Source organism: Micromonospora sp. NPDC048040, assembly GCF_055587185.1.
Map to the genome: position 1 here is coordinate 39,455 of NZ_JBVJGT010000002.1, position 54,984 is coordinate 94,438.

Annotated in this window: 54 protein-coding genes, 1 tRNA gene and 1 other RNA gene (1 of these 56 running past the window's edge); 15 read left to right on the plus strand and 41 right to left on the minus strand. The window is 73.3% G+C overall.

Translation table 11 applies throughout. The features are described 5' to 3' along the window. The first annotated feature begins 163 nt into the window (after nucleotides 1-163). Complete coding sequence (locus ACZ6O2_RS02410) at nucleotides 164-346, plus strand: hypothetical protein (RefSeq protein ID WP_466021743.1); 183 nt, start codon at nucleotides 164-166, stop codon at nucleotides 344-346. Between the two features lie 152 nt (nucleotides 347-498). On the opposite strand, the gene ACZ6O2_RS02415 is transcribed toward ACZ6O2_RS02410, so the two are convergent. The 3 genes from ACZ6O2_RS02415 to ACZ6O2_RS02425 all read right to left on the minus strand — a co-directional run bounded on the left by ACZ6O2_RS02415 (nucleotide 499) and on the right by ACZ6O2_RS02425 (nucleotide 2,201). Beyond that, nucleotides 499-783 carry a putative quinol monooxygenase gene (locus ACZ6O2_RS02415; RefSeq protein ID WP_350703087.1) on the minus strand — a complete coding sequence of 95 codons (285 nt, stop codon included), beginning with the start codon at nucleotides 781-783 and terminating at the stop codon, nucleotides 499-501. A gap of 33 nt (nucleotides 784-816) precedes the next feature. Next, nucleotides 817-1,575 (minus strand): MerR family transcriptional regulator, encoded by a 759-nt coding sequence (locus ACZ6O2_RS02420; protein WP_466021744.1) that lies wholly within the window; start codon nucleotides 1,573-1,575, stop codon nucleotides 817-819. Between the two features lie 98 nt (nucleotides 1,576-1,673). Next, a complete protein-coding gene (locus ACZ6O2_RS02425) occupies nucleotides 1,674-2,201 on the minus strand; it encodes an ArsR/SmtB family transcription factor (protein WP_350703091.1) in 528 nt (175 codons plus the stop codon). Between the two features lie 55 nt (nucleotides 2,202-2,256). Between ACZ6O2_RS02425 and ACZ6O2_RS02430 the strand changes: the two genes are divergently transcribed. Beyond that, nucleotides 2,257-3,192, plus strand: a complete 936-nt coding sequence (locus tag ACZ6O2_RS02430) for a S41 family peptidase (protein ID WP_466021745.1) — start codon at nucleotides 2,257-2,259, stop codon at nucleotides 3,190-3,192. A gap of 136 nt (nucleotides 3,193-3,328) precedes the next feature. Here the strand turns inward: ACZ6O2_RS02430 and ACZ6O2_RS02435 are convergent, their stop codons facing one another. From ACZ6O2_RS02435 to ACZ6O2_RS02480, 10 genes are all read right to left on the minus strand, one after another. After that, a complete protein-coding gene (locus ACZ6O2_RS02435; RefSeq protein WP_466021746.1) occupies nucleotides 3,329-4,951 on the minus strand; it encodes a hypothetical protein in 1,623 nt (540 codons plus the stop codon). Next, nucleotides 4,948-6,060: a hypothetical protein gene (locus ACZ6O2_RS02440; RefSeq protein ID WP_466021747.1), complete on the minus strand. Its 1,113-nt coding sequence runs from the start codon at nucleotides 6,058-6,060 to the stop codon at nucleotides 4,948-4,950. The genes ACZ6O2_RS02435 and ACZ6O2_RS02440 overlap by 4 nt, the downstream gene beginning before the upstream one ends. A 112-nt stretch (nucleotides 6,061-6,172) precedes the next feature. Then, nucleotides 6,173-6,658: a hypothetical protein gene (locus ACZ6O2_RS02445; RefSeq protein ID WP_466021748.1), complete on the minus strand. Its 486-nt coding sequence runs from the start codon at nucleotides 6,656-6,658 to the stop codon at nucleotides 6,173-6,175. Between the two features lie 274 nt (nucleotides 6,659-6,932). Continuing rightward, a complete protein-coding gene (locus ACZ6O2_RS02450) occupies nucleotides 6,933-7,166 on the minus strand; it encodes a zinc-ribbon domain-containing protein (RefSeq protein ID WP_466021749.1) in 234 nt (77 codons plus the stop codon). A gap of 48 nt (nucleotides 7,167-7,214) precedes the next feature. Beyond that, nucleotides 7,215-8,078 (minus strand): sugar phosphate isomerase/epimerase family protein, encoded by an 864-nt coding sequence (locus ACZ6O2_RS02455; protein ID WP_363701418.1) that lies wholly within the window; start codon nucleotides 8,076-8,078, stop codon nucleotides 7,215-7,217. 188 nt (nucleotides 8,079-8,266) lie between these two features. After that, nucleotides 8,267-9,184: a CHRD domain-containing protein gene (locus tag ACZ6O2_RS02460; protein ID WP_466021750.1), complete on the minus strand. Its 918-nt coding sequence runs from the start codon at nucleotides 9,182-9,184 to the stop codon at nucleotides 8,267-8,269. 305 nt (nucleotides 9,185-9,489) lie between these two features. Then, complete coding sequence (locus ACZ6O2_RS02465) at nucleotides 9,490-10,368, minus strand: SRPBCC domain-containing protein (RefSeq protein WP_466021751.1); 879 nt, start codon at nucleotides 10,366-10,368, stop codon at nucleotides 9,490-9,492. Beyond that, nucleotides 10,361-10,918 carry a helix-turn-helix domain-containing protein gene (locus ACZ6O2_RS02470; RefSeq protein ID WP_466021752.1) on the minus strand — a complete coding sequence of 186 codons (558 nt, stop codon included), beginning with the start codon at nucleotides 10,916-10,918 and terminating at the stop codon, nucleotides 10,361-10,363. Before ACZ6O2_RS02470 ends, ACZ6O2_RS02465 begins: the two co-directional genes overlap by 8 nt. Before the next feature lie 88 nt (nucleotides 10,919-11,006). Next, entirely contained in the window at nucleotides 11,007-12,350 is a 1,344-nt protein-coding gene (locus ACZ6O2_RS02475; protein ID WP_466021753.1) for a class I SAM-dependent methyltransferase, read from the minus strand. Then, nucleotides 12,347-13,747 (minus strand): FAD-binding oxidoreductase, encoded by a 1,401-nt coding sequence (locus tag ACZ6O2_RS02480; RefSeq protein ID WP_350703111.1) that lies wholly within the window; start codon nucleotides 13,745-13,747, stop codon nucleotides 12,347-12,349. The genes ACZ6O2_RS02475 and ACZ6O2_RS02480 overlap by 4 nt, the downstream gene beginning before the upstream one ends. A 159-nt stretch (nucleotides 13,748-13,906) precedes the next feature. Between ACZ6O2_RS02480 and ACZ6O2_RS02485 the strand changes: the two genes are divergently transcribed. Then, nucleotides 13,907-14,191 carry a DUF427 domain-containing protein gene (locus tag ACZ6O2_RS02485; RefSeq protein WP_393455821.1) on the plus strand — a complete coding sequence of 95 codons (285 nt, stop codon included), beginning with the start codon at nucleotides 13,907-13,909 and terminating at the stop codon, nucleotides 14,189-14,191. 51 nt (nucleotides 14,192-14,242) lie between these two features. Here ACZ6O2_RS02485 and ACZ6O2_RS02490 read toward each other — a convergent pair whose 3' ends face one another. Continuing rightward, nucleotides 14,243-15,547, minus strand: coding sequence for an MFS transporter (locus ACZ6O2_RS02490; protein ID WP_466021754.1), 1,305 nt, complete (start codon nucleotides 15,545-15,547; stop codon nucleotides 14,243-14,245). Nucleotides 15,548-15,617: 70 nt separating this feature from the next. Between ACZ6O2_RS02490 and ACZ6O2_RS02495 the strand changes: the two genes are divergently transcribed. Continuing rightward, a complete protein-coding gene (locus tag ACZ6O2_RS02495; RefSeq protein WP_466021755.1) occupies nucleotides 15,618-16,589 on the plus strand; it encodes a GlxA family transcriptional regulator in 972 nt (323 codons plus the stop codon). A 146-nt stretch (nucleotides 16,590-16,735) separates the two neighbouring features. Here the strand turns inward: ACZ6O2_RS02495 and ACZ6O2_RS02500 are convergent, their stop codons facing one another. The 7 genes from ACZ6O2_RS02500 to ACZ6O2_RS02530 all read right to left on the minus strand — a co-directional run bounded on the left by ACZ6O2_RS02500 (nucleotide 16,736) and on the right by ACZ6O2_RS02530 (nucleotide 24,554). Further along, nucleotides 16,736-17,200 carry a hypothetical protein gene (locus tag ACZ6O2_RS02500; protein ID WP_350703116.1) on the minus strand — a complete coding sequence of 155 codons (465 nt, stop codon included), beginning with the start codon at nucleotides 17,198-17,200 and terminating at the stop codon, nucleotides 16,736-16,738. A gap of 213 nt (nucleotides 17,201-17,413) precedes the next feature. After that, nucleotides 17,414-19,369 (minus strand): VWA domain-containing protein, encoded by a 1,956-nt coding sequence (locus ACZ6O2_RS02505; RefSeq protein WP_466021756.1) that lies wholly within the window; start codon nucleotides 19,367-19,369, stop codon nucleotides 17,414-17,416. Between the two features lie 2 nt (nucleotides 19,370-19,371). Further along, the gene (locus ACZ6O2_RS02510) at nucleotides 19,372-20,829 is read right to left on the minus strand and encodes a magnesium chelatase (protein ID WP_466021757.1); all 1,458 of its coding nucleotides are present in this window, start codon (nucleotides 20,827-20,829) and stop codon (nucleotides 19,372-19,374) included. A 62-nt stretch (nucleotides 20,830-20,891) separates the two neighbouring features. Then, entirely contained in the window at nucleotides 20,892-21,959 is a 1,068-nt protein-coding gene (locus ACZ6O2_RS02515) for a hypothetical protein (RefSeq protein WP_466021758.1), read from the minus strand. Between the two features lie 99 nt (nucleotides 21,960-22,058). After that, nucleotides 22,059-22,727: a response regulator transcription factor gene (locus tag ACZ6O2_RS02520; protein WP_350703124.1), complete on the minus strand. Its 669-nt coding sequence runs from the start codon at nucleotides 22,725-22,727 to the stop codon at nucleotides 22,059-22,061. Next, nucleotides 22,727-23,968 carry a sensor histidine kinase gene (locus ACZ6O2_RS02525; RefSeq protein WP_350703125.1) on the minus strand — a complete coding sequence of 414 codons (1,242 nt, stop codon included), beginning with the start codon at nucleotides 23,966-23,968 and terminating at the stop codon, nucleotides 22,727-22,729. Before ACZ6O2_RS02525 ends, ACZ6O2_RS02520 begins: the two co-directional genes overlap by 1 nt. 88 nt (nucleotides 23,969-24,056) lie before the next feature. Then, entirely contained in the window at nucleotides 24,057-24,554 is a 498-nt protein-coding gene (locus tag ACZ6O2_RS02530; protein WP_357455080.1) for a hemerythrin domain-containing protein, read from the minus strand. Between the two features lie 235 nt (nucleotides 24,555-24,789). Here ACZ6O2_RS02530 and ACZ6O2_RS02535 point away from each other — a divergent pair, with 235 nt between their 5' ends. Continuing rightward, nucleotides 24,790-25,242 carry a GNAT family N-acetyltransferase gene (locus tag ACZ6O2_RS02535; RefSeq protein ID WP_466021759.1) on the plus strand — a complete coding sequence of 151 codons (453 nt, stop codon included), beginning with the start codon at nucleotides 24,790-24,792 and terminating at the stop codon, nucleotides 25,240-25,242. Between the two features lie 38 nt (nucleotides 25,243-25,280). Next, nucleotides 25,281-26,270: an L-glyceraldehyde 3-phosphate reductase gene (gene mgrA / locus ACZ6O2_RS02540; protein ID WP_466021760.1), complete on the plus strand. Its 990-nt coding sequence runs from the start codon at nucleotides 25,281-25,283 to the stop codon at nucleotides 26,268-26,270. Between the two features lie 101 nt (nucleotides 26,271-26,371). Here mgrA and ACZ6O2_RS02545 read toward each other — a convergent pair whose 3' ends face one another. Further along, nucleotides 26,372-26,833, minus strand: coding sequence for a hypothetical protein (locus ACZ6O2_RS02545; protein ID WP_350703132.1), 462 nt, complete (start codon nucleotides 26,831-26,833; stop codon nucleotides 26,372-26,374). Nucleotides 26,834-27,145: 312 nt separating this feature from the next. Between ACZ6O2_RS02545 and ACZ6O2_RS02550 the strand changes: the two genes are divergently transcribed. Next, complete coding sequence (locus ACZ6O2_RS02550; RefSeq protein WP_466021761.1) at nucleotides 27,146-27,724, plus strand: hypothetical protein; 579 nt, start codon at nucleotides 27,146-27,148, stop codon at nucleotides 27,722-27,724. Nucleotides 27,725-27,856: 132 nt separating this feature from the next. On the opposite strand, the gene ACZ6O2_RS02555 is transcribed toward ACZ6O2_RS02550, so the two are convergent. Next, nucleotides 27,857-27,929: transfer RNA gene (locus ACZ6O2_RS02555), tRNA-Ala, on the minus strand. Between the two features lie 89 nt (nucleotides 27,930-28,018). Then, nucleotides 28,019-28,609, minus strand: coding sequence for a YqgE/AlgH family protein (locus ACZ6O2_RS02560; RefSeq protein WP_466021762.1), 591 nt, complete (start codon nucleotides 28,607-28,609; stop codon nucleotides 28,019-28,021). 153 nt (nucleotides 28,610-28,762) lie between these two features. On the opposite strand from ACZ6O2_RS02560, the gene ACZ6O2_RS02565 reads away from it, so the two are divergent. Both ACZ6O2_RS02565 and mdlC read left to right on the plus strand, forming a co-directional pair. Beyond that, nucleotides 28,763-29,566, plus strand: coding sequence for an S-methyl-5'-thioadenosine phosphorylase (locus tag ACZ6O2_RS02565; protein ID WP_466021763.1), 804 nt, complete (start codon nucleotides 28,763-28,765; stop codon nucleotides 29,564-29,566). Nucleotides 29,567-29,624: 58 nt separating this feature from the next. Further along, nucleotides 29,625-31,220 (plus strand): benzoylformate decarboxylase, encoded by a 1,596-nt coding sequence (gene mdlC, locus ACZ6O2_RS02570; protein WP_466021764.1) that lies wholly within the window; start codon nucleotides 29,625-29,627, stop codon nucleotides 31,218-31,220. 82 nt (nucleotides 31,221-31,302) lie between these two features. On the opposite strand, the gene ACZ6O2_RS02575 is transcribed toward mdlC, so the two are convergent. The 10 genes from ACZ6O2_RS02575 to pruA all read right to left on the minus strand — a co-directional run bounded on the left by ACZ6O2_RS02575 (nucleotide 31,303) and on the right by pruA (nucleotide 40,302). Further along, entirely contained in the window at nucleotides 31,303-32,277 is a 975-nt protein-coding gene (locus tag ACZ6O2_RS02575) for a hypothetical protein (RefSeq protein WP_466021765.1), read from the minus strand. Nucleotides 32,278-32,318: 41 nt separating this feature from the next. After that, nucleotides 32,319-32,789 (minus strand): hypothetical protein, encoded by a 471-nt coding sequence (locus tag ACZ6O2_RS02580; RefSeq protein WP_466021766.1) that lies wholly within the window; start codon nucleotides 32,787-32,789, stop codon nucleotides 32,319-32,321. 229 nt (nucleotides 32,790-33,018) lie between these two features. Further along, nucleotides 33,019-33,394, minus strand: a transfer-messenger RNA (tmRNA) gene (gene ssrA / locus ACZ6O2_RS02585). A gap of 104 nt (nucleotides 33,395-33,498) precedes the next feature. Continuing rightward, nucleotides 33,499-33,978, minus strand: coding sequence for an SsrA-binding protein SmpB (gene smpB / locus ACZ6O2_RS02590; RefSeq protein WP_357455108.1), 480 nt, complete (start codon nucleotides 33,976-33,978; stop codon nucleotides 33,499-33,501). A gap of 134 nt (nucleotides 33,979-34,112) precedes the next feature. Next, nucleotides 34,113-34,988, minus strand: coding sequence for a permease-like cell division protein FtsX (gene ftsX, locus ACZ6O2_RS02595; protein ID WP_466021767.1), 876 nt, complete (start codon nucleotides 34,986-34,988; stop codon nucleotides 34,113-34,115). A 65-nt stretch (nucleotides 34,989-35,053) separates the two neighbouring features. Then, a complete protein-coding gene (gene ftsE / locus ACZ6O2_RS02600) occupies nucleotides 35,054-35,734 on the minus strand; it encodes a cell division ATP-binding protein FtsE (RefSeq protein WP_091097362.1) in 681 nt (226 codons plus the stop codon). Between the two features lie 118 nt (nucleotides 35,735-35,852). Further along, a complete protein-coding gene (gene prfB / locus ACZ6O2_RS02605) occupies nucleotides 35,853-36,974 on the minus strand; it encodes a peptide chain release factor 2 (protein ID WP_350703153.1) in 1,122 nt (373 codons plus the stop codon). A 158-nt stretch (nucleotides 36,975-37,132) separates the two neighbouring features. Then, nucleotides 37,133-37,648, minus strand: a complete 516-nt coding sequence (locus ACZ6O2_RS02610) for a helix-turn-helix transcriptional regulator (protein WP_466021768.1) — start codon at nucleotides 37,646-37,648, stop codon at nucleotides 37,133-37,135. A gap of 117 nt (nucleotides 37,649-37,765) precedes the next feature. Further along, nucleotides 37,766-38,569: a tryptophan 2,3-dioxygenase gene (locus ACZ6O2_RS02615; protein WP_466021769.1), complete on the minus strand. Its 804-nt coding sequence runs from the start codon at nucleotides 38,567-38,569 to the stop codon at nucleotides 37,766-37,768. A gap of 104 nt (nucleotides 38,570-38,673) precedes the next feature. After that, on the minus strand, nucleotides 38,674-40,302 hold the full coding sequence (gene pruA, locus ACZ6O2_RS02620; protein ID WP_357455118.1) for an L-glutamate gamma-semialdehyde dehydrogenase: 1,629 nt from the start codon (nucleotides 40,300-40,302) through the stop codon (nucleotides 38,674-38,676). Between the two features lie 247 nt (nucleotides 40,303-40,549). Between pruA and ACZ6O2_RS02625 the strand changes: the two genes are divergently transcribed. Next, a complete protein-coding gene (locus tag ACZ6O2_RS02625) occupies nucleotides 40,550-41,623 on the plus strand; it encodes a hypothetical protein (protein ID WP_466021770.1) in 1,074 nt (357 codons plus the stop codon). 10 nt (nucleotides 41,624-41,633) lie between these two features. On the opposite strand, the gene ACZ6O2_RS02630 is transcribed toward ACZ6O2_RS02625, so the two are convergent. Then, nucleotides 41,634-42,143, minus strand: a complete 510-nt coding sequence (locus ACZ6O2_RS02630) for a DUF6912 family protein (RefSeq protein ID WP_350703162.1) — start codon at nucleotides 42,141-42,143, stop codon at nucleotides 41,634-41,636. A 216-nt stretch (nucleotides 42,144-42,359) separates the two neighbouring features. Here ACZ6O2_RS02630 and ACZ6O2_RS02635 point away from each other — a divergent pair, with 216 nt between their 5' ends. Together ACZ6O2_RS02635 and ACZ6O2_RS02640 are read left to right on the plus strand one after the other, a co-directional pair. Beyond that, the gene (locus ACZ6O2_RS02635; RefSeq protein ID WP_350685633.1) at nucleotides 42,360-42,587 is read left to right on the plus strand and encodes a helix-turn-helix domain-containing protein; all 228 of its coding nucleotides are present in this window, start codon (nucleotides 42,360-42,362) and stop codon (nucleotides 42,585-42,587) included. A gap of 102 nt (nucleotides 42,588-42,689) precedes the next feature. Beyond that, complete coding sequence (locus ACZ6O2_RS02640; RefSeq protein WP_466021771.1) at nucleotides 42,690-43,304, plus strand: Rv3235 family protein; 615 nt, start codon at nucleotides 42,690-42,692, stop codon at nucleotides 43,302-43,304. Between the two features lie 20 nt (nucleotides 43,305-43,324). Here the strand turns inward: ACZ6O2_RS02640 and ACZ6O2_RS02645 are convergent, their stop codons facing one another. Beyond that, on the minus strand, nucleotides 43,325-44,500 hold the full coding sequence (locus ACZ6O2_RS02645; protein ID WP_466021772.1) for an RNA-guided endonuclease InsQ/TnpB family protein: 1,176 nt from the start codon (nucleotides 44,498-44,500) through the stop codon (nucleotides 43,325-43,327). A gap of 23 nt (nucleotides 44,501-44,523) precedes the next feature. On the opposite strand from ACZ6O2_RS02645, the gene tnpA reads away from it, so the two are divergent. After that, the gene (tnpA, locus tag ACZ6O2_RS02650) at nucleotides 44,524-44,955 is read left to right on the plus strand and encodes an IS200/IS605 family transposase (RefSeq protein WP_466021773.1); all 432 of its coding nucleotides are present in this window, start codon (nucleotides 44,524-44,526) and stop codon (nucleotides 44,953-44,955) included. A gap of 129 nt (nucleotides 44,956-45,084) precedes the next feature. On the opposite strand, the gene secA is transcribed toward tnpA, so the two are convergent. Continuing rightward, on the minus strand, nucleotides 45,085-48,006 hold the full coding sequence (secA, locus tag ACZ6O2_RS02655) for a preprotein translocase subunit SecA (protein ID WP_466021774.1): 2,922 nt from the start codon (nucleotides 48,004-48,006) through the stop codon (nucleotides 45,085-45,087). Nucleotides 48,007-48,167: 161 nt separating this feature from the next. Here secA and ACZ6O2_RS02660 point away from each other — a divergent pair, with 161 nt between their 5' ends. Then, nucleotides 48,168-49,331, plus strand: a complete 1,164-nt coding sequence (locus tag ACZ6O2_RS02660; RefSeq protein WP_466021775.1) for a GNAT family N-acetyltransferase — start codon at nucleotides 48,168-48,170, stop codon at nucleotides 49,329-49,331. Beyond that, the gene (locus ACZ6O2_RS02665; protein WP_466021776.1) at nucleotides 49,328-50,437 is read left to right on the plus strand and encodes a GNAT family N-acetyltransferase; all 1,110 of its coding nucleotides are present in this window, start codon (nucleotides 49,328-49,330) and stop codon (nucleotides 50,435-50,437) included. The genes ACZ6O2_RS02660 and ACZ6O2_RS02665 overlap by 4 nt, the downstream gene beginning before the upstream one ends. A gap of 97 nt (nucleotides 50,438-50,534) precedes the next feature. On the opposite strand, the gene hpf is transcribed toward ACZ6O2_RS02665, so the two are convergent. The 4 genes from hpf to mtrB all read right to left on the minus strand — a co-directional run. Beyond that, the gene (gene hpf / locus ACZ6O2_RS02670; RefSeq protein ID WP_466021777.1) at nucleotides 50,535-51,173 is read right to left on the minus strand and encodes a ribosome hibernation-promoting factor, HPF/YfiA family; all 639 of its coding nucleotides are present in this window, start codon (nucleotides 51,171-51,173) and stop codon (nucleotides 50,535-50,537) included. Nucleotides 51,174-51,423: 250 nt separating this feature from the next. After that, entirely contained in the window at nucleotides 51,424-52,128 is a 705-nt protein-coding gene (locus tag ACZ6O2_RS02675) for a ComF family protein (RefSeq protein WP_466021778.1), read from the minus strand. Next, complete coding sequence (locus tag ACZ6O2_RS02680; RefSeq protein WP_466021779.1) at nucleotides 52,128-53,912, minus strand: LpqB family beta-propeller domain-containing protein; 1,785 nt, start codon at nucleotides 53,910-53,912, stop codon at nucleotides 52,128-52,130. Before ACZ6O2_RS02680 ends, ACZ6O2_RS02675 begins: the two co-directional genes overlap by 1 nt. Continuing rightward, nucleotides 53,909-54,984 carry the 3' portion of an MtrAB system histidine kinase MtrB gene (gene mtrB, locus ACZ6O2_RS02685; RefSeq protein ID WP_466021780.1) on the minus strand. It continues 712 nt past the right edge of the window, so 1,076 of the gene's 1,788 nt are visible here — the last part of the coding sequence; its start codon lies off the right edge, out of view — the gene reads right to left on this strand; its stop codon occupies nucleotides 53,909-53,911. Before mtrB ends, ACZ6O2_RS02680 begins: the two co-directional genes overlap by 4 nt.

Below are 54,984 nucleotides of genomic sequence, written 5' to 3' on the forward strand. Positions count from 1 at the left end.
TTCGTTGTTCTTGTCCCCCTTGTACCCCCCCCCTCTGCTCCCTTGCCTATCTTTTCTCCCCCCCCCCCCCCCCTCCCCCCCTCCTCCCTTCCCTCCCCCCCCCCCCCCCCCCGGCCCGTCGGTGTGGACGGCGACAGCCGCCGCCGTGGCCTCGCTCGTCACCATGCTGCAGCTGGCGGCCCCGCACGCGCCGGCCGCCGTCTGCGCCGCCTTCGTCGGCCTGACCGGCCCCGACCTCCTCCACCCGCTCCACACGGTGCTGCCCGCCGTGCTGGTCGTGCTCGGCACGGCGCTGCTCGCCGGGCGGCTGCTGCCGCACTACGGCTACCCGCCGTCCTGGCGCTGATCCACTGCCCGTCGGCCTCGATCGGCTCGACCCTCTCCGGACCCGCACGGTCCCGGGGCGGACGGACCCCCGGACCCCGCCCTGGGGGAGTCCGGGGCCTCGCCCGGGCGGATCCGGGGCTGGCCGGGCGCGAAGGCGTCCGGCCAGCCCCGTCAGGGAGCCTCGACGCCGGAGATGCGGTACCTGTGCACCTCGGCGCCACGGATCGCCACCGCCTGCTCCCCGGCCGGCCCCGCACCCCGGAAGGCCAGCAGCTGCGCGTCGGACTCCCAGCGCTCGTAGACGTTGATCCGGCCCGGCTCGACCAGGTCGGCGCTGATCGCGAAGTCGACGCAGCCCGGCGCGGACCGCGCCTGCCGGACGACCTCGACGCAGTCGGCGAGGTAGGTGTCCCGCTGGTCAGGGTCGACGTAGAGACTGCCGGCGACGATGAGCACTGGATACCTCCAGGGAGCGGACGGACCGCACGATCAGGCGCGGCTGATCGCGTTGGCGTGGATGGCCTCGCTCAGGTACGCCGCCATCCCCGTCCTGATCCTCTCGAAGTACGCGGTGAACCGCTCGTCCGCCACGTACATGTCGGCCAGCCCCGTGTGGACCTCGTACGAGCACTCGTAGAACCAGCGGCTGATGATCTGCCGGTGCTCCTCGGCCAGCTCCATCGCCGCCGGGCTGTCCGCCGGCGCGCCGGAGGACATCACCTCGACGAACCGCCGCCCCCAGTCCTCGTTCTCGGCCTTGTTCCGCAGCCAGTCGTCCTTGGTGTAGCGGGACACGCGCCGGTTCGACTCCCGGTACGCCTCGGTGCCGCCCCACCGCTGCTCGGCCTCCTCGGCGTGCGCGTCCGGGTCGAAGTCGCCGAAGACCTCGAACCGCTCCTGCGGGGTCAGTGGGATGTTCAACTTGCTCGCCTCCATCGCGAACTCGATCGCCGTGACCATCTCCTGGAGCCTCTTGATCCGTACGGTCAGCAGCTCGTGCTGGCGGCGCAGGTGCGCCGCCGGGTCACTCGCCGGGTCGTCGAGGATCGCGGCGATCTCCTCCAGCGGGAACCCCAGCTCCCGGTAGTAACGGATGTGCTGCAACCGCTCCAGGTCGGCGTCGTCGTAGCGCCGGTAGCCCGTGCCGCTGCGGCCACTGGGCGAGAGCAATCCGATCTCGTCGTAGTGGTGCAGCGTCCGCACGGTCACCCCGGCCGACTTCGCCACCTGTCCCACCGTGTACGCCATGGTTTCCCTCCCTTCCGCCAACGAGGCTCCCGCCTGCCGTTACGTGAGGGTCAAGCCCGATTCTGGACCCGCGGGCGACGTCCAGCCGGCGGGACCGGTCAGGCCGGTGGCGGCGGGGTCTGCCGGTAGAGGCTGACCAGCACGCCGTAGCGCTCCTCGCCCTCGCCGGCGTCCTCGGCGGTGTCGAGCAGCTCGCTGAGCGCGGCGCCGAGCCGTTCGGCCTGGGCCGCGGTGAGGCGCAGGTGGCGCAGGTGCAGCAGCGGCTCGCCTGGCGCCGCGGATACCTCCTCGGCGACCGCCCCGAGCATCGCGGCGGTCGCGGCGGCGTGGCCAGGCGCCACGCGCATCCGTCGGGCGCTGCGCTGGTAGTACTGCTCGGTGCCGCCGCGGACCTGGCGGGTGTGGGCGACGCGGACCATGCCGGCGTCGCGCAGCACCTTGAGGTGGTGGGCCACGTTGCCCTTGGCCGCGCCGAGCGCCGCCGCGAGTTGGCTGATGGTGGCGGGGCGCTGCCCGAGCGCGAAGAGCAGCCGCTGCCGCAGCGGGTGCCCGAGCGCCTTGAACTGCGCCGGGGTGGTGACCTCCAGCAAATCGTCGAGCGGCTGCTCCGCGGGCGTCGGCGTCATGACTAAAGTGTCTACGCCTCTTGACGCTTTGTCAAAGCGCTGCTCTACTGCGGACATGACAACCCTCGACACACGGGAACAACCCGCATCACAGATCGAGATCACCGAGGTCGTCGAGCGCACGGCCCAACTGGTCGGCGAGCACTACGTCTTCGCCGACGTCGCAGCCCGGCTCGCCGGGCTCCTGCGGGCGGAGACCGACCGGCACCGGCAGGCACGGTCCTGGTCGGCGCTCGCCGACACGCTCACCCGGACGCTCCAGTCGATCAACGGCGACCGCCACCTGGGGGTGAGATTCCACGACCGGCCGCTGCCGGAGGACGGCGGGGATCCGCTCGCCGACGGGCTGCCCGGGATGGCCCGGGCCAGCCTGGGCGGCATCCACCGGGTGGAGCGGCTGCCCGACAACGTCGGCCTGCTGCGGATCGAGCCCGCGCTGTTCTCCCCCGCCCTGGCCGGGGAGGCGATGACCGCCGCGCTGCGCCTGGTCGCCGACGCCGACGCCCTGATCATCGACCTGCGCGAGACGATCGGCGGCGACCCGGAGATGGAGGCGATGGTCTGCGGGCACCTCTTCGACCGCCCGACACAGCTCTACACCATGCGCCAACGCCACCTGCCCGACCGTCAGTTCTGGAGCCCCGCGCCGCTGGCCGGAGCCCGCTTCGGCGGCGACCGGCCGCTGGCCGTCCTGACCAGCGCGACGACCTTCTCCGGGGGCGAGTCGCTCGCCTACGCGCTTCAGCAGCACGGCCGGGCCACGGTCGTCGGAGAGCGGACCGGGGGCGGCGCCCACCCCCGGACGGGGTTCCCCGTCCACCCGCACCTGCACCTCTCGGTGCCGGTCGCCAGCCCGGTCAACCCGATCTCCGGCACCAACTGGGAGGGCACGGGCGTCGTTCCGGACGTCGAGGTGCCCGCGGCCGAGGCACTCGACGCCGCCCATCGGACCGTCCTGCGCGCCGCCCCACCATCACCCATCGCGACCTAACACCCGTCGTCACGCAGCGTCACGCCACGCACGAGGGCAACGGAGAGTGGCGGCATGTTCCGGTCAGCTGGCGCTGGACCGGTGGCGGGAGTCCAGCCTGGGTCCGGGCGGGCGGGAGACCGACGCGTCGGGCCGGTCAGGCCCACTCCTCGTCGGGGTCGCCGTACACGTCGGACGAAGAGGCCGCCGCGACCGCGCGGTCGGTGGAGCCCGAGGCGGGGCCGTGCGACCCAGGCGCAAGGGCCGGGCCGGAGCCGGGCGGCGCGGGGGCCGGGCCGGAGTCCGGGGGCGCCGGCGCGGGGACCGGTGGGCCCCCGTGGGTCCACGGGGTCTCCTCGACGGCAGGGAAGGTCCCCGCCGGCATGAAGGAGTCCGACAGGGTGGTGTAGCAGAGCCGCTCCCCCACCTCGGGCACGGTGCCCGGCGGGGCCGTCAGCCCCCGGCCCATCCCGCCGGAGAGTTCCAGCACCACCTCGGTCTTGCCGTCCGCCGCCGGGGTCACGAAGACCACCTTGGCCTTCTGCGCCGGCCGGGCCGGCGAGTACAGCGTGGCGCCGACCGGCATCGGCACCGGCTCGGTGGTGACGACCTGGACGCGGGGACGCAGCACCGGCCGCTTCCCGGTGTCGTCCACCCGCTTCGGGTCGGCCAGGATCACCTCGCCCACGAACGCCTCGCCGGTCAGCCGGTGCTCCGCCATCACCAGCGGGTCGTCGTAGGCTCGCTGGACGGCGTACGAGGTCAGGGCCCGTTCCAGCCGGTGCAGCCGCTGGGCGGCGGCCACCGCCCCGTCGCGGCGGGGCTGCGGCGGGCCGCCCGCGTCGACGTGCTCGGCGTACCCGGTGAACGCGTCCTTGTCGCCGTCCCACCGGCCGGCCACCCGGGCCCCCGGCGGCAGGCCGCGCAGCAACCCCACGCCGCGCCACATCAGCTCCCAGGTGGGCGCGAGCTGGTCGCGCAGCAGCCGCTCCAACTCCGCGTACGCCCCGGCGCGCGCCTCCGCGTCGTCCTCGGCGGCGGCGTACGCGGCGATGGCCGGGGCGAGGCGGTAGTTGTCGAAGTCGGGGTCGGTGGCCGGCCCGGCGGGCGGGCAGAGCGCCGGGTCCTCGGCCCGGGCCGCCGCCTCGGGCCCGGTGAGCCCGGCCGGCGGGTCGATCCAGCCGAGCAGCGCCGGCAGGTGCAGGTCCTCCACCACGCTCTGCCCGGTGGCCCAGTGCAGGGTCAGCGCGTCGGTCATCGCCACCAGCGCCGACGAGCCGGGATGCTCGGCCCGCTCGGCGAAGAAGGTCAGCCAGCGCCCGAGCACCGGCACCGACGAGTGCACCGGGTACTCGCCGTCGGGGCGGCGGAAGCGGGTGGAGCGGCCGAGCAGCCGCAGGAAGGTCACCCCGGCGGGGTTCGGCACCAGCAGCTGCGGGGCGTCGACGTACCGGTACCGCACGTCCTTTCCCCGGTCGATCGGCACCGCCTCGGCGACCCCCCGGAACCCGTCCAGGTACGGCAGCACGGTCGCGGCCAGTTCGGCGGCGAACCGGTACCGCTGGTCGCGGTTACGGGGCTGCGGCACGATCAGCAGCCGCGCCGCGTCGGGCGCGTCGCCGACCAGCGCCGCCAGCGGGGCGTTCGCCTCGCCGGCCATCGCCAGCGGCACCAGCACCAGCGGGCGCTCGGCCAGGTGCAGGTGCCGGACGGTCGCCACCGGCTGGGCCACCCCGGCGGCGAGCGCCTGCGCCCTGGCGAGCGCGCGGAGCGTACTCATGCGGGGGTCCCGGCGAGGGCGTCGGCGCGCAGCCGGGCGGCGGCCCGCAGCAGCGCGGCGGCCTCCTCCTGCCCCGGGTCCGGCGTGCGCTCACCGGCGGCCAGCGCCAGCACCTCGTCGACGTCCGCGATCCCGCCCAGCGCCTCCCGGACGGGCCGGCCCAGCGCCCCGCTGTGGCCGCGCGCCTCGTGCCGGCAGAAGTACGCCAGCTCGCAGGCCGCCAGGCACTCCGGCGCGTAGCGGGCCTCCACCCCGGACAGCGCGGCGAGCAGCGCCGCGGGCTCGGCGGCCAGGTCGGCGGTGAAGTCCTCAGGCACGGCGGCCAGCAGCGCGTCGAGCCGGGCCATCCGGTCGAGCTGCCGGCGCAGCACCAGCAACTGCTTGCGCACGTCGACCAGGCTGGCCACCGGCTGGTTGGCGAAGTCCCGCGGACAGACCAGCACCACGTCGTGCGACACCAGCTCGGGGTCGTGGCCGGCGGAAGCGAGCAGCTCGCGCAGGGCCAGCACGTAGACGGCGGCCTGGGTCGCGGCGGCGGACACCTTGGCCGCGTCGGCCTGACCGTCGACCACCGGGAACGACTTGATCTCGACCACGCGGAACCGGCCGGCGAGCCGGGCGGCGACCAGGTCCGGCTCCAGGTGCACCCGGCGGCCGGCGACGTCCAGGCCGAGCAGGGGATGGTCGAACAGCGCGGCGGCGTCGCCCGTCCCGTCGCCGGGCGTGGCCCCGGTCAGCAGCTCGGCGGAGCGCCGGTGCCGGGCCGCCGTGTCGTCCTCGACGCCGTCGCCGAGGTCCGTCCAGGTCGCCGCCGCCGGCACCGGTACGCCCAACCGCTCGGCGACCAGCCGCAGCAGCTCGGCCCCGCCGTCGGCCTTGACCTGCGCCTCGAAGGCGTTGCCGCGGGTGATGGCGAACCGGGACTGCCCGAACCGGGCGGGGAAACCGATCCGCTCGGCCAGCTTCGGCTTGTCCACCCCGGCGCCGTCCAGCACGGCCCGCCGGGTGCAGCCCGGGTTGCCGGTCAGCGCGGCGATGGTGCGGGCGTTGTGCCGCCTGGGTGGCACACCGCCGCGGATCGCCGCCAGTCGCTCCTCGCTGCTCGTCACGATCCGCCACGATAGGCGGTCCCCGCCGGTCGCGCCGGGCGACGCCCCGGCGGGAAGAGCGCGGGACGCCGCCCGGTGCGCGCATGCCCGGCCAGACCGAGCCGGAGCCCGGTCAGGCCGAGCCGGAGAGCCCGGCCAGGAGCGCGGAGCCGCCGCAGCAGACCACGCCGAGCACGAGGAGGATGACCAGCAGGATGCTGTAGTTCGACCACATCCCGAACTTCGTCACGTCGGTGCCCTGCCCGTCGTGGACGCGGTTGCGCCATCCGCCGAAGCGGAACGACAGGTGGTGCACCGCGCCGGGATGGGCGACGAGCGCGGTGGTCATCACGGGAACGCCCATGAAGTCTGTGTAGCGGACGTCGTGCGGGCCCGCCGGGACGGCCACGTGCCAGGTGCCCTCGCCGGGAATCGGAACGGCCTGGCGGTCGACCTTGAACTTGCTGGTCGAGGGGGCGGGGACGAGGTACGGCCCGCGGTTGACCGAGACGGCCAGCACGGCGTGGCCCGGGGGCGGCGGGATCGGGTGGGGGTACGCGACCAGCGGGGTGACCGCGCCCGGCCCCGGCGGGTACGACGGGTGAGGGGGATACGACATCGCCACATCCTGGCACGCCCCGGCACGTGAGCCGGGGCGCGCGCTGTCGGGCCGGCTGACGCCGGCGCCCACGGGTCACGTGGCGGTCACCGGCCGGAGGAGCGGTTCCAGGGCGAGCGGGGCAGGGCGGTGCCGGCCGTCGGGCGGCGGTCTCGGCGACGCCGGCGGCGCCCCGGGGTGCAGGGCGGCCGGGAGACGGTGTGCACGGGCGCCGGGGCGGGCGCGGCGGGTTGCCGGCCGATCAGCCAGCAGAGGAAGCGGGCCATCGGTGGGCTCAGCCGACCGCGAGGCGCTGGGCGTCGGACTTGGCGATGTCGTACTGGGCGCCGCAGAAGGTGCACTGCTGCACGTAGCGGGTGCGGACCGGGATGATCGGGACGAAGAACAGGCTGAACCTCGTCGACCGGCGGGTGATCACCTGGGCGGCGTGGTTGCCGCAGTTGCGGCAGACCTGCCGCACCACGCCCGACCGGCTGACCTTGGTGCGGAGCCCGAAGATGAAGAACATCGCCCGGCAGTACCCACTGCCGGGCCCGCAATCACCCCCCGACCGGCGTCAGGAGCGGGAATTCCCGGCGGACGGTACGGCCGACAGCCCACGCAGGAAGGCCAATCCCTCGACGGCGAGCGCGTCGGGGCCGGTGGCGAGCGGGCGCCACACGGACATCGGCACGGCCAGGGCCGGCGCCGTGAACGACTCGATGCTCAGCTGGCCGGAGTAGTCGATGTCCGCGAGGGCGGCCAGCATCGCCGGCCAGTCGAGGTGGTCCCCGCCGGGCGCGCCGCGGTCGTTGCCGCACACCTGCACGTGGGCGAGCCGGTCACCGGCCGTCCGGATGGCCGCCGGCAGGTCGCGTTCCTCGATGTTCAGGTGGAAGGTGTCCAGCGCGAGTCCCAGGCCGTCGATCCCGTCGACCACCTCCAACGCCTGCTCGACGGTGTTGAGCAGGCTGGTCTCGAACCGGTTGAGCGGTTCGAGGGCGATCGTCACGCCCCGCTCGGCAGCCTCGGCGGCCAGCGGCCGGAGCCGGTCCACGAGGCGCGCCGTGGTGGCGCGTCGCGCGTCCGGGTCGAGCAGCCAGGTCCGACCGGCCGGCGCGTAGAGCGGGCCGGCCACGACGGCGGCCCCCACCTGGTCCGCGGCCCGCAGGCAGTGCCGGACGAAGTCCTCGGTGAGCCGCACGACCTGCTCGTCGTCGGCGAGCAGGTCGTGGTCGGGCAGCAGGCCGGCGCAGACGGCGGGGGCCAGGTCCAGCCCGGCGAGCAGCTCCGCGGCCACCGTGGGGTCCCAGTCGCCCGGGGCCTGGATGGGCAGCTCGACGGCGTCGAAGCCCCAGGCCTTGATCCGTGGGGCGAGCCGGGCGAGCGCCTCGTCGGTCAGCGGCGCGACCCACGCCCACGTGTTGATGCCGATCTTCATGCCCGCCCTCTCACCCTCCACAGTCGACGGATTCCGTCGACTGTAGATGATCGTGAGGGCGCCACGACCGGCCGACACCGGGGCATCCGCTCGTCGGGAACGAGCGGATGCCCCTGCCGGTCCCGTGGCCCGCCCGCCGCGACGGCAGGCTCGCACAGGCACGACGGCCGACGATGAGTACGTCGCTGTCAGGCGTCGCTCATCTGCCGGTCCCAGTCGTCGCGCTTCTGCTCGCCGGAGTCGTCACGCTTGTCCTGGCCCCAGTCGTCACCCTTGCCCTGGCCCCACTCGTCGCGCTCCTCGTCGCGACCCGAGTCGTCACGCTTGTCGTGGCCCCAGTCGTCACCCTTATCCTGGCCCCACTCGTCACGCTCCTCGTCGCGACCCGAATCGTCACGCTTGTCGTGGCCCCAGTCGTCACCCTTGTCCTGGCCCCACTCGTCACGCTCCTCGTCGCGGCCCCAGTCGTCACGCTTGTCGTGGTCCCGCTCGTCGCTCTTGATCTGGCCCCGGATCTCGCCCTTCGGGTACTTCTTGGTGTGCACGTTGGCGTACGTGACGCCGGCCTCGATCGCGTCGACAAGCTCGTCGAACTCCCCAGGCTCGATGCCCTGGTCTGCGGGGCCCACCACGTCAGCGGGCCGGATGGTCCCCTCGATCTTGGCTGGGGCGGGAGGGCAGGCCTGGACGCCCTGTGGCGCGCCACCCTTCGCGTCCTTGACGTTCGAGCAGAGGAAGGCGGCGATACCGCCGCTCTGGTGTCTTCCTCCGAAGTGGATGTGCGCCTGCTCGACGTCTTTCAGGTCGTCGTAGCTCAGCCGCCATTTGATCTCCTTGTTCCGTTCGTCGATGTGCGCCTCGAACCGGCCCGAACCGGGCGTGGAGATCGTGAGCGGGTCCTCCTGGTAGCCGCTGAGCTTCGCCCGCACGGTGTCCTCACCGCGCCGCGAGTCGTCCCAGTCCCACGAGTTCTGCGACTCGCGCGACTCGTGCTTGTCGCGCGAGTCGTCCCGTCCGTCGCCCATGGCGGCGTTTCCGGCGGCGACCGCCGCCACCGCCGCGCCGGCCGCCACCGCAACTGCCCACAGTCGAGTACGTCCCACCATCACTGCTGCTCCTTCCTAGGCGATGCCTGGCCCAAGCTCGCGGACGGCCGTCGACCGATCCGTCGGAGGCGCAGGCGGAAGGCGCCGTTCAGCCGAGAACGGAGTCACGATGCCGACGGCTCAGGCTGAGCAGGCGCCCCTATGGTGAAATTGTCCCATATTCCCCATATGCCGTCGCGGCTTCCCCGATCCGACCGTGAGAGACTTTCGCGACCTGTGGACCGCCTACACCGGCTCTGCGGCGCTTGGACAGGCAAGAGCCCCCTGCACCCCGATGGGGTGACAGGGGGCTCCTGCTCCCGGGCTCAGCTCGTCGCCTGAGCGACCTCCGGCTCCAGGCCCGGCACCTCGGCCGGAAGCCAGATGGGCTGCCAGTCCTTCATCTCGTGGAAGCGGCGCAGCTCGAACAGCCCCGAGAGCGACCCGGCCCAGCCCGCGTACGGGGGGTTCTGCTCGTCGAAGCCGGACTGCACGAAGGTCAGCTTCGTCTTGCCCTGCGACTCGGCCAGCTCCCAGGTGCTGACGCCGATCGGGCCCCAGTCGACCGAGAGCTTCCGGCCGGGCTCCAGGTCGACGACCTTGGCGGCGTGGCCGGACTCGAAGCCACCCATGGCGTAACGGCCGCCGACCCAGGGCTCGATGCCGATCGGGTAGCCGAACCAGGCGCTGGCCTGCTCGGAGTCGGTCAGCGACTCGAACACCTTGGCCGCCGGCGCGTCGATCAGCAGCTCGCCGCGCAGCTCGGCGGAGGTGAAGTCGACCTTCGGCAGCAGCGGGTCGCCCTCCAGGTGGGCGGCCAGGTTGGCCAGCGACAGGCTCCAGAAGGTCTGCAGCACGCCGCGGATGCTGCTGCCGCTCATCGTCTCGGCGAAGTCGAAGTGGCTCTGGGTCAGCGTCAGGACGGTGCGGTCGGACCCCTCGGCACGCAGGGCGAACTCGGTGGTGGTCTCGACCCCGTCGAGCAGCCAGGCGAAGCGCAGGGTGTCGTCGTCGACGTGCAGCAGCCGCTGGTGCGGCGCGTCGCCCTCGGGGGTGTGCCGGCCCCAGAACTCGTACCGGTGCGGCAGCTCGACCTCGGCGTGCTCGGCGAGCCAGACGCGCAGCTCGGCCGGGTCGGTCAGGGCGCGGCGGACGGTCGCGACCGGCGCGGCGAGGCGGACGGGCACCTTCATCGGTTCACTCACGGTCTTTCCCCTTCGGATAACAGGCCACGGCGAGCTTGAAGGCGTCGCCCTCGGCGCCGCCGTAGCGCGTGAAAAGGTCCTGCAGAGTCGTCCGCAGGTCGTGCAGGAACTGCTGACGTTGCTCCGCCGGCACCCGGATCTCGCCGGCCACCCCCACCGAGGGGAGCTCGGGGGCGGCGCGGTCCAGCCCGGCGATGTCGGCCTGGACCTCCTCCATCAGGTCCAGCAGGTAGCCGAGGCTCAGCTCGTCGCGGGCCCGGCGCAGACCGATCCGGCCGACGAGCCGGGGCGACAGCCAGTAGGACCGGGCGGCGGCCTGGTAGATGCCCTCCGTGATGCCGCGGACCTTGCGCTCGCTGACCTGCTCGGCCAGCCCGGCGGCGACGAGCTGCTTGACGTGGTAGTAGACGCGCTGCGGCGTCTGCTCCAGCCGGGCGGCGACCTCGGTGCAGGTGCGCGGCTCGGCCAGTTGCCGCAGCACCTCGACGCGCTGCGGCTTGAGCAGGGCCTCGGCCTGCTCCATCTGCTCCAGGTACAGGACATCTCTCATGAGAAAATCAGTTTGTACGTACAAAGTTTGTTTGTCAACGGGTTCGACGAAAGCCGCGCCGGCCGGGTCGGCGCGGCTTTCGTCCGGATCAGGGCAGCCAGTCGGGGCGCAGCGGATAGCCGCTCGCCCCCTCCGGGCCGTTGCGGGTGGCCAGCACCTGGTGCAGCTGGATGCCGTTACGCTCGAACGCCAGCCGGGAGCCGGCCATGTAGAGGCCCCACACCCGGGCCGTGCCCGGCCCCACCTCGGAGACGCAGAAGTCCCAGTGCTCCACGAGGTTGCGGCACCAGCCGGCCAGCGTCAGCGCGTAGTGCCGGCGCAGGTTCTCCTCGTGCTGCACCTCCAGCCCGACGTCGTGGATCTCGCTGATCACCCGCCCCGGGCCGGCCAGCTCGCCGTCGGGGAAGACGTACCGGTCGATGAACGCGCCCGAGCGGTGCGGCGCGTGGTTGTCGGCCCGCGTGATGCAGTGGTTGAGCAGCCGCCCGTCCGGCCGCAGCCGGTCCCGCAGCGCGGCGAAGTAGGCCGGGTAGTTGCGCACCCCGATGTGCTCGGTCAGCCCGATCGAGGAGATCGCGTCGAACTGCTCGCGCGGCGCGTCCCGGTAGTCGAGGTGGCGCACCTCCGCCAGGCCGGTCAGCCCCTCCCGCTCGATCGCCGCCCGGGCCCACTCGGCCTGCGACCGGGACAGGGTCACCCCGAGCGCCCTGACGCCGTACTCGCGGGCCGCGTGCCGGACCATGCCGCCCCACCCGCAGCCCACGTCGAGCAGCCGCATCCCGGCCTTGAGCGCGAGCTTCTGCGCCACCAGGTCGTACTTGGCCGCCTGGGCCTGCTCCAGCGTGTCGTCGGGCGAGCGGAAGACCGCGCAGGTGTACGTCATCGACGGGCCGAGCACCTTCTCGTAGAAGGCGTTCGAGACGTCGTAGTGGTGGGAGATCGCGGTGCTGTCCCTGACCCGGGAGTGCCGCAGCCCGTTGACCAGCCGCTTCCAGCGCGGCTGCGCCTCCTGCGGCGGGGGCGGCGGCGGCATCAGCCGCTCCCAGCCCAGCCCGCGCACCAGGGCCAGCGCCTCGGCCAGCGGGGGCGTACGCAGCCGCAGCTCGTCCTTGAGCACCCGCAACGCCTCGTACGGGTCGCCCGGGTGCACGCCCTGCAACGCCAGGTCGCCACTGACGTAAGCCCGGGCCATGCCCAGGTCGCCAGGGGCGGTGAGCAGGTAGGTCAGGCCCCGCTCGGAACGGATCGACAGGGTGATCCCGGCGTCGGCCGGGCCCACCGCGCTGCCGTCGTACCCGGTGACCCGCACCGGAAGGCCCCCGGTGGTCAACGCGCGGACGACGTCCGCCACGCTCGGGCCCGGGCGTCGGCCCCCCGCCGGCGGGGAGGCGGGAGCGCTCGCCGCTCCCTGGTCTCGATCGGTCAGGCTCATCTTCGTGCTACCGCCTTCTCGTACAGTCCCGTGAGCCGGTGGTCCGGGTCGTAGCGGTCCTTCACCGCGCGCCACGTCGCGCCGCCGTAGAGCCGGTCGAAGGATTCCCGGTCGTAGTACGCGTCGGAGTAGAGCGACTTGTGCCCGCCCAGCTCCGACACCATTCGCTCGATCACCCGGTTGACGTCGCCGTCGGCGGCGCCGCCCGCGATCGGCACGCTCCCCCAGAAGCCGATGTTCACATAGTCCTGCCCCGGCCGGAGGGGATACAGCGGCCAGGCGCGGGCCGATTCCGGGCCGGCCGGCTCGCGCAGCCGCAGCGGGCACAGCCAGACCGGGGTCATCCCCACGGCCTTCGCGAACCAGCGCAGGAACTCCGCCGTCCGGTCCAGCGGGATCTCCACGTCCTGCACCACCCGCTCGCGCGCCGGCTGGCCGCGCAGCCGGTCGATCCGGGCGGCCACGCCGTGCCGGTGCTCCAAGCGGACCAGCCGGTGGTAGACGTCGCTGCGCCGCCACCGCGCCGGCCAGATCCGCCGGACCACGGGGTGCTGCACGCCGAACGCCGCCGAGCACCAGAACCAGTCGGTGTCCCAGCGCCAGAGATAGTCGTACGTGGTCAGGGCGTCGCCTGTGCGCCGGCGCAACGACCGGTAGTAGATGTCCTGACCCGTGTAGTCGCTGACGTGCGGGGCGTCGTCGGTGAAGGCGCCGAGCACCAGGTACGCCTCGCCGGGGCTGAACATCACCCCGTCCATCGCGTCCACGGCCTCGCCCGCCCAGGAGCGGGTCGCGGTGACCTCGGCGACCGCGTCGGTGAGGGCCTCCAGCCGGGTGAACCGGACGTTGCGCAGGGCCACGAAGCGGCGTACCGGCTGCAGCTCGATGCGCAGCCGGGTGGCGTAGCCGAGGCTGCCGAGCGAGTTGGGGAAGGCCGCGAAGAGGTCGGCGTGCTCGCCCTCCGGGCGGGCCGTGACGACGTCGCCGGACCCGGTGAGCACGTCCAGCTCCACCACCGACTCGTGCGGCAGCCCGTTGCGGAACGAGGTCGACTCGATGCCGAGCCCGGTGACCGCCCCGCCGAGGGTGATGGTGCGCAACTGCGGTACCACCAGCGGCATCAGCCCGTGCGGCAGGGTCGCGTCGACCAGGTCCTCGTAGGTGCACATGCCCTGCACGTCGGCGGTGCGGGCCACCGGGTCCACATCGAGCACGCCGGTGAGCCCGCTGACGTCCAGCCCCGGCACGCGGGGGGCGGATCGGGGGCGGAACAGGTTGGAGGTGCGTTTGGCGAGCCGGACCGGTTCGCCCGCGGGCACCGCCGCGTACGACCGTCGCAGCTGGGCCACCGCGCCGTCGTGGTCGACCGGGTGATGATCCACACGCGCCGCGCACATGAGATCACTGTACGCTCCCGCCGCTCTTCCCTGTGGGATGTCCACGGTGGCCGTTTCGCGCCGCGACCGCCGCGCCGTCGCCCCTCGGGGCGGTGGATCCGGCGTTCCGGACCGGCGACCACGTGGCCGCGCGGGTCCCGTCGGCATAGCGTGGGAGCCATGCCGAAAGCTGTGTGGAACGACGTGGTCGTGGCCGAGAGCGACGACACCGTGCTGGTGGAGGGGAACCACTACTTCCCGCGTACCGCCCTGCGCGACGACCTGATCCGGGAGTCCGACACGCACACCGTCTGCCCGTGGAAGGGCACCGCCTCCTACTACACGCTCGTCCACGACGGGCGGACCAGCCCCGACGCCGTCTGGTACTACCCCGACCCGAAGGCGGAGGCGGAGATGGTCCGCGACCGGGTCGCGTTCTGGAAGGACGTCCGGGTCGTCGAATGAGCCACCCGCCCGCGCCGGCGGCCGGAGCAGCGGTGGACGGTCGGCCGACCGTCAGTCCCGGTAGCTCCACGCCCGCCGGCCCCCGGCGGCGACCGCCGGGGCCGGCGCGGGCGGCACCTCGCGGCGGCGGCGCAGCAGCAGCGACAGCACGGCGGCGCCGATCGACAGCGCCCCCGCCGCGTACCAGGCCGGCGCGTAGTCGCCGAGCCGGTCCCGGACCAGTCCCGCCCCGGTGGCGGCGACGGCCGCGCCGACCTGGTGCGCGGCGAAGACCCAGCCGAAGACCACCGCGCCGGACGCGCCGAAGTACTCCCGGCACAGCGCCACCGTGGGCGGCACCGTGGCGACCCAGTCCAGCCCGTAGAAGACGATGAAGACCAGCATGCTCGGCTCGGCCGTGGCCGCGAAGAGCCCCGGCAGCACCAGCAGGGAGCCGCCGCGCAGCGCGTAGTAGGCGCCCAGCAGCAGCCGGCTGTCCACCCGGTCGGTCAGCCAACCCGAGGCGACCGTGCCGACGATGTCGAAGAGCCCGACCAGCGCCAGCAGCCCGGCGGCGGTGGTCTGCGGCATCCCGTGGTCGTGCGCGGCCGGCACGAAGTGCGTGCCGACCAGCCCGTTGGTGGTCGCGCCGCAGATCGCGAAGCCGCCGGCCAGCAGCCAGAACGGCCGCGTCCGGGCCGCCTGCGCCAGCGCGCCGACGGCCCGCGACGCCGCCCCGCCCGCCGGCGGCGTCGGGGGCACGACCTCGGCCGCGCCGTAGGCGGGCAGGCCGAGATCCGCCGGGTACTCGCGCAGCAGCCACACCACCAGCGGTACGACCGCCACCGCCGCCCCGGCGACCACGAGCGCCGCCGCACGCCAGCCATGCGCGTCGACGAGCATGGCGACCAGCGGGAGGAAGACGAGCTGGCCGGTCGCGCCGCCGGCGGTGAGCACGCCGGTGACCAGGCCACGGCGGCGCACGAACCAGCGCCCGGTGACGGTCGCCACGAAGGCCAGCGCCATCGACCCGGTGCCGAGCCCGACGAGCACGCCCCAGCACAGGACGAGTTGCCAGCTCGCGGTCATGAAGACGGTCAGCCCGCTGCCCGCCGCGACCGTCAGCAGCGCGCCGGCGACCACCCGCCGGATGCCGAACCGGTCCATCAGCGCGGCGGAGAAGGGCGCGGTGAGCCCGTAGAGCAGCAGGTTGACCGAGACCGCGGCAGAGATGGTGGCCAGCGGCCAGCGGAACTCGGCATGCAGCGGATGCAGCAGCACCGAGGGGGTGGCGCGGAAGCCCGCCGCGCCGACCAGCGCGACGAACGCGACGGCGGCGACGGTCCAGGCCGGGTGCAGGCGACGAGGTCGGGTCACGGGTCGAGTCTGCGGATCGGGGCGGCCGACGACGAGTGGCCGGAAAGCCATCATGCGCAATAATCGGGCCATGACCGTCCGCCCGCACCGAATCGCCGTGCTCGCCACCGACCAGGTCGTCGGCCTCGACCTCGGCACCCCCGCCCAGGTCTTCGGCACCGCGCGCGACGCCGACGACGTGCCGCTCTACCTGGTCGACACCTGCACCGCGGGCGCCCTCCCGGTGCGCAGCACCGCCGGCTACCAGGTGCTCCCCGACCACGGGCTGGAACTGCTGGAGGCCGCCGACACGGTGGTCGTCCCCGGCATCCACGGCGGGCCACCGATGCGCGACGGGACGCTCGACCCGGCGGTGGCGGACGCGCTGCGCGGGGCGTACGCACGGGGTGCCCGGATCATGTCCATCTGCACCGGGGCGTTCGTGCTGGCCGCCGCTGGGCTGCTCGACGACCGGCGGGCCACCACCCACTGGGCGTACGCCGACCGTTTCCGGCGGCTCCACCCGACTGTGGACCTCGACCCGGACGTGCTCTTCATCGCCGACGACCGGGTGCTCACCTCGGCCGGGGTGGCCGCCGGGATCGACCTCTGCCTGCACGTCATCCGCACCGACCACGGCAGCGAGGTGGCCAACCGCGCGGCCCGGCGTTGCGTGGTCCCGCCGTGGCGCGACGGCGGCCAGGCCCAGTACATCGAGCGCCCCGTGCCGAAGACGGCGGACGCGGGCACGGCCGGGGCGCGGGAATGGGCCCGCCATCGGCTGCACGAGCAGGTCAGCCTGCGCGACCTGGCCGGGCAGGCCCGGATGAGCGTGCGGACCTTCACCCGGCGCTTCCGCTCCGAGACCGGGATGAGCCCGGCGCAGTGGCTGCTCCAGCAGCGCACCGACCACGCCCGGCTACTGCTGGAGACGACCGACCTCACCGTCGACCAGGTCGCCCGACGGTCCGGCTTCGGCACCGCCGCGGCGCTCCGGCAACAGTTGCACCAGCGCATCGGCGTGACCCCGTCGACCTACCGCCGCACCTTCCACCACCCCTGACCCTCGCCCTTCCCTCGCCCTCGCCCCTCCCTCCCCTCGCCCTCCCCGCGCCCCGCGATCTTGCGCTTTCGGCCCGGCATTCGCCCTCTTCCACGTGGTTTGTCGGGGGCGACAAGTGCAAGATCGCGGAGTGGGGACGGGTCAGGTCAGGGGGTGCGGAGCATGCGGAGTTGGGCCAGGTGTTTCGGGAGGTGGACGCGGGTGTGCAGGTCGAGGGTGCGGCCCCAGGGCAGGGTGTCGTCGACGACCAGGTCGAAGCCCTCGCGCAGGTGCGTCTCGACCGGCGTCTCCGCTGCCGGCCCGAGCCGCTCGGTCAACACGCAGAGCTTCTGGCTGGTGGCCCGCAGCAGGGTGGCCAGCCCGTCCAGCCCGCCGCACTCGACGACCAGCGCGTCCACCTGCGGACGGTGGATGGTCTCCAGGTCGTAGTACGCGAACGGCGAACCGGCGATGACCGCCTCCGTCGCCTCGGTCATCAACTCGTCGTTGGCGGCGAGGTGGGCGACGATCTGCTCGGCGCTGAGCTGCCCGGCCGGCGGTGGCCCGAACCCGCCCGCGTCGACCTCGGCGAGCACCTCCTCGTACGCCCCTCGCAACGCCCCGCTGTCCATGCCCTCAGTGAATCCCGCCCCGCGCCGTCCGCCCCAGCGTTCCCGCACATGGTTCACCCGGACGGGGGCCGAGGCGAGGGCCGGGGCCGGAGGAACACTGGTGGTCGAGCCCGCGCAGCCTGAGCCGTAGGACAGAATCAGGCCAGCGGTCCGACTTCGCTGCGCCTCCCGGCCAGCGGACCAATCGGCCAGCAACCAGCAGGGTCAGCGGGGTCAGCGGCGACGGGGCTGGCGGGCGCGGAGGTAGTCGGAGACGACGTACTCGCCGAGATCCTCGAGATCGGGGGTGAACATGCGGCCCTTCGAACGGCGGGCGACGGCGTCGACGAAGCGGCGCAGGCCGGGGTCGTCGCCGAGCATGAACAGGTTGAGCGTGGCGCCGTAGCGGGTCAACCGGTCCACCTCACGGACGGTCGCCTCGATCGTCTCCGGCAGCGGCGGCCAATGGAACAGCGCCTCCCCGCCGTCCGGGTCCAGGTGGGCGGTCGGCTCCCCGTCGGTCACCACCAGCACCACGGGCTCGGCGCCCGGATGCCGGCGCAGGTGCCGGCCGGCCAGCCGCAGCGCGTGCTGGAGGTTCGTGCCCTGCTGCATGTCCGGCTCGACGGCGGCCAACTCCTGCTGGGTCAGTGGCAGCGCCTCCCGGCCGAACCCGACGATCTGCAGCGCGTCCTGCGGGAACCGGGTGGCCATCAGGTGCGCCAGCGCCAGCGCGGTCTGCTTCATCGGGCCCCACCGGCCCTGCGAGATCATCGAGTAGGACAGGTCGACGCAGAGCGCCACCGCCGCCGACGCCCGCCGCTCGGTCTCCACCACCTCGAAGTCCTCGACGGCCAGCTGCACCGGCACGCCCGTCCCGGCGCGACGGACGGCCCGGGTCAGCGTCCGCACCACGTCCAGGGGCTGCTCGTCGCCGTACTCCCACGGGCGGGAGCCCCCGCTGACCTCGCCGGCGGCGCCCGCCGAACGCAGGTCGTGCTGGCCGCGCGGCCCGGCCGTCAGGTCGGCGAAGACCCGCCGCAGCGCGGTGCCGCCGAGCCGGCGCAGCGCCTTCGGGCTCAGGGTCAACCCGTCGGCGTCCCGGCTCACCCATCCCTGCCGGCGCAGTTCCCGCTCCAGCTCCCGCAGCCGGCGTACGTCGTCGGCGGCGTCCCGGCCCAGCGTCCGGGCCACCGCGTCGACGTCGACGTCGTCCAGGGTGGCACCCGGGTGCTCCTGGTCGAGCTGGTCGAGCAGCCCGTCCAGTTCGGCGATCTCGCCGAGCGCGCCGGCGGCCTCGCCGTAGCCGAGCGGCCGGTCGCCGCGCACCCGCTCGCCACGGCCCCCGTGCAGGTCGGGCCGGAGCGCACGGAGGTTGGCGTCCAACGCGGCCAACTCCCCGGCGAGCCGGTCGCCGAGCGACTGCCGCATCAGGCCCGCCAGCTCCTCCCGCTGCCGGTCGGACAGCGAGCGCAGCAGCCGCTCCCCGGCGGCCGACCGGCGGGCCAGCACGTCGACCAGCTCGTCGACGTCGGCCGGCTGCTCGGGGAAGAACTCGCCGTGCCGGCGCATGAACTCGGCGAACGCGTCGGTGGTGTCCTCGGACCGGGCGTGCCGGGCCAGCAGGTCGTTCAGGTCGCGCATCATCTCGGCCAGCCGCCGCTGGGCGGCCGGGTCCGCCGAGGCCCGCACCGCGTCCCGCAGCCCGGCGAAGCGCTGGCCCAGCACGTCGTCGCGGAGCCCGTCCAGGATCCGCTGGTACGTCCGGCGCGCCTCGTCGCTGGCCCACCCGTAGCCCGCCAGCTCCGCCACCGCCCGGGCGGTCGAGCGGGGCAGGTTGTCCAGCACCGCCTCGGCGAACCGCGCGGCGTCGCCGTCGCGCCCGCGCAGCTCGTCCCGCTCGGCGGCGAGCGCCTGGTCGAGCAGGGCCCGGGCCCGGGTGACCGCCCCGTCCAGGTCGCCCCGCCGCAGCGCCTCCCGGCGCAGCCGCCTCGCCCGCGCGGCCAGGTCGTCCAGGCCGCCGCGTCCGTGCGGGCCCCGGCGCAGCAGGTCGCGCAACGCCTCCCGGAGACTGCCGCCGGCCAGCACCTCCGCGCCGACGGCGTCCACCGCGCCCCGCACGTCGTACGGGGGCGCGAGCGGGTCGGGGCCGCCGCGCCACTGCCCGTACCGGAACCGGTTGCCGGCCATGCTCAGGCCCGGCCGCCGTAGCGGGTCCGGCCGGAGTCCGTGACGTCCTTGCCGAGCCGGCGGGTCAGGTGCAGCCCCTCCAGGACGAACTCGACGCCGGCGGCGGCCTGCTCGGGGGTGGGCGCGTCGCCCAGGCCGAGCCGGTCCAGCGCCTTGGCGAGCCCGGGGACGGTGCCCACCTGGCGCAGCAGCTCCGCCGAGCTGACCAGCTCACCGGTCTCGATCACGGCGTCCTCGTCGACCAGGGCGGTGAAGCCGGACAGGTCCAGCCCCGCCAGCCGGGCCCGGAACGTCTCGGCCGTCGCGGTCCGCAGCAGATGGCCGAGGATCTCGACCTCCCGCCCCTCCTCGCCGCTCTCGAACTCCACCTTCCCGCGCAGTGTCGACGTCACCGACACCGCGTCGCCCACCCGGGCCACCGGCGCCTCGGGGCGCCCCCCGTCGGCACCGGCGGCGAGAAGGCCGGCGCGGCGCAGCGCGGCGGCGGCGACCGTCTCGGTGGCGGCGATCGCGAACCGGGCGGAGACGCCGGAGCGCGGGTCCACCGACGGCGACTCGCGTACCGCGCGGGCGAACCGCGCGAGGACCTCCAGCACGTGCTCAGGCACCTCGGCGACCGGGTCGGCCTCCTGCCGGATCAGAGCCAGCTCCAGGTCGAGGTCGGCCGGATAGTGGGTGCGGACCTCCGCGCCGAAGCGGTCCTTCAGCGGGGTGATGATCCGGCCCCGGTTGGTGTAGTCCTCCGGGTTGGCGCTGGCCACCAGGAACAGGTCCAGCGGCAGCCGCAGCTGGTAGCCGCGGACCTGGATGTCCCGCTCCTCCAGCACGTTGAGCAGCGCGACCTGGATCCGCTCGGCCAGGTCGGGCAGCTCGTTGACCGCGAAGATGCCCCGGTTGGTGCGCGGTACGAGACCGAAGTGGATGGTCTCCGGGTCGCCGAGGGTGCGCCCCTGGGCGACCCGGATCGGGTCGACGTCGCCGATCAGGTCGCCGACGCTGGTGTCCGGGGTGGCCAGCTTCTCGCCGTAGCGCATCGAGCGGTGCAGCCAGGCGACCGGCAGGTCGTCCCCGGCCTCGGCGACCAGCGCCCGGGAGGCCGGGGTGAGCGGGTGCAGCGGGTGCTCGTTGAGCACCGAGCCGGCGATCACCGGGGTCCACTCGTCGAGCAGCCCTGCCAGCGAGCGGATGAGCCGGGTCTTGCCCTGGCCCCGTTCGCCGAGCAGCACCATGTCGTGCCCGGCGAGCAGCGCCCGCTCGACCTCGGGCAGCACCGTGTCGTCGTAGCCGACGATGCCGGGGAAGCGGTCGGCGCCGGAGCGCATCCGGGCCAGAAGGTTGTCGCGGAGTTCCTGCTTGACCGTGCGGTACGCGTGGCCGGCCGCCCGCAGCGCGCCGAGCGTGCCGGGTAGGTCGGCCGGTGGGACCGGGGTAACCGGGGAAGGCGCAGTCACCCAACCCACGCTAGCTCACGAAATCGGGCACGCCCGGTCCGTCGACCGGGCGCCCCCGCCGTCGGTACGGCTCAGCCTCGGCCGCAGTCCCCGCAGGCGCCCCGGCGGCGCAGGTGGTACGCGTACGTGGCCGCGCCGAGGGCGACGCCCCAGAACGGCCACAGCAGCATCGGCGCGGTGGCCAGGCTGACCTCGCCGAAGTCCCAGAAGGCGGGGCTGGCGAGCAGCCCGAGCGTCGCCGCGGTGACCGCCACCGCGACGAGGGTGGCCGGGACCACGGCGAGCCCTACCGGGACCGGCCGCCCGGCCAGGCCGACCATCCAGCGCGGGAACCGCTCGCCCCAGCGCTGCACGAGGCCCAGCGTGAGAACCGCGCCCACCAGCGCGAACCCGCCCAGCCCAGCGCCCGCCCACACCAGCCCGCTCGCCCGCATCTCGTCGAGGAACGACTGCTCGATGCCGAGCGGGATGCCGGCCGCCCAGGCGAGCCGGGTGGCGGCGTACAGGGCCGGGATGGTGGCCGCGACCCAGGCCGCCCAGCGCCCCCAGCGGGTGGCCGAGGCGGGCGAGGTCCAGCCGTGGTCGGTGCCGTCGCGTCCGCACCTCGGGCAGGCGCCGGCGGTGCGCCGCTGCCAGCCCAGCACGGCCCCGGCGAGCAGCACCCCGCCGACGACGGCCGCGAACCGGGCGAACAGCGCCCAGGTGAAGACGTCGGCGTAGTCCACCGGCGGCCAGCCGAACGGCGCGCCGATGACCAGGATCGGGGCGTACCCGAGGATGGTCAGCACTCCCACGTCCGGCACGACGACGGCCAGCAGGAACGCGACCGTCCAGGCGTACGCCGACAGCAGCGCGCGCAGCGGCCGGCCCGGACGCTGCGGGCCGGCCATGGCGAGCGCGGCGACGGCGGCGCTGAGCAGCAGCGCGGCGAACAGCGGCGGCCCGACGGCGGTCGGGACCAGCCGCAGCAGGTTCAGGTCCCCGCCGGGGTCGTTCGCGCCGAACGGGTAGCCGGCGCCGGTGGCGGTGGAGACGAGGGCGAGCACGCCCCACAGGCCGAGCCAGGCGGCGGCGAGCGGGGCGAGCCGTGCTGACCGGTGCACGGCCGGCCGGCGGGTGTGCGGAAGGGTCGTCGTCATGCCTTCAGCCTCGGCCGGCGGGCCCCGCGTTCCCTCCCGTGCGGCGGTGAACCCACTCCCCCTGCGGAGGGAACCACCTGCTTGACCCGGAAGGGCCGTTCAGCCCGACGGGGTGACGAACCCCGACTCGTACGCCGCGATCACCGCCTGGGTGCGGTCGCGCACGCCGAGCTTGGCCAGCACGTTGCCGACATGGGTCTTCACCGTCTCCACGCCCACCACGAGGTGCGCGGCGATCTCGGGGTTGGACAGGCCGGTGGTCATCAGCCGCAGCACCTCGGCCTCCCGGTCGGTGAGCCGGGCGGCCTCCAGCCGGTCGGCGCCCCGCCCCCCGTACGCCCCGGCGAGGCGGCGGATGGCGGCGGGGAACAGCAGGGACTCGCCGCGCGCGACCACCCGGACCGCCTCCACCACCTCCGCCGGCCGGGCCCGCTTGAGCAGGAACCCGCTGGCTCCGGCGCGGAGCGCGTCGTAGACGTACTCGTCGTTGGCGAACGTGGTCACCACCAGCACCCGGGGCGGGTCGGCGGAGGTGGCGAGCAGCCGCCGGGTGGCCTGGATGCCGTCGATGCCGGGCATCCGCACGTCCATCAGCACCACCTGGGGGCGCAGCCGGGCGACCAGCGGCGGCACCTCCGCGCCGTCGGTGGCCTCGCCGAGCACCCGCAGGTCGGGCTGGGCGTCGAGGATGGCCCGCAGCCCCACCCGGATCAGCTCGTCGTCGTCGACGATCAGCACGCCGGTGGTGGTCGTCGCGGTGTCGGTCATCAGGTCCCCTCGAATGGCAGCCGTACCCGGATCCGCCAGCGGTCGCCGTCGGGCCCGACGGTCAGCCGGCCGCCGAGCAGCAGCACCCGCTCCCGCATCCCGTCCAGGCCCCGGCCGCCCCGGCCCGGGTCGGCACGGCGCCGGCGGCCCACCGCGTTGTCCAGCTCCAGCTCCAGCGCGTCGGCGTGCACGCCCAGGCGCAGCGTGACCGGCCCCCGACCGTACCGGGCGGCGTTGGTCAACCCTTCCTGGACTATCCGGTAGCCCTCCCGGGAGACGGCCGCGGGCAGGTCGGCGAGGTCGCCGGCGCACCGCGCGTCGACGGGCAGGCCGGCGGCGCGGGTGTCGGCCACCAGCCGGTCCAGGTCGGCGAGCGTACGCTGCGGGGCGGGCGCGGCCCGCCCGCCCGCGGGCTCGCGCAGCAGCCCGAGCACGTGGTCCAGGTCGTCCATGGCGGTGCGCCCGGCCTCCTCGATCGCGGTCAGCGCGCGCCGGGCGAACTCCGGGTCCCGGTCGAGCAGTTCGCGGGCCGCCCCCGCCTGGAGGGTGGCGACGGTCAGCGCGTGCCCCACCGAGTCGTGCAGCTCCCGGGCCAGCCGGTTGCGTTCGGCGAGTCGGGCGGCCCGGGCCTCCAGGGCCGCGATCCGTTCCGCCTGGGCCGGGCCGAGCAGCACCGGGGCCATCGACACGGCCAGCGCGCCCAGCCCGGCGACGGCGTAGCCGAGCGCCACCAGCACCACGATGCCCGTGAGGGTCAGCCAGCCGGTGTCCCGCCCGTCGAACGGCCCGAACCGCTCTCCGCCGGTCATCCCGATGTCGAGGCCGAACTGCTGGCCGATGAAGGCCAGCGCCATCGGCACCGCGCTGAACAGGGCGGCCACCACCAGCCCGCCGCTGACGAGGTGCAGCCCGATCCAGAGCGCCGAACGCAGTCGGGTCTCGCGGTCGGCGGCGTGCCCGGGCGCCGGGTCGGGCAGGTCGACGCCGAGCAGGGCCCGCGCGGCCGCGATCTCCAGCGCCCGGGGGCCGTCGAGGAAGACCGGGACCGCCGCGATGGTCGCCGCGACGACGAGCAGCCCCAGCACCAGCGGCCGGGGCACGTCGGGCTGCGTCAGCATCTGCGCGAACACCACCGCCAGCAGCACGTACGGCAGCACGAGCACCCCGCCGAGCAGCAGGAACACTCCGCGCCGCCAGGTGCTGCCGGCCACCAGCGGGGCGAGGGCGGTGCGGGGCTTCACCCGCCCATTCTGTCCCGGGGCCGCCCCGCGCCGACTCCCCCACGTCGGGGAGATCGGTGGCCCGGCCGCCGGTCGGACGAGGGGCGCGTCAGCGGTGCTCGTCGACGTAGCGCTGCGGGTCCTTGTCGGTGAAGGGCAGGTCTCGACCGTTCCTGTGCTCGCCGTAGAAGGTCAGCCAGCGGCGGCCCAGCTCGGCGCGCAGTTCGTCGCTCGCGTGCCGGCGGAAGTCGGGCAGCGCCTCGTCCTCCTCCTCGGCGAGGTGCTCGCTGTTCTCCCGGCGGGCGGTACGCACCGCCGCCCACCACTGGTCGGAGCCCACCGGGTGCAGCTTGGACTCGGCCACCGCGTCGCGGATCTTGTTGTGGTCGCCGATGGCGTCGACGGTTTCGGCCTCGCCGTCGTCGCCGTGGCGCACCAGGTGCGGGTAGAGGATCGCCTCCTCCGCCTCGGCGTGGATGTCGAGGTGCAGGGCGAGCGCGTCCCAGATCGCCAGCAGCTCGTGCTCGTCGCGGGCGTCGTCGAGGCGGGCGAAGCCCCGCCGGAAGGCGGCGTGGTCGTCGAGGATCAGCGCGGTGATGTCGTCCATCGGGCTCACTTTCCGGTTCGGGCCCGGAGCAGGCGGGGCATCGCCCGGGACCCGAACTGCCAGGTGCCGAGGCCGATCGTGGACAGGGGTTTCGGGGTGTCGAGCTGGACGAGGCGCATGTCACCGAACTTACCCGGACAAGAGGGACGGTACGCCCGTTCGGGCTCGCGCAAGGAGCGGCAGCGCCCCGGTGCCGGCCCGGTGCCGCTCGCCGCACCTCCGGCACAATGGGCGGGTGCGATTCCTCATCCGGCCCGCCCGGCCCGACGAGGCGACCGAGCTGACCGAGCTGGCGCTGCGCTCCAAGGGCCACTGGGGATACGACACGGAGTTCCTGGCCCGCTGCCGTACGGAGCTGACGCTGACGCCGGCGGACGTGACTGCCCGACACGTGGCGGTGGCCGAGCGGGACGGCCGGGTGGTGGGCCTGGTGGTGCTCGCCGGCGCGCCGCCCGAACTGGAACTGGACATGCTCTTCGTGGACCCGCCGGCGATCGGCACCGGCGCCGGCCGGGTGCTGTTCGACCACGCCGCGGCCGCCTCCCGCGCCGCTGGCGCCCGTACGCTGTGGATCGAGGCGGACCCGGGCGCCGAGGCCTTCTACCGGCACGTCGGCGCGGTACCCGCCGGCACCTGCGTCTCCCCCTCCACCGGCCGCACCCTGCCCCGCCTCCGCTTCGACCTCTGACCTCCGCGTCGGATCGGGCGGGAGGCTAGGGTCGGGGCGTGACGTACCTGGCAGCGGACGACCGTTACGAGACGATGGCCTACCGGCGTAGCGGGCGCAGCGGGCTGCGGCTGCCCGCGATCTCGCTCGGGCTGTGGCACAACTTCGGCCCGGACCGGCCCTACGAGCGGCAGCGGGACATCGTCCGCCGCGCCTTCGACCTCGGCGTGACCCACTTCGACCTGGCCAACAACTACGGCCCGCCGCCGGGCGCCGCCGAGGAGAACTTCGGCCGGATGCTCGCCACCGACCTCAGGGCGTACCGGGACGAGTTGGTGATCTCCAGCAAGGCCGGCTACCTGATGTGGCCGGGCCCGTACGGCGAATGGGGTTCCCGCAAGTACCTGGTCTCCTCGTTGGACCAGTCGCTGCGCCGCCTCGGGCTGGACTACGTCGACATCTTCTACTCGCACCGTTTCGACCCGGACACCCCGCTGGAGGAGACGATGGGCGCGCTCGACGCCGTCGTCCGCTCCGGCAGGGCGCTCTACGTCGGCATCTCCAACTACGACTCGGAGCAGACCGAGCGGGCCGCCACGATCCTGCGCGAGCTGGGCACGCCGCTGCTGATCAACCAGCCGTCCTACTCCATGCTCAACCGCTGGACGGAAGACGACGGCCTGCTCGACACGCTGGAGCGGGTCGGCGCGGGCTGCATCGCCTACAGCCCGCTCGCCCAGGGCCTGCTCACCGACCGCTACCTCGGTGGGATCCCCGCGGACTCCCGGGTGCGCACCAGCGTCTTCCTCAGCGAGAGCGACCTCGGCGAGGAGAAGATGGCCACCATCCGGGCGCTCGGCGCGATCGCCGAGCGGCGCGGCCAGTCCCTGGCGCAGCTCGCGCTCGCCTGGGCGCTGCGCGATCCGCGGATGACGAGCCTGATCATCGGGGCGAGCAGCGTGCCCCAGTTGGAGGCGAACATCGCCGCGCTGGACAAACTCGACTTCACCGCCGAGGAACTGGCCGAGATCGAGCGCCGCCTCGGCTGAGCCGCACCGGTTCCCGGGAAGTCTGGAAATGGCGTCGACGTGATTGCCGGACGGGCCGGTGGAATCGCACCACCGGCCCGTCCACGCACTCAGCAGTTCATCTACTGCGGGTGCGAGACGTCCCCGCAGGTGACGATTCCACCGATGGCCGGGTTGGCCCGAGCGTGGTACCAGACGGTGCCGGACGAGTCGGCCATCGAGCCGCCCCAGAGAACGCAGCCGCCCAGGCCCACGTACGTCTTGGCCGGCCCGGCGTAGTAGAACTTCAGCCCCTCGTCCTGAACCGGCGACGCGTAGTCCGTGTCGGCGTAGACCCCGGTGCGGGTCGCCACCCCGGCGTACGCCGACTTGATCGTCACCACGCACGCGTAGCCGGTCAGGTTGTTGCGCAGCAGGTGGACCGTGCCCAGCAGCTCGCCGGTGTCCTTGCGGATCGGGTCCTGGTCGATCCGCGTGTAGCCGACGCCGCACACCGCCTCCGGCGTGTACGGGTTGACCGCCGCCTGCGCCGGGGCGCCCACCACCCCGACCAGGGCCGCCGCCGCCGTCACCGCGACCGCCATTCTCCGCATCATTCGGAACACCCGTTCTCCCCCTTCACCGAGCGATCTGGTTGCCGGGACAGAATGGCAATTCCGGCACGCAACGATGTATGTCCGAACCAGACACCACAACGGCATCGATGTGTGCCCGACGGCCACCCCGACCATTTCACCAGCGGTGGCACGGCGCTTTCATTGACGTTCTTTGATTATGACCAATCACACGATCAACTCTGCCGCCGTCACAGATCACTCGTGCGGGGGAGGCGGCGGCCCGAGAAGACTTGTGATGCTGCGAGTCGAGAGCACAATCCGCTCACACCAGGAGAACGCATGACCAGAGCAGGCTTCCGCACGTTGGCGGCCCTCAGCATGGCGACGGTGACCGCGTCCGCCGTCCCGGCCGCTTCTCCGGGGGCGGCCTCCACCCGGACGCAGTCGATCGCGAGCGTGACCGGGTCGGCACGGGTCTTCTACCCCCAGGCGCCCGACGACGACGTCCGTTTCACCTTCGACGCCCACGCCGTCTCCCCCACCGCAGGTCAGTTCCCTCACCCTGCCGATGCCGAGGGAACGGTCCACGTCCACCACCGGGTGGCCGCCTTGAACCTCACCCTCTGGGCCGAAGGAGAGGTGAACTGCGTGATGACCAGCGGCCGAGCCTCGACACTGACCGCGATCGTCACGAAGACCTCGCCCGAGCTGACTCAGAGCTGGCTGGGCAGGCACCTCGGCTTCACCGTCTTCGACGGCGGTGACGACGATTCCGGGCGCAGCCTCGACCAGTTGGGTTCGACAGGACCGGTAGAGAACCTGGCCACGTGCATGGCCGGGAGCCCGAACGCACCCGTCATGGCGCCCGCGCCGTTCTTCACGGTACGAAGCGGCGGACACCGGGTCACACCCGCCTGAAACGCCGCACCAAGGCCAGCCGGCACCTGCCGGTGCCAACTGGCACAGTTGTGGCACGTGGCGGGCCAAGAGCCGCAGGAACGCCGAAACGCCCTGGTGGGGGATCTCCCTCACCAGGGCGTTTCGCAAGGGTGGAGCCGAGGGGACTCGAACCCCTGACCCCCACACTGCCAGTGTGGTGCGCTACCAGCTGCGCCACGGCCCCTTGCCTCGTCCCGGTCGCCCGGGCACGAGAGAACTATACACACGCCCCGCCGCATGGTCATCTCGCGGGGTCCCCACCCCGCCGGTGGCTCAGTTGAGCGCCACGTCCGGCGGGAAGTGGGCGACCGCGGCCATCATGCCGCCCTGCCGGCGCAGCACCATCGGCCACAGGTCGTCGGGCCGGTCCACGAAGGCGTCGCCGGGAAGCGCGTCCAGCACGAACCAGGAGCCGTCCTCGATCTCCTGCTCCAACTGGCCCGAGCCCCAGCCGGAGTAGCCGGCGAAGACGCGGATGCCGCTGATGCCCTCCCGCAGCCGCTCCGGGTCGACCGACAGGTCGAGCGTGCCGACCGCGCCGGAGATCGGGTGGAAGCCCTTGAGCCGCTGCACCGGGTGGCGCATCCGGGCCAGGCAGATCGCCGAGTCGGGCTGCACGGGCCCGCCCTCGAAGAGCACCGCCGGATCGCGGGCCAGGTCGCTCCAGTCGCCCAGCACGTCGGCGACCGGCACCTCGGTCGCCCGGTTGAGCACCACGCCGAGGGCGCCGCCGGGCTCGTGCGCGACCAGCAGCACGACGGTGCGGTCGAAGTTCGGGTCCTTCAGCGCCGGCGTCGCGACCAGCAACCGCCCGGCCATCGACCCCGTAGCCCGCCCGCCGATCGCCTGCCCCTCTCCCTGCATGCCGGACCCCCGTCAGACCGACCGCACCAGGACGCCCGGGGGCAGCACCGGTGCCGTGCGCGCTGTCAACGCCATGCCTGGCACCATAGCTTGCCCCCGGGGCGGTGGTTAAGGTCTGACGGTCGGGTGATCGACAGACCTGAGGGAGGACCGATGGGCGTCACGGCGGAACTCGCGGTGATCGGGGGCTCTGGGCTCTACGCGCTGCTCGACGGCGCGACCGAGCACAAGGTGGACACGCCGTACGGGCCGCCGTCCGACGCCGTCACCATCGCCGACGTGGGCGGCCGGCGGGTGGCCTTTCTGCCCCGCCACGGCCGGGACCACCGCCACCCGCCGCACCTGATCCCGTACCGGGCCAACCTCTGGGCGCTGCGCTCCCTCGGCGTACGCCAGGTGCTCGCCCCGTGCGCGGTGGGCGGGCTGCGGCCGGAACTGGGGCCGGGCACGTTCGTGGTGCCGGACCAGCTCATCGACCGCACCAGCGGGCGCGCGCAGACCTACTACGACCAGAGCGCGGTGCACGTCTCGTTCGCCGAGCCGTACTGTCCGGCCGGCCGTCGCACGCTGCTCGCCTCGGCGGCGCGGCGGGACGTCCCGGCGGTGGACGGCGGCACGGTGGTGGTGGTCGAGGGCCCCCGCTTCTCCACCCGCGCCGAGTCGCGCTGGTTCGCCTCGATGGGCGGCGCGGTGGTCAACATGACCGGGCACCCGGAGGCGGTCCTCGCCCGCGAGCTGGCCCTCTGCTACTCCTCGATCGCCCTGGTCACCGACCACGACGCCGGCGTGGAGGGTGGCGGCGCGGTGACCCAGGAGGAGGTGTTCCGGGTCTTCGGCGAGAACACCGACCGGCTGCGGGGCCTCCTGCTGGACGCGGTCGCCGCGCTGCCCGCCGAACGGGACTGCGACTGCGGGCGGGCGCTGGACGGCATCACCCTCCCCATCACGCTCCCCTAACGGGGGGAGGCGGCGAAAAGCCCGAGATGCCCGGGGAGCCCCGATAGATTGGGGGGCGATGGCAACGGTCCGCGACACCACGTACGACCTGCTCCGTGCCCTCGGCCTGACCACCGTCTTCGGCAACCCGGGCTCCACCGAGGAACCGTTCCTGCGGGACTTCCCGGACGACTTCCACTACGTGCTCGCCCTGCACGAGGCGTCGGCGGTCGGCATGGCGGACGGCTACGCGCAGGCCACCGGCCGGCCGGCGCACGTCAACCTGCACACCGCGCCCGGCACGGGCAACGGCATGGGCAACCTCGTCACGGCGTGGCACAACCGGACCCCGCTGATCGTCACCGCCGGCCAGCAGACCCGGGAGATGCTGCTGCTCGAGCCCCGGCTGACCAGCAGGCGGGCCACCGAGCTGCCCCAGCCGTACGTGAAGTGGAGCCACGAGCCGGTCCGCGCGCAGGACGTCCCGGCGGCGCTGATGCGGGCGTACGCGACCGCGGTGCAGCCGCCCGCCGGGCCGGTCTTCCTCTCCCTGCCCCTCGACGACTGGGCGCAGCCCGCCGACCCGCCCCCGCCGGTGCGGACGGTGGCCACCCGGTTCGCGCCCGACCCGCAGCGGCTGCGGGAGTTCGCCGCCGTGCTGGCCGGCAGTCGCGCGCCCGCGCTGGTGCTCGGCGCGGCCGTGGACCGAACCGGCGGGTGGCCGGCCGCGGTGGCGCTGGCGGAGCGGCTCGCCGCGCCCGTCTGGTCGGCCCCCGCGCCGGAGCGGGCCGCGTTCCCGGAGGACCACCCGCACTTCCGCGGGGTGCTGCCCTTCGCGACGGGGCCGCTGGCGGAGGCGCTGGACGGGCGCGACACCGTGCTGGTCGTCGGCGCGCCGGTGTTCCGGTACTACCCGCACGTGCCGGGCGAACATCTGCCCGACGGCGCCCGCCTGCTGCACGTCACCGACGACCCCGAGGAGGCGGCCCGGGCCCCGGTGGGCGACAGCCTGCTCGGTGACGCGGGGCTGGCCCTGGCCGCCCTGGTCGACCTGTTGCCGGCGGCCGACCGGCCGGCGCCGCCGCCGCGCCCCGACCCGCCACCGCCGCCGGGCGGGCTGCCGCCGGCACCGGACGCGCTCTTCGCGGCGCTGGCCCGGCACTGGCCCGCCGACGGGATCCTGGTCCAGGAGTCGCCGTCCAACCTGCCGGCGCTGCGCCGCCGGTTGCGCAGCACCCGGCCCGGGTCCTACTTCACCATGGCCAGCGGCGGTCTCGGGTACGGCCTGCCGGCGGCCGTCGGCATCGCGCTGGCGCAGCGCGACACCGGCCGGGGCCGGCCGGTGGTCGCGGTCATCGGGGACGGCTCGTTCCACTACTCGGTGCAGGCCCTCTGGACCGCCGCGCGGCTGCGCCTGCCGCTGGTCGTCGTGGTGCCGGTCAACCAGCAGTACGCCATCCTGAAGTCGTTCGCCGACTTCAAGGACACCCCCGGGGTGCCCGGGCTGGACCTGCCGGGGCTGGACATCACCGCCATCGCCCGTGGCTACGGCTGCACGGCCACCGTCGTGACAGACCCGGACCAGCTCGGCGACGCCCTGGTCGCCGGTTTGCGGGCGGACGGCCCGACGGTGCTGCCGGTGCCGGTCAGCACCGAGGTGCCCCGGCTCCTGTGACCCGCCGGCGGGGCAGCGACGAACTGGGCCGTGAGTCGCCACCCCGTCAGCACCGGCCCGTCTGCCGCGTGCCGGCGCCGCGTCAGCTCGTGGTGAGTCGCAGCGGCGCGCCGGTGAGCACGTCGAGCACCGGCCGGTCGCCGAGCGGCGCCTTCAGCGTGGCGGTGACCGGCTCGAGCTTCAGCAGCATGATGCACTCGCCGGTGGCGGTGGTGACGCCGCCGCCGACCACCACCACGTCGTCGCGCTCCTGCACCAGCGGGGTGATCCCGGTGTCGCAGCTGCCCACGCCGAGCCGCCAGGTCAGCGTGGCGCCGTCGACGGACCGCAGGTCCTGGGCGCCGACCACGCCCTGTGGGGCCGGGCTCGCCGGCGCGGCCGGCTCGGGCAGGGCGGTGACGGCCGAAGGCGCCACGGCGACCCGCGCCACCGGCGCGGAGAGTTCCTCCACGGTGAACAGCCACGCCGGCACCTGCGCCTCGCCACGGCTGGTGCGCACCGGCGCCGTGCCCAGCTTCACGGCGGTCACCGTCAGCGGGACGCAGGCGGTCTGCGCGGTGCTGCTGACCGGTCCGTCGGGGCCGGGCTCGATGGTGGGGCCACCGGGGCCGGGCCGGCCGGGGCCGTTCGGCCCGGCAGGGCCCTTCGGCCGGCCCCCGCACGGCGGCGGGTCGCCCTGGTCGAGCTGCCCGTAGGCGGTGGCCGCGCTGATCAGCGGCACGGTGAGCGTGCCGTCCGGGAACCGGATGGTGCCGTCGGCGGGCCGGTCGGCGGGCAGGTCGACCTGGTCGCGGTACCAGCCGCTCTGGAAGGCCGTCCTGGTCGCCTCGGTGAAGCCCGGATCGCCGAGCAGCACCGTCGGGTCCTGCACCGGCACGTATCCGGTCTTCCACGCCGGGGCCGGTCGCCACGCCTCGGCCACCTCGGTGGCCCGTTGGGTGAACGCGTCCCGGCGGGAATCGGAGCCGGCGGGAGCGACCGGCTCGGAGCCGGCCGGGGCGCACCCGGCGACGATCATCAACAGCGGCAGGCCCAGCAGGGCGGCGGTACGGCGCATGTCGGTTGGACGCCGGGGCGCCGCCGCCGGTTCCCGCGCGCTCAGGTCTCCCCGCCGAGATCCGTCTCGTACGCCTGCCAGATGAGGTCCGCGCCGCGCTGCCGGTGCCGGGCGAGGGCGCGCGCCAGGTGCCCGGCCCGGCCGAGGAGGTCGTCGGCCGACGCCTCCGGCAGTTCCGCCGCCCGGTGCAGGGCGGCCAGCGCGGCGGCGATGGCGGCGTGCTCCCGGGCCAGCAGCCGCACCCCGCGCTCCAGCCGGGGCGCCTGGCCGAGCAGCTCGGCGTAGAGTCCGGCGGGCCCCTCGGTGACCCGGACGTGCTCCGCGAAGCCCTGCCGCACGGGCCCCAGCCGGAACAGGACCCGCTCCCGCCAGCGCGGCTCGGCCGGCGGGGCCGCCAGGGCCCGGGTGAGCGCGTGCAGGTCCCCGAGCAGGGTGGCGGGGGGCCGGCGGGCGGCGGGCGGCCGGAGCGCCCCGGGGACGGTGGACGGCTGCTGAATCGGACCGGTGACCATGGGCACCTCCCGCGTCGCGTCTGACCGTACAGCGATGGTGGACCCGGCGCGTTTGCCCTGTCCAGAGGCGGTAACACCTCATCCGCCCCGTCAGCCGCAGCAGCCCCTCACGCCCCACTGGCCCCGCGTCCAGGCCCTCCCGTCCCCGCGCCCGGGCCCTCCCGTCCCCGCGTCCGTGCTCGGAGACGACGATGCGCCCCGGTCCGGTGGACCGGGGCGCATCGACTGGTGGTGGAGGTGCCGGGAATCGAACCCGGGTCCTTCGCCGCCTTGTCAGGGCTTCTCCGAGCGCAGCTCGCTGTGCCTCTACTCGGCCCCTCCGATCACGCGAGCGAGTCGGTGTGACGGGCCCAGTCGCTGATTGATCTCGCCGCACGGACCCCGCGACCGGGTCCGGTTGGCCAGCCTTCTAGCTGATGCCGGCTAACTGGGTCGAAGGCGCTCCCAGGCCGACAGACTTGCTACTCGCCTCAGGCGGCGAGAGCGAAGTCAGCGCGATTGTTCTTGGCGCTTATTGGTTTCCGACGAACGATTCTCGAGACGACGTCGGCTTCCTCGGCTCGCTTCCCCTGCCGCAACGTACGAAGTCGAAACCAGTCACCCCCTCGACGGGCCGCCCCTGTGGCGGCTCCACCAAGCCTAACGCCTGCCGCAACGGGTTTCATCCCGAGCCCCGGGTCGGCGCGCCGACCCGGACAAAGCAGACAGATCAGTCATCCATCCCCTTGCCGCGCCGGCCGGCGGCCCGGGCGATCTCCCGGTCCGCGTCCCGCTTGGCGAGGTCCTGCCGCTTGTCGTACGACTTCTTGCCCTTGGCCAGGGCGATCTCGACCTTGGCCCAGCCGTCGGAGAAGTAGACCTGCAACGGCACCATGGTCAGGCCGCCCTCGCGGGTCTTGCCGATCAGCCGGTCGATCTCCAGCCGCTTGAGCAGCAGCTTGCGGGTCCGCCTCGGCTCGTGGTTGGTCCAGGTGCCCTGCGTGTACTCCGGGATGTGCATCCCGTGCAGGTAGAGCTCGCCGTTGCGCTCCTGGGCGAACGCGTCGACCAGCGACGCGCGCCCGGCCCGCAGCGACTTGACCTCGGTGCCGGTCAGCGCCATACCCGCCTCGTAGGTGTCGAGGATCGAGTAGTCGTGCCGGGCCTTCTTGTTGGAGGCGACGACCTTGCGCCCCTTCTCCCGTGGCATCGGCGCCACCCCCTTTCCGTGTGACCGCGCCCGGAGTGACCGGCCGCGGGGCGGAGATCATGCTACCCGAACGACAAGGACCCTCCCGCGCCGTTTATTCCTGGCGCGAGAGGGCCCGTCGAGCCGTACGGAAGCTAGACCCGCAGGTAGAAGCGGAGGGTGACCCAGGCGGTGACCGCGCTGACCAGGCCGCCGACGCCGGCCATCAGCGGGAACATCACCAGGATGTCGCCCCAGCCCACCGGGGAGAGCAGGCCCTGTAGCGCCTGCAACGATCCGTCGAAGAGGAGGTACTTCGCCGCGATCAGCGCCACCAGGCCGAGCAGCGAGCCGATCAGGCCCGCGACCACGGCCTCCAACACGAACGGCGCCTGGATGAACCAGTTCGACGCGCCGACCAGCTTCATGACCGCGACCTCACGCCGCTTGCTGTACGCGGCGACCTGGATCGTGTTGGCGACCAGGAGCAGCGCGGCGACGGCCATCACGATCGCGGCGGCCAGGGCGATGTTCTGGATCGAGGTGAGGATGTCGAAGATCTTGTCCAGCAGCTGGCTCTGGTCGACGATCTCGTCGACGCCCGCGGTGTCCTTGTACTGGTCGTAGATGCTCTTGTACTGCTCGGGGTTGTTCAGGTTAAGCCGGAACGACTCGGGCAGGCTGTCCGCCTTGACGGCGCTGAGCAGGTCCGGGGCGTCCTGGAACATCTCCTGGAAGCGCTTGTACGCCTCGTCCTTGTTGACGTAGATGACCTCCTTGACCAGCGGGTCACCCTTCAGCTGGCCTTCCAGGGCTTCACGCTGCTCAGGGGTCACCTCCTGGTCGAGGAAGATCGAGACCTGGATGTTCTTGTAGTAGAGGTCCTTCATGTCGTCGACCTGGCGGTACATGAGACCGCTGGCGCCGAGCATGGTCAGCGAGACAGCCATCGTGATGATCATCGCGATGGTCATGGTCACGTTGCGCCACAGTCCGACCAGTACCTCGGACAGGACGTATTTCACGCGCATCGGGATTTCCTCCGGGTCTCCGGCATGAGGTGTTCGTCGTCAGGCTGCGCAGGGGCGGCGTCGGCTCAGCCGTAGACGCCGCGGGCCTGGTCGCGCACGATGCGGCCGCTCTCGATCTCGATGACCCGGCGGCGCATCTGGTTCACGATGTTGGAGTCGTGCGTGACCATCACGACGGTCGTGCCGGTGCGGTTGATCCGGTCCAGCAGGCGCATGATCTCGATCGAGGTGTCCGGGTCGAGGTTTCCGGTCGGCTCGTCCGCGAGCAGGATCAGCGGACGGTTCACGAACGCCCGGGCGACGGCCACCCGCTGCTGCTCACCACCGGAGAGCTCGTGCGGGTAGCGGTGCTCCTTGCCACCGAGCCCGACCAACTCCAGCACCTCCGGCACGACCCGGCGGGCGACCGCCTTGGTCTTGCCGATCACCTCGAGGGCGAACGCCACGTTCTCGTACGCGGTGCGGTTCGGCAGCAGCCGGAAGTCCTGGAAGACGCAGCCGATCGAGCGCCGGAAGTGGGGTCGCTTCCACGAACGCATCGAGGTGACGTCCTTGCTGTTGACGATGACCCGGCCCTTGTTGGGCGAGACCTCGTGCAGCAGCAGCTTGATGATGGTGGACTTGCCGGAGCCGGATGGACCGATGAAGAAGACGAACTCGCCCTTCTCGATCGAGACGGACACGTTGTCGAGCGAAGGCCGGGACGCCTTCGGGTACGTCTTCGTCACTTGCTCAAGCTGAATCACGGGTGGTGAGTCTACGCGGTGTAACCGTGGAGCCAAGCCCCACGCCCCGCCGTTGCGAGTCGCGTCATCTATTTGCGGGGTTACGCGGAGATCGAAGACGCGTTCCGCCCGCGGCTGATCACGCAGTGTCGCCGGCCAGCTCCTGCTGCTTACGCCACCGGATCCCGGCCTCGATGAAGCTGTCCAGGTCGCCGTCGAAGACCGAGGACGGGTTGCCGGTTTCCTGCTCCGTCCGCAGATCCTTCACCATCTGATAGGGGTGCAGGACGTACGAGCGCATCTGGTCGCCCCACGCGCCGGTGGTCTCCTTCTTCAGGCCCTGGAGCTTGGCCTGCTCCTCCTGGCGCTTGACCTCCAGCAGCCGCGCCTGCAGCACCCGCAGCGCGGACGCCTTGTTCTGCAGCTGGGACTTCTCGTTCTGGCAGGTGACCACGATCCCGGTCGGGATGTGCGTGATCCGGACGGCGGAGTCGGTGGTGTTGACGCTCTGCCCGCCCGGGCCGGAGGAGCGGTAGACGTCGATCCGCATCTCGTTCTCGGGGATGTCGATGTGGTCGGTCTGCTCCACCACCGGCAGCACCTCGACCCCGGCGAAGCTCGTCTGCCGGCGGCCCTGGTTGTCGAACGGGCTGATCCGCACCAGCCGGTGGGTGCCCGACTCGACGCTGAGCGTGCCGTAGGCGTAGGGCACCTTCACGGTGAAGGTGGCCGACTTGAGGCCCGCCTCCTCGGCGTAGGAGGTCTCGTAGACCTCCGTCGGGTAGCCGTGCCGCTCGGCCCAGCGCAGGTACATCCGCAGCAGCATCTCGGCGAAGTCCGCCGCGTCCACGCCGCCGGCGCCGGCCCGGATGGCGACCAGCGCCTCCCGGGAGTCGTACTCGCCGGAGAGCAGGGTGCGGACCTCCATCTCCTGGATGGCCTTGGTCAGCCCGGCGATCTCCGACTCGACCTCGGTGAGCACCCCGGGGTCGGACTCGGCCTCGGCCAGCTCCAGCAGCACCCCGGCGTCGTCGAGGCGGGAGCGGAGGGTGGAGAGCTTGTTGATCTCGCCGTTGACGTACGACAGCTGGGAGGTCACCTGCTGCGCCTTGGCCTGGTCGTCCCACAGGTCGGGCGCGGAGGCCTCCTGCTCCAGGCGCGCCTTGTCCTCCCGCAGGCGGTCGACGTCGAGCACCGACTCGATGTTGCGCAGGGTGGCGTCGAGGTCCTTGAGCTGTTCGGCGTAATCGGCAGCGGTCACGACAGACAAGGGTACTGCTCGTGCGAGGAGTGAGCTTGCGAGCCCCGCAGTCACGAGCGAAAAGATGACTCCGCTCGTGGGAGGAGTGAGCTTGCGAGCCCCGCAGTCACAAGCGAAAAGATGACCCGCTCGTGGGAAGAATGAGCCCGCGAGCCCGGTCAGCCGACCGGGGCGCTCTTCAGCCAGGACAGGGCCGCCTTGTGGTAGGCGACGGCGAACTCCAGCGCGCTGGCGTCGTACGTCTCGCCTTCCTTCTTGGCGTTCTTGACCTGCTCGCGGACCTTGGCGAGCGCCTCGGTGTGGTATTCGTTGGCCGCGGCCTGGAGGTTCTTGAGCTGGTTGGCGGAGTGCAGGTCGCCGAAGGCGATCCGCATCGCGATCGGGTTGCGGATCGTGTCCCGCCCCGGGTCCTCCGTCAACCAGCGGGAAAATGTCCGTTTTCCGGCTGCGGTGATCGCGTACGGCTGGCTGGAGCGCGGCCCGGGCTTGCCCATCCGGACGAGACCCCGCTCGGCCAGCACCGGCAGCTCCCGGTAGACCTGACTACGGGTCATCGACCAGTACGGCGCCAGCCGGCGCTCGGCGGCGGCCATCAACTGGCCACCTGTCATGGGGCCCTCATGGAGCAGCCCGAGCAGGGCCGCCGCCGTGGGGTTGACTCCGGAATCCGCCATGGCCATCACGCTGCCACTTTGCTGACGTGGCGTCCAGGATTTCACGGTTTCGCCACCCGGTAGGGCTTCCTATGTGCACTGTCGGCGCGAGACAGTCCGCGCCGGAGCATCGATGTCTCAGAGCCGGCTGCGCAGCTCCCACAGCTCGGGGTAGAACCGGCTCTCGACCCGGGAACGCAGGTACGCCCCGCCGGCCGAGCCCCCGGTGCCCGGTTTGGTGCCGATCTGCCGCTCGGCCATGAGCACGTGCCGGGCCCGCCACAGCGAGAACGCCTGGTCGTGCGCGACCAGCGCCTCCGCGAGGTCCCACAGCAGCCCGAACCGCTCCCGGTCGGCGGCGATCGTCGCGTACGCCGCGAAGCGCGCCTCCGCCTCGGAGACGTCGAAGCCGGCCCGGCCGAGCACGGCCAGGAAGCCGTCCCAGAGGCTCGGCTCGGCCAGCCGCCGCTCCAGCCGTTCCCGCTCGACGGCGGGCAGCCCCCGGAACCGGCGCAGGTAGTCCGGGTCCTTCAGGCCGGAGAGGAACTCGATCTCCCGGAACTGGGCGGACTGGAAGCCCGACGCCGGGGCCAGCTTGGTGCGGAAGGCCAGGAAGTCCTGCGGGGTCATCGTGTCGATGACGTCGACCTGGCCGATCAGCACCCGCTCCACCGCGTGGCAGCGCTCCAGCCGCACCCGGGGCAGGTAGGTTTCGCCGGCCAGCATCCGGTCCCGGGCGTCGGTCAGCTCGGCGAGCAGCAGCTTGAACCACAGCTCGTAGACCTGGTGGATGGTGATGAAGAGCAGCTCGTCGTGGGAGGCCGGGTCGGACTCCGGCACCTGTGCCGCGAGCAGGTCGGCCAGCCGCAGGTAGTCGCTGTAGGTGAGCAGGCCACCCTGCTCGCCGAAGCGGGGGTCGTGCGCGGGGGTGGGGTGGGTCACAGCGGCCACGGTACCGCCGCCCGGCCGCCCCCGCCTCTCCCCGCCACCGTGCGGGGAAGGGCCCTTCCCGTCCGGGAACGGCGGGAAGGGCCCTTCCTGACGCCTCAGCCCATGTGCGGGTACGTGTGGTCGGTCGGCGCGACGAAGGTCTCCTTGATCGTCCGGGGCGACATCCACCGGACGAGGTTGTGCCAGGAGCCGGCCTTGTCGTTGGTGCCGCTGGCCCGGGCACCGCCGAAGGGCTGCTGCCCAACCACCGCGCCGGTCGGCTTGTCGTTGATGTAGAAGTTGCCGGCGGCGTACCGCATCTTCTCGGCCACCGCGTCGACCACCCGGCGGTCGGTCGCGAAGATCGACCCGGTCAGCGCGTACGGCGCGATCGACTCGGCCTGGGCGACCACGTCGTCGAAGCGGGCGTCGTCGAAGACGTGCACGCCGAGAATCGGCCCGAAGTACTCGGTGGTGAACGTCTCGTGCGCCGCGTCGGTGCACTCGAACAGCGTCGGCCGGACGAAGTATCCGACGGAGTCGTCGGCGGTGCCGCCGGCCAGCACGCGGCAGGCGTCGTCGTCGGAGATCAGCTCCAGCGCGGCGGTGTGCCGGTCGAACGCCTTGGCGTCGATCACCGCGCCGCCGAAGTTGCCGAAGTCGGTGACGTCGCCGTAGGTGAGGGACTCCGTGGTGGCGGCCAGCCGGTCACGCAGCCCGCCCTCCCAGAGCGACCGCGGGACGTACGCCCGGGAGGCCGCCGAGCACTTCTGGCCCTGGTACTCGAAGGCTCCCCGGATCAGCGCGGTGTGCAGGGCGTCGACGTCCGCGCTGGTGTGCGCGACGACGAAGTCCTTGCCGCCGGTCTCGCCGACCAGGCGCGGGTAGCCCCGGTAGCGGGAGATGTTCTCCCCGACGGTCTTCCACAGGTGCTGGAAGACCTTGGTGGAGCCGGTGAAGTGGATGCCGGCCAGGTCCGGGTCGGCGAGCACGACGTCGGAGACCTCCTCGCCACGCCCGGTGACCATGTTGATCACGCCGGGGGGCAGGCCGGCCGCCTCGAACAGCCGCATGGTGAAGTGCGCGGCGAACTGCTGGGTCGGGCCCGGCTTCCAGACCACCGTGTTGCCCAGCAGGGCCGGCGCCGAGGGCAGGTTGCCGGCGATCGCGGTGAAGTTGAACGGGGTGATCGCGTAGACGAAGCCCTCCAGCGGGCGGTGGTCGAAGCGGTTCCACACCCCCGGCGACGACATCGGCTGCTCCTCCAGCAGCTTCCGGGCGAAGTACACGTTGAACCGGAGGAAGTCGACGAACTCGCAGGCCGAGTCGATCTCGGCCTGGATGGCGGTCTTCGACTGGCCGAGCATGGTGGCCGCGTTCAGGGTGTCCCGCCAGGGGCCGGCGAGCAGCTCGGCGGCGCGCAGGAAGATCGCGGCGCGCTCCTCGAACGGCAGGGCCCGCCACATCGGGGCGGCGTCCTTGGCGGCCTTGACCGCCGCGCGGGCGTCCTCGTGGTCGGCGTGCCCGGTGACGCCCAGCACGTGCGCGTGCTTGTGCGGCTGCACCACGTCGATCGACTCGCCGCCGGCCATCCGCTGCTCACCGGCGATGGTCATCGGCAGGTCGATCGGCTCGGCGGCCAGCTCGGCCAGCCGCCGCTGGAGCCGTTCCCGGTCGACACTGCCCGGCTCGTAGTTGCGCACCGGCTCGTTGCGCGGCTCGGGTACGGAGAACACGGCGTCCATCAGGGCTCCTGGCGATCTCGACAGCGGTGGCGAAATCGGACCCGCGGGCACCGGCCGGACGACCGGCGCCGGACGCCGCGGGGGTGAACCGGTCGCGGCGGCGGGACCTCGCCCGATTGTTTCACGGCGCGGCCCTCACCCCACCCCCACCACCAACCGACCGGGGCGGGCCCGGCGGGCGCGTACGCTGGGTGGCCGGTGAACTGCCGGCCCCGCCGAGGGCCGGGCGTCCGTCGGAGGGATGAGGATGACCAAGCAGCCCGGCAGCTCCGCCGCCGCGGAATCGGACCAGCCGGTTCCGGCCGACGACGCCACCGCTGCCGGACCGGGGCGGGAGCCGGGCCCGGCCGACGCCGACGGGTCGGACCGGCCGGCCGCCGACGGCGACGGGGTCGCTCCGGCGCTCGCGCCCGGCGCACCGGTGCTCGCGCTCCTGGCGCTCGGCTGGCTGACCGCGATGCTCTGGTCGACCCGCGAGGCGATCGACTCGGCGGCCGCCGGGATCACCGCGATCAGCCTCTCCGCGTTCGCCCTGCCGGGGGTGATCTCGGCCGCGCTGGTCGCCGGCGCCGCCTTCGCCCTCTTCGGCGTCGACCTGCTCGCCCGCCGGGGCAGCGACCGGGTGACCCTGCGCTTCGTGGCCGCGATCGGCACCGGCCTGCTGGTGGCGCTGGCCGCCGCGTTCGCGATCAACCTGACGTACGCCGACAACGCGACCACCAACGTGATCGCCGGCACCACCGCCGCCGCGGCGACGATCGGCGGCGCCATCGCCGGCGCCCGCAGCGCGCCCGTGGTCGGTGCCGTGGTCGCCGCCGCCCTCGGCACGCTCGTCTTCGTGGTGGCCTTCAGCCAGGCCCGCGACCCCCTGTTCGACCTCTTCGGCGCCGGCGACTCCCAGGAGTCGCTGCTCACCGCCGCCAAGTGGGTGTCGCGCACCGAGTCGCTGCTCGCCGGCCTGGTGGCGGGGCTGCTCGCCTTCGGCTACCTGACCTGGGCCCGGCGCCGGGCCGCCCGGCGGGAGGCGGCGACGCCCGCGCCGCGCTGGCCGGCGTACCTGCTGGCCGGGGCCGGCCCGGGCCTGCTCCTGCTCCTCGCCGAAGTGATCATCCGGGTCGGCGGGCGCTCCCTGCTCGACCTGGCCGGCGCCCTGAGCGAGGCGGACGCGGTGGCGCAGACCTCGCTGGGCACCTCCCGGGTCGACAACGGCATCTGGGTGCTCTTCGTCGGCGCGCTGACCGCCATGATCGCCTTCGGCCGCACCCTGGGCCCGGCCCACGCCGACGACGACGAGCCGGCCGAGGCCGCCCCCACCCGCTGACGCCGGGGGGTCAGGAGGCGGCGCGGAGCAGCAGGTCCAGCTCGGAGACGTCGTACCACTCCAGCTCGTGGTCCTCGGCCCCGTCGACCGTGAACTGGGCGTCCGGGTCGCCGGCGAGGGCCTCGGTGACCACCTCCGCCGCGGCGGCCACGTCCTCGACCGCGTCGGCGCCGTCCACGTGGATCGCGGCGACGGCGGCGACGGGCACGGGCGCGCTCAGCTCGACCGCGCTGGAGCCCAGCTCCCCGTCGCCCCGGCCCACCGCCGAGGCGGGCAGGTCCACCGAGACGACCACGCGGCGGCGGGGCGCGTCGGGATCGGCCCGGAGCAGTTGCAGCGCGTCCTGGGCGGCGCGGGTGAAGGCGACGTACTCCAACTCCTCCTCGTCGCCCTCGGCGTACCACTCGCGCAGGGCGGGGGTCACCGCGTGCGCGGCGGCCACGGGCAGCCCCGGCCCGCGCAGGAGGGTCAGCATCGGGACGGTCGCCGGCACGTACACCCGGACAAGCTCCTCGGTCACCGGTCGTCTCCCCCGCTCAGGTCCGCCGCCGGCCTCCGCCGGTCCGCCGCCGATCATGCCGTACGCCGTGACCGTCATACACCTCGCACCTGCGCGACGGAAGCTCCCGGCCGGTGTGTCCCGCCGGACGCGTCGCCGCAGGTCCCGCCCGCCCGCTGGGCGACGTCGGCAGTCGGTGGCAAACTGAGCCAAACGACGCCGACCCCGGGAGTTTCCGTGGAACCGAGGTTCCTGCTGCTCTCCGACGTGGCCACCGAGCTGAACGTGTCGGACTCGCAGGTCTACCACATGGTGCGCAGCGGCGAGCTGCCGGCGATCAAGATCGGCGGGCGTGGCCAGTGGCGCGTGGAGCGTGCCCGGCTGGAGGAGTACATCGAGCGCAAGTACGCCGAGACCGCCGAGTGGGTGCGGAGCAACCCGCTGGCCGAACGCGACCCGGAGTAACCACCCGAACGCCCCCAGCCATTGACCATCGGCTCGGCCGTGTCCGAGAATGGAGCCAGTCGAAGGCAAACGTAGGTAAACGCAAGATCATGGGAGGTCCGGATGACCGACTCGCGCCGTCCCGGCCCGCCGCGCCCTCCCGTCCGGCTGCGCCCCGCGCCCTCGTTCGAGCCGCCGTTCGCCGATGACGACGCCGCACACTGGCCCGCCCCGGCGCACGCCCAACTCGTCCTCGACCTGTTCGAGCCGGCCCGCCGCGACCCCGACCGGCCGCCCGGCCGCCGGGCGCGGGTGTCGCCCGCCCCGGCGGGACCCGGCCGCGGGCCCGCCGCCCCGCTGTCCCCGGGCGCGCTGGTGACCGCCACCCCCGAGGCCACCCGGGCCGCCCACCGCTTCGTGAGCACCTGCCTGGAGGTGCTCAACGGCTACCGTCCGCCCGGGCAGCTCCGCCCGCTGCTCGACCCGGCCAGGGCGGCCGGGCTGCTGCCCGAGCTCGCCCGCGCCACCGCCCGGTCCGGCCCGGCGCGTCGCCGGTCCACCCGGCCCGCCGTACGGCAGCGCCGGCTGCGGGTCTGCGAGCCGCGCGCCGCCGCCGTGGAGGCGGCCGCGGTGCTCGCCGGCGCGGGCGGGCGCACCTGGGCGATGGCGCTGCGCTTGGAGCACCGCCGCGGCACCTGGCTCTGCACCGCCCTACAGGTGCTGTCAACTACCCGCTAATAATTGGGCGGGTTTGCAGATCAACCTCGCTGCTGGGTGCAACGAGGTGCCGCGTGTGGGCGGTTGACTGCGCCCCAGCTGTCCACGCCGCGCTGGGCGATGTTGACGGCCGCATTCCGATCCGCGTGGGCAACGACCCCGCATGACCGGCAGATGAAGGTGGCTTGGTCGGGCCGGTTCTGCTTGTCCCGGTGACCGCACTGCGCACACGTCTGCGAGGTGTACGCCGGGTCGACCTGGACAAGAGCGACTCCGGCGCGGTGTGCCTTGTAGGTCAGGAAGGAGCCGAGCTGGGCGAACGCCCACGAGTGCACCGTAGCCCGTTGGGGCTTGCGCAGCCGTACCCTCTGCCGGATTCCCGTCAACTGCTCGACGGCGATCCCGCGCGAGGTGCGTGCGGCCTCGGCCACGATGCTTTTCGAGATCACATGGTTGGTGTCGGTGGCATGCCGCGCTTCCTTGCGTCTGCGCCGGGCCAGCAGCCGCCGCGAGGACTTGGTGCCCTTGGCTTGCAGACGGGCGCGCAGTCGCAGCTGCCGCCGCCGGTAGCGGTTCAGTTTCTCCCCGTCGTACACCCGCCCGTCGGAGTCGGTGGCGATGTTCACCACGCCGAGATCCACGCCAAGGAACCCCTGCGGGTCGACCGGATCAGCCTCGGCACCCTCGACGGTGGCGTACAGAAACCACATGCCGTCGCGGTGCACGAGGTCGGATTCCCCGACCGGCAACTCGGCCACGGCCTTGAGTTGGTCAGGCGAACCGGTGTAGGCGACACCCTTCAGCCGTCCGTCGATTGTCCAGATCGACACGGTGCGCGCGTCGGACTGCCACGACAGCATCCTGGCGTCGTACGGCTGCGCGGCGTCCCAGCGGAATCGGACCGGCCTCGTCTCGACCCGCCGCCGGCGCTGCGACCCTGGCTTGCCGTAGTTGCCGGCTTTGATGTTGGCGTGCAGCGTGGTGTAGGCGTCGGCAACCTTCTTGATGACGTGCTGCGCGGCCTGCGCCCCGAGCCGATAGTCGGTCTTGATGTCCCGGTAGGCGTGCCGGCGCAGGTCGTAGTTGCGGTAGCAGTCGATGCCGCGGGCCATCCGCGCCACGCCGGACGCCGCCTCGTTGCAGGCGCGCAGGGTCGCCGTCAGCGCGGACGCCTGCTGCGGCGTCGGCAGCAGCTTCACCTGCACGACCAGCTTCACCAACGCACCGTACCATTTGGTCCATGTCACCTCGGTGGACCCCAGACCCAGACGTGCGCAGGGGCCGCAGCGTCGTCCACAACCTTCACGTGCACTTGGTCTTCACCACCAAATACCGACGCGGCGCTCTCACCGATCCGATCCTCACCCGCTGCCAGCAGGTCATGTCCCAGGTGTGCGAAGACTTCGGCGCGCAGCTACGCGAGTTCAACGGCGAAGACGACCACGTCCACCTGCTCGTGCACTACCCGCCAGCCGTGGCTCTGTCGAAGTTGGTCAACTCACTCAAGGGCGTCTCGGCACGGTATCTACGGCAAGAGTTCTCGTCCCACCTCAGTCGGTATCTGTGGGACGGTCACCTGTGGTCGCCGTCGTACTTCGCCGCCTCGTGCGGCGGTGCCCCGCTGGGCGTGGTCAAGGAGTACATCGAGAACCAGAAGCATCCAGGCCCGTGACGGCGTTCTCCCGGCCGTACATGGCCGGAGTTCCCGCCTTATTCACTACTGAAACGCGGATCGAGCCGCGGTCGGCGAGGACCGCGGCTCGATTCGCTCCGGCGGGGCGCAGCCCCGCTCACCTGTCGATCAGGCGCCGCCGTTGGGGGCGCCGTGGCAGCGCTTGTACTTGCGACCGGAACCGCACGGGCACGGCGCGTTGCGGGACGGGCCGTTGCCGGCCTCCGCCTGCCCCGGCGCCGGACGCCGGGCGGCGCTCGCCGCGACGGCCGGGCCGCGCAGGCCCGTCGCCGGGCGCTGCGGTGCGGCCGGGGCGGTCGTCCCCGGTGCGGCCGGGGCGGCCGGTTCCGGCCGGCCGACGCCGAGCGCCGGCGCCTGCTCGTCGGCGCGTTCGACGGCCACCGCACCCGCGCCGGCCTCGCCGTCGATGGTCGGCGCCGAGTACTGGAGGCCCTGCTGCTGCGGCGACCGGCCCAGGCCCTTGGCCCGGATCTCGACCGGCTTGTCGAGCAGCTTGACCTCCTCGGCCGCGGGCTCCGGCTCGTTGACCTGGACCTCGACGTTGTAGAGGAAGCCGACCGTCTCCTCCTTGATGCCGTCCATCATGGTGGCGAACATGTCGAAGCCCTCGCGCTGGTATTCCACCACCGGGTCGCGCTGGGCGTACGCCCGCAGGCTGATGCCCTCCTGGAGGTAGTCCATCTCGTAGAGGTGCTCGCGCCACTTGCGGTCGATCACCTGGAGCAGGACCATCCGCTCCAGCTCGCGGGTGCCGTCCGCCCCGAGTTGCTCTTCGCGCCGGTCGTACGCGGCGTGCGCGTCCTCCTTGAGGCGGGCGAGCAGGAAGTCCGCGTCGATGCCCGCCCGGGACCCGCCGGCCTCCTCCTCCAGCTCATCGATCGTCACGCCGACCGGGTAGAGCTGCTTGAGGCTGGACCAGAGCTGCTCCAGGTCCCAGTCCTCGCCGTAGCCCTCGGAGGTGGCCCCCCGCACGTACGCCTCGACGACGTCGTCGATCATGTTGCGGACCTGGTCGGAGAGGTCCTCGCCGTTGAGCACCCGCAGGCGCTCGGCGTAGATCACCTGGCGCTGCTTGTTGAGCACCTCGTCGTACTTGAGGACGTTCTTGCGGATCTCGGCGTTCTGGCCCTCGATCTGGGCCTGGGCGCTCTTGATCTGGCGGGTGACCATCTTCGACTCGATGGGCACGTCCTCCGGGATGTTGAAGCGCTCCATGACCGCCTCGACCGCCCCGGAGCGGAAGCGCTTCATCAGCTCGTCCTGGAGCGACAGGTAGAACCGGGACTCGCCCGGGTCACCCTGCCGGCCGGAACGACCGCGCAGCTGGTTGTCGATCCGGCGGGACTCGTGCCGCTCGGTGCCCAGCACGTAGAGGCCGCCGGCGTCGGCGACCTCCTCCGCCTCGACGTCGCAGGCCTGCTTCCACTTGGGCAGGACCTCCTCCATCGCCTTGGCGTACTCCTCCTCGTGCTCGATCGGGTCGAGGCCACGCTGGCGGAGCTCGTTGGCGGCGAGGAACTCGGCGTTGCCGCCGAGCAGGATGTCGGTGCCGCGGCCGGCCATGTTGGTCGCGACGGTGACGGCGCCCTTGCGGCCGGCCTGGGCGACGATCTCGGCCTCACGCGCGTGGAACTTGGCGTTCAGCACGGAGTGCGGGATGCCACGGCGGCGCAGGAGCTGGGAGAGGATCTCGGAATTCTCCACCGAGACGGTGCCGACGAGCACCGGCTGGCCCACCGCGTGCCGCTCGGCGATGTCCTCCACCACGGCGTTGAACTTGGCCTTCTCGGTCTTGTAGATCACGTCCGGCCGGTCCTGCCGGACCATCGGCCGGTGGGTCGGGATGGTGACGACACCGACCTTGTAGACCTTGTTGAACTCGCCGGCCTCGGTCTGCGCCGTACCGGTCATGCCGGAGAGCTTCTCGTAGAGGCGGAAGTAGTTCTGGAGGGTGATGGTGGCCAGGGTCTGGTTCTCCTGCTTGATCTCCACCCCCTCCTTGGCCTCGATCGCCTGGTGCATGCCCTCGTTGTAGCGGCGTCCGTGCAGGATGCGGCCGGTGAACTCGTCGACGATCAGGACCTCGCCGTCGCTGACGATGTAGTCCTTGTCGCGCTTGAAGAGCTCCTTGGCCTTGATGGCGTTGTTGAGGTAGCCCACCAGCGGGGTGTTCACCGACTCGTAGAGGTTGTCGATGCCCAGCCGGTCCTCGACCTTCGCCACGCCGCGCTCGGTGACGGCGATGGTCCGCTTGGCGTGGTCGACCTCGTAGTCGCCCTCGCCGTCCTTGCCGGGCTGGAGCCGGGCCACCACGCCCGCGAACTCCGTGTACCAGCGGGCGGAGTGCTCGGCCGGGCCGGAGATGATCAGCGGGGTGCGGGCCTCGTCGATCAGGATCGAGTCGACCTCGTCGACCACCGCGAAGTTGTGGCCGCGCTGGACCAGCTCGTCCCGCGACCAGGCCATGTTGTCGCGCAGGTAGTCGAAGCCGAACTCGTTGTTCGTGCCGTAGGTGACGTCGCACTCGTACGCGGCGCGGTGCTCGACGGCCGGCCGGTTGGGCAGGACCACGCCGACGGTGAGGCCGAGGAACTCGTGCACCCGCCCCATCCAGGCGGCGTCGCGCTGGGCCAGGTAGTCGTTGACCGTGATGACGTGCACGCCCTTGCCGGAGAGCGCGTTGAGGTAGACCGGCATGACCGAGGTCAGCGTCTTGCCCTCACCGGTCTTCATCTCGGCGATGTTGCCGAAGTGCAGCGCCGCTCCGCCCATCACCTGGACGTCGTACGGGCGCTGGCCGAGCACCCGGGCGGCCGCCTCCCGGCACACCGCGAAGGCCTCCGGCAGCAGGTCGTCGAGGGTCTCGCCGTCCGCGAGCCGCTCCTTGAACTGGTCGGTCATGCCGCGCAGCTCGTCGTCGCTGAGGTTGACGTAGTCGTCCTCGATCGAGTTGACGGCGGCGGCGATGGCCTTCAGCCGACGCACCATACGGCCCTCGCCCGCGCGGAGGACCCTTTCCAGAATCGACACGGATCAACGCTCCCCTAGACAGTCTCGAACCATCGTAGGCGCTCCATCGGCGCGATGGTCACTGGTGGCGGCCCTCCGACCCGGCGAAACCGACATAACTCGCTCGACGCGCGCCGCCTCCGCCGTAATCCGGTTACGCCGTACGCGAACGATCCGGCACGATGGCTCGGGTGGAACCCGTGGAGATCACCGAGGACGGCCTGCTGCTGCGACCCTGGCGGGCGACCGACGCCGACGCGGTGCACCGGGCGTGCCAGGACCCGGACATCCAGCGCTGGACCACCGTACCTCGCCCGTACCTGCCCGAACACGCGCACAGGTTCGTCACCGAGGTGGCCCCGGGGGACTGGGCGGCCGGCACCGGGGCGCCGTTCGCGGTCTGCGACCCCGCCACCGGCGAGGTGCTCGGCTCCTGCGGGCTGGTCTCGATCGACCCCGGCCTCGGCACGGGCGAGATCGGGTACTGGACCGCGCCCTGGGCCCGGGGCCGGGGCGTCACCGTACGGGCCGCCCGGGCCGTCGCGCGCTGGGCCTTCGACACGCGGAAACTGCGCCGGCTGATCTGGCAGGCCGAGGTCGGCAACCACGCCTCCCGCCTGGTCGCGCTCCGGACGGGCTTCCGCGTCGAGGGGCAACTGCGGCTGGCCAACCCCGCGCCGGACGGCGGGCCGGACGGTTGGATCGGCTCGCTGTTCCCCGGCGAAGTGCCCGCCCCCGGCGAGACCGGGCCCGCCGGGCCCGGCACCCTGGAGACCCGGCGGGCCGCCGTCCTCGGCCGCCCCCAGCCCGTCCTCTTCGCCACCGCCGGCGGCGGTGAGCTGCGGCTGCGCCCGATGGAGGAGCGCGACCTCGAATCGGTCGTCGAGACCTGCCGGGACCCGGAGACCATCCGGTGGACCACCGTGCCCGACCCGTACGATCCCGCCGACGCCGAGTCCTACCTGGTCTACTCGCGCGGCACCTGGGCGGCCGGCACCAGCGCCTGCTTCGTGATCGCCGACGCCGACGACCGGTACGCCGGCTCGATCGACCTGCGGCTCTCCCCCGTCGACCCGCTGCTGGCCGACGTCGGCTTCATGACCGCGCCGGCGAGCCGGGGCCGGGGCTTCATGCCGGCCGCGCTGACCGCCCTCGCCACCTGGGGCTTCACCACGCTGGGCCTGGCCCGGATCGAGTGGCGGGCCAACGTCGGCAACACCGCCTCGCGCCGGGTCGCCGAGAAGGCCGGCTTCACGGTCGAGGGCACCGCCCGGGGCGGGCTCACGCACCGGGGCGAACGGGTGGACGCCTGGGTCGGCGCGCTGCTCGCCGGGGACCTGACGTGACGCCCGAGGTGATCGACGCCCACGGGGTGCGGCTGCGGCCGTTCCGCCCCGAGGACGCCGCCGACCTGGCCGCCGGTTGCGCCGACCCGGTCAACCTGCGGTTCAACCCGGGCATGCCGGAGCCGTACACCGAGGCCGACGCCCACTGGTGGATCACCGAGGGCGCCCCGGCGGCCTGGACCGCCGGCGGGGCCGCGTACGCCATCGCCGACCGCGCCACCGACCGGCTGGTCGGCGGGGCGGGCCTCGGCCAGGTCGTGACGCCGCGCCGGCAGGCCGAGGTGGGCTACTGGGTCGCGCCCTGGGCGCGGCGTCGCGGCGTCGCGACCGCCGCGACGCGGGCCCTGGCCGACTCGGCGTTCCGGTGCGGGTTCGACCGGCTGGAGCTGTTGACCCACGCGGAGAACCCGGCCAGCCAGCGGGTGGCGCTCGCCGCCGGCTTCCGCCACGAGGGGGTACGCCGGGCGGCCGGCCAGCTCCGCGGCGGCGGCCGGTCGGACCTGATGGCCTGGGTACGCCTCGCCGACGACCCGCCCGGCCCCACCCCCCGGCTGCTGCCCGACCTGCCCGACGGCCGGCTCACCGACGGCGTGGTGACCCTGCGCCCGCTCGGCCCGGACGACGTCGACCTGATGTACCACCTGCACACACTGCCGGAGGTGGTGGCGAACCAGGCCCCGCCGGTGCCGCCCACCCGGGAGGCGATCGCGCGACGCTGCCGGCTGTCGGAGAGCGGGTGGCTGACCGGCAGCATCGCCCGGCTGTTGATCCTCGACGCGACCACCGGCGAGCCGGTCGGCAGTTGCGGGATGTCCTACCTCGACGCCGCCGCCGGGGAGGCGGGCGTCGGCTACGCGCTGCTGCCCGCCGCGCGGGGTCGTGGGCTGGCCACCCGGGCGGTGCGGCTCCTCGCCGGTTGGGCGTTCGGGCCGGTGGGGGCCGCCCGGCTGACGGCCGCCACCCTGCCCGGCAACGTCGCGTCGCAGCGGGTGCTGGAGAAGGTCGGCTTCCGCCGGGAGGGGCTGCTGCGCGGGCGGCTGCCGGGGCTGGCGGGCACCCGGATCGACGACCTGGTCTTCGGGCTGCTCCCCGACGAAATCCGCTGACCCGCGCCTGGTCGCACCTCAGGCCGTGCGGTGGGCCGGAGGCCCGACGTCCGTCGGCCGTGGTGGCGGCGCGGGCCGCCACCACGGCGGCGGAGGATCAGAGGGCGAGGGAGATGATGCCGTAGTCGTAGGCGTGTCGCCGGTAGACGACGCTCGGTCGGCCGGACTCCTTGTCCTGGAACAGGTAGAAGTCGTGGCCGACGAGTTCCATCTGGAACAGGGCGTCGTCGACGGTCATCGGCTCGGCGGGGTGCACCTTCTCCCGCGCGATGTGCCAGGGCTGATCCTCGTGCTCCTCCTCGACCCGTTCCGCCACGGCCGTGGCCGTGCCGGCGCGGGCGCCGTCGGCGGACGCCCCCAGGGGCGCGTCGAGGTCGGCGACCGGCAGGCCGGCGGTGGCGGCGGCGACGGAGAGCGGGGCGTGCCGACCCCGGTGGACGCGGCGGCGGTCGGCCGCCCGGCGCAACCGGGTGTCGAGCTTGGCGATGGCCGCGTCGAGCGCGCTGTAGAAGTCGTTCGTGCACGCCTCCGCCCGGATCACCGGGCCCCGGGAGACGCAGGTGATCTCGACGCGCTGGCAGTGGTCCGCCTGGCGGGGATTCCGCTCGTGAAAAAGCTCGACATCGACACGAATAAGTTTGTGGTCGTAGCGTTCGATCTTTGCGAGTTTCTCCGCTACGTGCACCCGGTAATGGTCCGGCACTTCGACGTTACGGCCCTTGACCACGATGTCCACGTGACCTCCCTAGTTCGGACGGTCGTTCGATCCGGCATCCGGTCGCGCGCATCTGGGGGAGGTCCCACTCGGCGTCGACCGGTCAGTGCGGCTACGCCTCCTTTCACCGCCGGGAGCGGGTGGGAAGACCCTCCTACCCCCGACAGGCAAACGCTAACTCCTGTTCGCCCGGCCGTCACCCCCGGTCGCGGAGACGGCCAGAAATTTTTCACACCTCATACACCAACGGGTGAAACGGAAACACGATCGGTTACGACCGGTGCCGTTTCTCGGTCGCGGCGAGCACGGCGGCGACCGTCGGCGACAGCCCGCTCACGGTCAGCGCGCGTGCCACCGCGGCGAGGGTCGACCCGGTGGTGAGGATGTCGTCGAGCACCACGACCGCGGTCCCGTCCGGGGCGGGCGCGACCCGGGGGCGGACCCGGAAGGCGGACTCGGCCGCCGCCGCCCGCCCGGCGCTGTCCAGCGTCACCGAGTCGGGGCGGGGCAGGGCGCGCAGGGGCCGGCGCACCCGCACCGGCCAGCCCGCCCGGCGCAGCCGGTCCGCGCAGTGCCGGGTCAGCCGGCCGAGGTGGTCGCCGTACCGGGCGCGGGCCGCCGCCGCGGTGTCCGGCACCGGCACCAGCGTCACCGGCCGCGTCTCGCCGACCGCCGCCGCCACGACCTCGGCGAGCAGCGCGCCGAGCGGCCGGGCCAGCCCGTGCCGGCCGTGGTCCTTGTACGCGAGCAGCGTCTCCCGCAGCGGGCCCGCGTACGGGCCGAGGGCGACGCAGGGCGGCAGGTCGGGCGGGGCCGGGGTGGGGCGTACCGCCCGGGGCCGCAGCGCGTCCAGCGCCGCCACGCACTCCGGGCAGACGCCGTGCCGCAGCCCCGGCCGGCGTTCCCGGCAACCGGCGCACTCCACCGGCAGCACCAGGTCGGTGAGGTCCGACCAGAGCCCGCCGAGGCCCGGCATCAGTAGAGGAAGAAGGGGGCGGTCGGGTTGCCGGCACGCGTCCCGGTCGAGGGCGGCGACACCTGCACCTGCTCGGGCTGGATCCGCTCGAACGGAGCGCTGCCGTACGCCACCCCGTTCGCCTCGTACATCGCCGCGCCGCGCGGCACCTCCGTGTTGGCCGGGTACGCGGCGAGGTGGGTCACCCGGGCGCCGATCTTGTCCTCCACCCGGGTGTCCCGGGTGCCGTCCACGCTGACCTCGTAGACCGCCGGGCGGCCGACCTCCCCCGCGAGGAGCAGCTTGTCCTCGCCGTACCAGTCGACGGCTGACAGGCCGGTCAGCCGGGTGGGCAGCCGACGGGCCGGGCCGAGGGTGACCCCGCCCTCGGTGGGGCTCAGGGCGGCGACGTAGAGCGCGCCGCCGGCGATGACGGCGATCCGGTGCCCGTCCAGCGAGGCGGCCACTGCGGTCACCGTGCCGGAGACGCCCAGCGACACGGGGGTGAGCTGCGCCTGGGCGTCGAACCGGTAGAGAGCGCCGTCGGCGACCACCAACCCGGCCGGCTCGCCCCGGTCCGTCGAGCGCAGCCAGACCGGCCGGCCGATCGTGCCGAAGCCCTTCGCGCTGCGGTGGAAGACGGCGACGGGGTCGAGCCCGGCGCCGACGGACAGCCACTGGCGGCCGGCCTCCGTGACCACCAGCGCCGCCCGGATCTGGTCCTCGGCGCGGCTGAGCCCCGCCGTCACGACGTTCCTGTTCGCCTCGGCCGCCACCGGCACCGTGACGATCGTTCCGGCGGCGTCGGACAGCGGGTGGACGGCGCCCTCGTAGACGCAGAACCGCTGGAAGCCGCCGCCGACCCGGTACACCGGGTTCGCCTGCCGGTGCGCCTCCAGGTCGGGGATGTCCTTCCGGGGCTGGGTACGGATCTTGATCTCGAGCTGCCCGTCGACGTCGGGCAGCGACCAGGCGAGCTGCGTGGCGAGCTGCTCCAGGCGGACCTTCTCGTCCGGCATCTCCAGGTCGACCTCCCAGCGGCCCTCCGTCCGGGTGGCGTTGTTGATCAGACGGGTGCCGTCCGGCAGCCCGGTGACCGCGGAGCGCAACCAGAGGGAGGGGCCGGCGGTCAGCCACTTCACCACCTCGCTGACCAGCCGCTCGTCGGGCACGGCGAGGGGCAGGTAGCGTTGGTCCGGCACCAGTCGGGTACGGCCGGAGTTCCAGAAGTAGATCGTCCGGCTCTGGTAGTACGCCTCGAGCGCGTCGACGCTGAGCAGCAGCACGTTCGGCGGGTTGGCCACGAACAGGCCCGCGTTCGCCCGGCCCTCCTGCGTGCGCAGCTCGAACGTGTACGACGTGGTGCTCGTCTCCGGTGGGGCCAACGTGCCGTCGGCGCGCAGCTGGCCGACCTGCTGCACCTTGAGGGTGACCTCGGTCTTGTTCGGGTCCCTGACGATGACCGGCGCCTCCGTGAGCCGGACGACGGTCAGCGCGACCTCGCTGCCCTCCTTCACCTGGAGGCGGTCGTGGTCCTCCGGCGTGATGAACTGCCGGACCCGCTGGTAGGCCCCGTCCGGCTCGCCGGCGGCGGCGGAGAGGAAGTTCTTGACGAACTGCTCCGGCTCGCCGCCGCTCGCGCTGCGGTTCGGGGGCTCGCCCCGGTTGCCGCTGGTGGAGCCGGCCTCGGCCGCCGGCCCGGCGCCCTCCACCCGGACCTCGGTGTTGGCCGGGATGCCGCAGCCGGCCGTGCCAGCCACCAGCAGTGCGCCGCCGAGCACCACGGCGAGCAGGTGCCGCCTCACGAGCCCACCTCCGCGCGTCCCCCGGTCCCCTGCCGCCCCGGCCCGGCGGCCACCGCGCCGTCGGCCGGGCCGACCGCGAGCACGCCGCCGCTGCCCGGGCCGATGGCCAGCAGCCCGCCCTCGCGGGGGCCGCCGAAGGGCAGGGCGGCGTCGGCCGGGACCAGCCGCAGCGGCGAGGTGGTCAACCGGTCGCCGGCGCGGGCCGGCAGGGTGAGCCGGAACTGGGCGCCCTGCCCGGGCGCGCCCCACGCCTCCAGCCAGCCGCCGTGCAGCCGGGCGTCCTCCAGGCTGATCGACAGCCCCAGCCCGGTGCCGCCGGTCTGCCGCGCCCGGGACGGGTCGGCCCGCCAGAAGCGGTTGAACACCAGCTTCTCCTCGCCGGGCTTGAGGCCCACCCCGTGGTCGCGGACGGTGATCGCGACGGCCGTGTCGTCCATCCCCAGGGTGATCAGCACCGGCTTGCCCTCGCCGTGCTCCACGGCGTTGCCGACCAGGTTGCGCAGCACGCGCTCGACCCGCCGCGGGTCGACCTCGGCGATCACCGGCGTGGCGGGCACGTCCAGCTCGATGGGCACCCCGACCCGCTCGGCCAGTCCGGCGAGGCGGTCGGCCACCCGGTGCACGACCGGCACCAGGTCGGTCGGCTCGGCGTCCAGCATCGCGAAGCCGGCGTCGAAGCGGCTGATCTCCAGCAGGTCGGTGAGCAGCTCCTCGAAGCGGTCCAGCTCGGCCTGGAGCAGCTCGGCGCTGCGCGCCACCGCCGGATCGAACTCGTCCCGCTCGGAGAAGATCAGGTCGGCGGCCATCCGGACCGTGGTGAGCGGCGTGCGCAGCTCGTGCGACACGTCGGAGGTGAAGCGGCGTTGCAGCCGGGACATCTCCTCCAGCCGCAGGATCTGGCGCTGGAGGTTGGTCGCCATCTGGTTGAACGACGCGGCGAGCAGGGCGAGGTCGTCCTCACCGTTGACCGCCATCCGCTGGTCGAGCAGGCCGGCGGAGAGCCGCTGGGCCGTCCGGGCGGCCACCCGCACCGGGGTCACCACCAGCCGGGTGACCAGGCCGGCGAGCAGGC

Excerpts from the sequence above, each read along its gene's own strand:
- ACZ6O2_RS02445 (WP_466021748.1), bottom strand. The coding sequence starts at position 6,658 with ATGTCGTATCCCCCTCACCCGTCGTACCCGCCGGGGCCGGGCGCGGTC.
- ACZ6O2_RS02420 (WP_466021744.1), bottom strand. The coding sequence starts at position 1,575 with ATGGCGTACACGGTGGGACAGGTGGCGAAGTCGGCCGGGGTGACCGTG.
- ACZ6O2_RS02545 (WP_350703132.1), bottom strand. The coding sequence starts at position 26,833 with ATGGCGGTCGCGGTGACGGCGGCGGCGGCCCTGGTCGGGGTGGTGGGC.
- ACZ6O2_RS02500 (WP_350703116.1), bottom strand. The coding sequence starts at position 17,200 with ATGGACAGCGGGGCGTTGCGAGGGGCGTACGAGGAGGTGCTCGCCGAG.
- ACZ6O2_RS02560 (WP_466021762.1), bottom strand. The coding sequence starts at position 28,609 with ATGCAGGGAGAGGGGCAGGCGATCGGCGGGCGGGCTACGGGGTCGATG.
- ACZ6O2_RS02660 (WP_466021775.1), top strand. The coding sequence starts at position 48,168 with ATGGCTCGGGTGGAACCCGTGGAGATCACCGAGGACGGCCTGCTGCTG.
- smpB (WP_357455108.1), bottom strand. The coding sequence starts at position 33,978 with ATGCCACGGGAGAAGGGGCGCAAGGTCGTCGCCTCCAACAAGAAGGCC.
- ACZ6O2_RS02475 (WP_466021753.1), bottom strand. The coding sequence starts at position 12,350 with ATGAGCCTGACCGATCGAGACCAGGGAGCGGCGAGCGCTCCCGCCTCC.
- ACZ6O2_RS02425 (WP_350703091.1), bottom strand. The coding sequence starts at position 2,201 with ATGACGCCGACGCCCGCGGAGCAGCCGCTCGACGATTTGCTGGAGGTC.
- ACZ6O2_RS02580 (WP_466021766.1), bottom strand. The coding sequence starts at position 32,789 with ATGGTCACCGGTCCGATTCAGCAGCCGTCCACCGTCCCCGGGGCGCTC.
- ACZ6O2_RS02505 (WP_466021756.1), bottom strand. The coding sequence starts at position 19,369 with ATGGCCGGCAACCGGTTCCGGTACGGGCAGTGGCGCGGCGGCCCCGAC.
- ACZ6O2_RS02610 (WP_466021768.1), bottom strand. The coding sequence starts at position 37,648 with ATGGCGGATTCCGGAGTCAACCCCACGGCGGCGGCCCTGCTCGGGCTG.
- ACZ6O2_RS02470 (WP_466021752.1), bottom strand. The coding sequence starts at position 10,918 with ATGAGAGATGTCCTGTACCTGGAGCAGATGGAGCAGGCCGAGGCCCTG.
- ACZ6O2_RS02530 (WP_357455080.1), bottom strand. The coding sequence starts at position 24,554 with ATGGACGACATCACCGCGCTGATCCTCGACGACCACGCCGCCTTCCGG.
- ACZ6O2_RS02640 (WP_466021771.1), top strand. The coding sequence starts at position 42,690 with ATGACCGACTCGCGCCGTCCCGGCCCGCCGCGCCCTCCCGTCCGGCTG.
- pruA (WP_357455118.1), bottom strand. The coding sequence starts at position 40,302 with ATGGACGCCGTGTTCTCCGTACCCGAGCCGCGCAACGAGCCGGTGCGC.
- ACZ6O2_RS02455 (WP_363701418.1), bottom strand. The coding sequence starts at position 8,078 with ATGAAGATCGGCATCAACACGTGGGCGTGGGTCGCGCCGCTGACCGAC.
- ftsX (WP_466021767.1), bottom strand. The coding sequence starts at position 34,988 with ATGCGCGTGAAATACGTCCTGTCCGAGGTACTGGTCGGACTGTGGCGC.
- ACZ6O2_RS02480 (WP_350703111.1), bottom strand. The coding sequence starts at position 13,747 with ATGTGCGCGGCGCGTGTGGATCATCACCCGGTCGACCACGACGGCGCG.
- ACZ6O2_RS02485 (WP_393455821.1), top strand. The coding sequence starts at position 13,907 with ATGCCGAAAGCTGTGTGGAACGACGTGGTCGTGGCCGAGAGCGACGAC.
- ACZ6O2_RS02675 (WP_466021778.1), bottom strand. The coding sequence starts at position 52,128 with ATGCCGGGCCTCGGCGGGCTCTGGTCGGACCTCACCGACCTGGTGCTG.
- ACZ6O2_RS02515 (WP_466021758.1), bottom strand. The coding sequence starts at position 21,959 with ATGACGACGACCCTTCCGCACACCCGCCGGCCGGCCGTGCACCGGTCA.
- ACZ6O2_RS02625 (WP_466021770.1), top strand. The coding sequence starts at position 40,550 with ATGACCAAGCAGCCCGGCAGCTCCGCCGCCGCGGAATCGGACCAGCCG.
- ACZ6O2_RS02430 (WP_466021745.1), top strand. The coding sequence starts at position 2,257 with ATGACAACCCTCGACACACGGGAACAACCCGCATCACAGATCGAGATC.
- ACZ6O2_RS02435 (WP_466021746.1), bottom strand. The coding sequence starts at position 4,951 with ATGAGTACGCTCCGCGCGCTCGCCAGGGCGCAGGCGCTCGCCGCCGGG.
- ACZ6O2_RS02565 (WP_466021763.1), top strand. The coding sequence starts at position 28,763 with ATGGGCGTCACGGCGGAACTCGCGGTGATCGGGGGCTCTGGGCTCTAC.
- ACZ6O2_RS02450 (WP_466021749.1), bottom strand. The coding sequence starts at position 7,166 with ATGTTCTTCATCTTCGGGCTCCGCACCAAGGTCAGCCGGTCGGGCGTG.
- tnpA (WP_466021773.1), top strand. The coding sequence starts at position 44,524 with ATGTCACCTCGGTGGACCCCAGACCCAGACGTGCGCAGGGGCCGCAGC.
- ACZ6O2_RS02495 (WP_466021755.1), top strand. The coding sequence starts at position 15,618 with ATGACCGTCCGCCCGCACCGAATCGCCGTGCTCGCCACCGACCAGGTC.
- mdlC (WP_466021764.1), top strand. The coding sequence starts at position 29,625 with ATGGCAACGGTCCGCGACACCACGTACGACCTGCTCCGTGCCCTCGGC.
- ACZ6O2_RS02410 (WP_466021743.1), top strand. The coding sequence starts at position 164 with ATGCTGCAGCTGGCGGCCCCGCACGCGCCGGCCGCCGTCTGCGCCGCC.
- ACZ6O2_RS02575 (WP_466021765.1), bottom strand. The coding sequence starts at position 32,277 with ATGCGCCGTACCGCCGCCCTGCTGGGCCTGCCGCTGTTGATGATCGTC.
- ACZ6O2_RS02550 (WP_466021761.1), top strand. The coding sequence starts at position 27,146 with ATGACCAGAGCAGGCTTCCGCACGTTGGCGGCCCTCAGCATGGCGACG.
- ACZ6O2_RS02520 (WP_350703124.1), bottom strand. The coding sequence starts at position 22,727 with ATGACCGACACCGCGACGACCACCACCGGCGTGCTGATCGTCGACGAC.
- ACZ6O2_RS02460 (WP_466021750.1), bottom strand. The coding sequence starts at position 9,184 with ATGGTGGGACGTACTCGACTGTGGGCAGTTGCGGTGGCGGCCGGCGCG.